The organism is Nocardia brasiliensis IFM 10847, from assembly GCF_000710915.1.
GTDB lineage: Bacteria > Actinomycetota > Actinomycetes > Mycobacteriales > Mycobacteriaceae > Nocardia > Nocardia brasiliensis_A.
In genome coordinates this window covers 1-42,519 of sequence record NZ_BAUA01000027.1, presented here as the reverse complement: position 1 = coordinate 42,519, position 42,519 = coordinate 1, and the positions used below count along the sequence as shown (strand labels likewise).

The window sequence follows — 42,519 nt, the reverse complement described above, 5'->3', positions numbered from 1 at the left end:
ACCGGGCATTCCGATACCGCCGGGCTTGCCGATTCCGCCAGAGAATCCGGCTTCGCCGAGCTGGCCTGTGCCGCCTGGGCTCCCGACGCTTCCGGCGCCGCCGTATCCGCCGGTGCCACCGGGCGTTCCAGTTCCGCCGGACTCGCCCATACCGCCGGGGCTTTCGACGCCTCCGGTTCCGTCAAATCGTCCAGCCCCGCCTGTGTTTCCGCCGTCGGAGCCGACAGCGGTGCCTGTGCCACCGGATTCATCTGCGCCGCAGGCGATTCCAGCGCCCTCGGACCTGCCGGTTCCATCAGGTACCCCAGCGTCACCACCGGAGGCCACTCCACCGAGCCCGTTGCCGCAGATTCCGGCCTCGCCGCAGTCGCTGGCCCAGCAGGGGCCTGCGGTGCAGCCGGACACGACGCAGTGGCCACCCCTGCCAAAGCAGCCGCAGACCGCGGTACCGCCGGGTTCGCTCCAGCTGCCGACCATGCCGGTTCCGTCAGAGCTTCCGATATCGCCGGACACGGCACCGCCGCCGATTCCGCCTGAGCAGCGGCAGTTCCCGGCACCGAGTGCGCCGCCACAACCGACGATGCCGAATGCACCTGCACCGGACTTGTGGGTGCCGCCGCGGGATCCGACGCCGAACTTTTCCTCGACGCCGCCAACCCTGCCCGGTCAGCCGCAGATCCCAGTTTCGCCGCTCCCACCGGCTATGCCGGGACATGCAGAGCCTTCGACAGCGCCGCCCACGACGCAGCCGATCGCGCCGGGACCGTCGCAGTTCTCGGCACCGCCGAGCGCACCGCAGCCGGGTGCGCCTGCACCGGATTCGTGGGTGCCGCCGCAGGACCCCGTTCCGGGCGCACCGGGTTCGTCGGTCCCGGGGAGTCAGGCCGGTCCATCGCAGGATGCGGTTCGGCCGAATGTTCCGGCCCCGCAGGTTTCGCCGGTGCAGCCGAGCTCGATCGGGTCGGATGTATCTCCGGCGCTGAGCGCGCCACCGGCTGCTCCGTTCCTTCCGCCGATGGGCGGCGCGGCGCAGTCCGGCGGCGGGCGCGGCGGCGGGTATGGGCGGCGCTCGTACATCACTGAAAGCTCCAGCAGCACAACGGTTGTGGTGCGTCCCTATGTCGGTTACGGCGTATTCGCCGAGTTCGAACCTGCGACGGGGGCGCTGCGGGCGACTCCTGCGGGGGTGAGTCCGCTGGGTGGTGTCTACGGTGATTTGGGGGACGTGCCGGTGGTGCTTTATCGGCATCAGGGCCGGCTGGGTTTGCGTATCGGGAATCAGGACATCGATCTGGACGGGCCCGTGGCTGTGCAGTGGCTTCCTTACGATCAGCGCACGACACGGTTCGTGGTCAGTGTCGGGGGCACGCTCGCCGCGGATCTGCGGTACCGCTCGCTGCCCGCGGACACGGATCTGGGCTTGCTGGTTCGGGACGTCATCGCGGACGGACCCCGGCGCGCCGCCATCTTCGCCTGACCGTTCACCGCGGCTGTGCTGCGACACAGCAGGTGAGGGCCGGTTTTGTGCACTCCGCCCGATCGAGACGGTGGTGATTGCCAGGGGCGCAGCGCACTTGGTTCACTGGACAGATGATCAATGGCGATCCGCTGTCTCTACCCAGTCGCGGCACGATCTGGGCGCTGCGATCCACCTTGCGCCCGCTCGGTGCGCGCCTGCCCGCGAACCGGCTCGGTGTGGCAGGTGCGCGACTGGGTTTGGCCCTCGCCTGCCAGCTCTGGTTCGACCGCATGTTGCCGACCACGCCGGTGGACGTCACCAGCCCGCGCGGCCGGACGGTAGGGGAGTGGGTCGGTGTGCCGCCGCCACCGGGCCGCGCCCTTATCTACTACCTGCACGGTAGCGGGTATGTCGGGTGCAGCCCGGCCACGCATCGCGGCCTGGTGTCCGAGCTGGCCCGCCGACTGGACCGTCCGGCTTTCACCCTGCGCTACCGGCGCGCCCCGGAACACCGTTTCCCCGCCGCGCACGACGATGTGCTGAACGGCTACCGCTGGCTGCTCGACCAAGGGCACGCGGCGGAAGACATTGTGCTGATGGGTGATTCGGCGGGTGGTCATATGGCACTCGGCCTGTGCGGACAATTGCGTGAGCTGGACCTGCCGCAGCCGAAGGCGCTGATCGGCTTCTCCGCGCTGGTGGACGCGACGTGGTCGCTGGCGCGGGCCCGCCGCGCGGAGGTGAACGACGCCTTCATGACTCTCGGTCTGGCTCGCCGTATGACCGGTCTATATTACGGCACAACACATTTCGACGACCCGCGCATGGACGTGGCCACCCACGTCGGCGCCGATCTACCGCCGATGCTCCTCCAAGCGGGCGGCAGCGAAATGCTCAGCGCCGACGCCGAGCACTACGGCACCGCGCAACGCGGCGCGGGCGGCCACTGTGAGGTCCAGTTGTGGCCCGGCATGTTCCATGTGTTCCAGGTCGGCCACCGACTTCTGCCGGAAGCCCGCGCGGCCCTCGATGCGGTCGAAAAATTCGTCGCCGCGGTGGAGAATCCGCAGTTCAACCGGGGTCCGCGCACGGCGTGATCGGGACCGCGGCGTGTGCCGGGCACTGTTGTGTCCGGTTACCCGTTGTGGCACAGTCGAGCGCGCAGAAACACGAGGTCCGACGGGGCAACTAGGGTGATCGCATGACGGAATGGCGCGCGCTGACCGACGAGGAGATCGTCGACCTGGCCACTCGGCTGCGTTCGGTGCAGTGGTCGTGGCGGGTGGCGGACGCGGCTGAACTGGCTGCGGAGTTCGGGTGGAAGGTGGTGCTCGCCAAGCCCGAGTGGGCGATGCTCGATACCGGTTTCGGCATGGGCAGTGGCCGGATCGCCGGTTCGGACGGCGCGGCCGAGTACATCACGGCCAAGGTCGCCGGTCCCGCCCCCGACGACGCGGCGGGTCACGCGCAGTCGCGCGACGCGTTCGCCCGGATGGGTGCCGCGCTGACCGGTGCGCTCGGCGATCCGACCGACCGAAAGCCGGGAGCGTCGGCCGAGATCCGTTGGGCCGGTACGGAAACGACCGTCGTGTTGAAAGACGTCGAAACCGCGGTTCAGCTTTCGCTGATCGACAACGCCAAGCTCGCGCTGCGCGATCAGGCTATCGAACTCGAAGGGCAAGAGCTGTGACCGGCTGGGATGAGTTCGCGGCTGGACTGGCCGAGGAATTGGCGGCGCTGCCGGAGGGCGCGATCGTGAAGATCATCCAGTCCGATTCGAACTCCGAGGTCGATCCGTATGCCCAGTTTGTGCAAACCTCGGACAGGCTCTGGGCCGAGCTCGTCAGCGACAAATGGCTGGATTCCGCCGCGCAGGCGGGCGCGGCGGGCAACGAGCTGATCGCGGGCGCGGGATGGCAGCTGCCCGATTTCCAGCACGGCGACAACTGGTGGATCGAGTTGCCCTGGCCGATCCGCACCGCCGACTACACCCGGCTGGCGACGATGGTGGTGGTCGGCCTGCGGGACGCACTGCACGTTCGGCAACCCACGGATCTGGTTTATCGGGCCTGGAACGAGAACACCGGCAACAGCCCGCTGGAACTGCCTGCTCTGGGCCTGTCCCGCGCTGGGTGAGCCGTCACGGCGGGTGGTGCGATATTCGTCGCTCGCCCTCGTGTCCGCTGTGCCAGGATGAATTCGTGCGGCCGTCCCCGGGGTCGGCCGGTGTCGGTGTGCCAGACGAGGAGAGTTCCGCGACGTGACCAGACCAGACGACGAGGCTCCGCAGGACAAGCCCCGCGCCGAATCGGCTACGGATCGCGAGCAATCCGACGTGTCTTCGCCGACGTCCCCGGCCCGGTCCGCGGAAACGTCGGCCGAGCAGGACGCCTTCATGCGGCGCTACTTGAAGACGGTGATGCGTCGAGCGCCTGAGGAGCCCGCCCTGCCGGGTGCAGCCGCGGTGCCCCCGGCCGACGACGAAGCCGCTCGCGCGGAATTCATGCGCCAATTCTTCGCCTCGCTGTCGTCCGAGTCGGACTCGGACTCGGACTCGGATGAAACCGTGTCCGAACTGCTCGAAGGCGTCGAACTGCCGGACGGTGACGACCCCGATGTGGGTTTCACGCTGATGGGCGCGGCGCCACAGACCGAGGACGTCGCCGAGCGGACCAGTGCGATCAGCCATCAGGTCGCGCGCGAGCTCGGCGCGGCCGGGCCGGAAGGATGGACCAGGCTGGAGGCGACCTTCGCGATGGCGGTGGGCGCCGAGGTGGCACTGGTCGTCTTCACCGACGAAGAGGGGCGGGTCGCGCGCGCCTTCCCGCCCGAGGACGTGCTCGCGCTCATCCGGGAACACCGGCACCTGTCGGCACAGCTCAGTGACGGGCCGTGGTGGCGCTATCTGCTCACCCTGACCAACACCGGTCAGGTAGAGGTTGATTACGACTACGGTGACGAGCCGTTCCCGGACGACCAGTTGTTCGCGCCGGAGATCTACCGGGCCGATCTCGAGGTGTATCCCCGTGCGGCGCTGCCGATTTGGCTCGCCGCCTACCTCGGGCACGGCGATCGCCAGTCCCGTACCCCGCTGGACGCGGCCGTGCAGGCGCGGGCGGACCGGGACGCGGGCAGGCGCGGGGTGCTGTCCGAACACGACTTCCCGGCCTTCCCGCTGATGGCCGCCCGCTGGGCCGTGATCGCCGGGGCGTTCGTCGCCGCCGGCTCCGAACTCGGTCCGCGGGTGCTGCCCTCGATGAGCTGGTTCGAGGGTCTCAAGCGCAGCGGCTCCACGCTGTATTCGCTGCCCGGCGGCCGGGCCGTCCTGTCCGGCGGCGTGTGGAACGCGCCAGCGCTGGCCCGGGCTTACAACGACGGTGAACCGATGCCGCAGCTGTATGCGGGCGCACCGGAGTGGATCGCCAACCCGGTACTGAACGCGCGGGTGGCGGGCGGACTGCTGTCGTTCTGCTACTGGTGGGAAGGCGGCAACTGGTATCGCGGGGAGTCGCCGATCGCGGACGAGTTGAGCGACGCGGTGCCCGGGATGTGGACCTCGGAAACCGTCGTCGACATCGTCTGCGGAGTGCTCGGCGACGAGGTGACCGAACGGCAGCGCGCGGCCGCCGCGACCCTGGTGTCGGCCGCCGAGATCGGGGTTGTCACCCGCGCCACCCTGGTCGACGTGTTCGGCGACGACGGCGCTTTCGATGTGGACAGCGCCTTTTTCCAGCTCGCCATGGCCGGCGCGACGATGACGCTGCCCGAGCCGATGCCGCAAGAGGACGCACTGGCCCGAGTGCGGCAGTTCGTCATCGACAGCGGTATGAACACTGCGCGCTATCCGCTGTCGGACCTACGGGCGGAGCGGATCAGCGTCGGCTGGATGGTCTACGTGCCGACCAAACCGGACGAGATCGCGATCGGCCGGGCGATCTTCTATATCGCCGACGACGGCGTACTCGAGCAGTCCTCGTCGTCGGTGGCACCGTCGATCTATATCGCGGAGTTCGAGGAACGATTCCAACGACGGCACAACGCGGTGGAGGCTTAGCGATGACCGGCAACGAACCGATCGATGTCGACGACCCCGACGCGGACATGTCCAATGAGTACAGCCAGATGTTCTACCGCGGAAAGCGGTACACCGGTGAGGCGGTCGAACGCGACGCCGCCGGGACGATCATCGGACTGTGGACGTTTGTGGACGGATTCGAAGACGGCCCGAGTAAGAGCTGGTATTCCGACGGCGCGCTCAAGCACACCGGCATGGTCGCCAAGAACCGGCCGGTCGGGGAGTGGCGCGAATGGTATCCGGACGGCAGTCTGCGGGAGGTCAGCGTCTTCGACGGGCCGGGCAAGCTGATCTCTCGCCGGAAGTGGGACGACAAAGGAGAGCTGATCGACCAGATCCCCCGGCCCGGTCAGGAGTGAATCCGCAGGTCGCGGCCTTATGCCCCTAGATTCTGGGGCTCTGCGCACCCCCCCGTTTGGAGTAGTGGGTGAGTGTTGTTGGTGTTACCGTAGTTTGACTGATCGCCGCTGCGCACGTGAACGTCGCATGAACGGGCGAGCGGGTCGTGAACGGGGGCATATAGCCTCGGTCGGTACAGGAAGGGGTTCACGATGGCCGGTGAGAAATTCGAGGTCGATCCCGCCGCATTCCGCAGAGCCGCCGGAAAGACCCGTACCGTCGGCACGCGCATCGCCGGGGTCTGGTCGAACCTGGAGACCGCTATCACCGGCAGAGGCGCGCCGTGGGGCAACGACAAGCTCGGGAAGCAGTTCACCGACGGTGCCGAAGGCCAGCCGGGTTACAACGCATCGAAGAAGAACATGCACGACTTCGCCGTCGGGGAGGGCGGCAACGAGGGAATGGCGGGCACGTTCAGCGGCCTCGCCGATTCGCAAGCGAAGGTCGCCGACGATATCCAGGAAATATTGGAAGAACGCAACCGTCAGGGCTTCGAATACAAATGAGTGAAGGTCGGTCGCTGTGACACGTGATTTTTCGCGCGGAGATGTCGCGGGGCTCATGGACGAGGTGCAGTCGCAGCTTCGGAACATCGCGCAGCTGCAACGTCAGCGCACCGCGCTCGTGGGCAAGGCCACGGTCCGGGGCGGCCGGGTCACCGTGTCGGTGAACGCCGACGGCGTGGTCATCGACGTCAAATTCGGCCGCAATGTGGAAGAACTCGAATACGCGGATCTGGCCCGTGCGGTACTGCAAGCCTCGCAGGAGGCGGCGGCGGACGTGATGCGGCAGACGCAGGAGCTGATGGCGCCCATCCAGGAGGATCGCGCCCGGCTGCCCAAACTGTCCGACCTGGTCGAGGGCATGCCGGACGTGCGTTCGATGATGCCGACCATGGATCGGGCCCCGCAGTCCAAGCCGGACGCGCCCGATCGTGCCGCCGCGGCGGCGGCCGATCAGGGCATGACGTTCGACAACGTGGAAACCGTCGAGCAGGTCGTACCGAAGAAGCCGGGGGTCACCGATTCCGGTTGGTAATCGGGTGGTGACCAGATATGGGCGATTTTTGGAGCGGCGTAGTCGATGTACTCGGATGGGTCGCAGGTAGCGATTGGCCGGACGGTTCCGAGACCGGCATGCGTGGCCTGGCCGACGACTGGCGCAATGCCGCCGAGGGCATCCGGGGTATCGAAGCCGACATCTTGGCCGCGAAAAGCGCTGCCCTGGCCGCGTACCCGCACGGCGTCGCCCGTGACGAAATCGGCGGCGTATTCCAGAAATTGCTCGACGGCACCGGCGCGACGAAAGAGCAAGAAAACCAAAATCTGAAAAAGATGGCGGAATTCTTCGACGGCATCGCCACATCCTGTGACAAGGTCGGCGACGAAATCGAATACGCCAAATGGATGATGGCCTCGTCGCTGGGCCTGCTCGCGCTGGAAATCGCTGCGGCATGGCTGTTTCCGCCCACCGCCCCGGCCGTGGAAGCCGGGGCGATCATCGCCACCAGGTTTGCCATCCGCATGATCGCGCAGCGAGTGATGGCCGCGATTACCAGAGCACTTGCCAAGATGGTCAGCTCCGCTTTCGCCAAGTGGTTGATGAAGCACGTCGCCATCGACCTGGCGCTCGGCACCATGCAGGACCTCGGCATCCAGCAGATGCAGGTGTGGCAGGGGAATCGTAAAGAAGGCGTCGATTGGGGACAGGTCGGTATGACCGCACTGTCCTCGGGCCTCGGCGCGGCGGCAGCGGGCCCGGTCGGCGACAAGCTCGGCAACATGCTGAGCGGGAAGATGAAGCCCTTCCTCGCGGGCGCGATCACCGGCATGGCCGCTGGCACAGTGGGCGCAGTCGCTGGTGCGCTGCCGCAGTTCGCCCTCGACGTCTACAAGAACGGCTGGGGCGCGGCGTTCGGCAACCTCGATCCACGGATGTTCACCGCCGGCATCTCCAACGGTGCGATGTCGGGTGGCAACAAGGCGTTGGCGAACGGGTACTTCAGCTCTTCGCCGAAGTGGGGCGGCGGCGTGCGCGTCGATCCGGTCGGCGTGCCCCGCGTCGGTTCCCTCGGCACCCTCACTCCGACCGGCGTCGGAGCGGGTGCGAACTCGCCCGGGGTGCATCCGGCCGGAGCAAATGGGTTGGGCAACAACGGTTCTGGTGCGCAGACCGGCACGACGGGTAGCGGTGCCGGGGCCGGCCGTACCGGCGACGGCACGGGCGCCGGGGGGAACAACAACAGCGGTAGAGCCGGTGACGGTTCCCGTAACACCAACAGCGGCACCGGTGACGGGTCGTCGTCGCGGACCTCGACGGGCGACGGTTCGTCGCGTACTTCGACCGGAGACGGCTCGACGCAGACCTCCGGCGACGGATCGAACCGGACCAACCCGAGCAGCGCCGAAACCGGTGCGCAGCAACATGATCGGGGCGGATCGGAAAGCCGTGCGTCCGACGGCGGCCGCCACGAAGGCGGGTCGGAGAATCGCGCGTCCGACGGTGGGCGGCACGAGGGTGGTTCGGAGAACCGGGCCGGAGCGCCGGAGCAGGCCGGCAGTGGTGACCAAAGCCGAAGCGGCGCAACGGATCAGGGTGGCGGCGCAACAGATCGCGGCACCGCGGGTGAGGCCGGGAATGCTGGTACGGGTGCCGACCGTAACGCGGGCTCGCCGCACGCTGGCGTCGACTCCGGTGCGCCGATGCAATCGGGACAGGCTGCGCCACAACATAATCCGGTCACGACGGCCGATCCGGCGCGCACCGGCGGTGACGGATCGCAGCCGCGGGCCGGTGCGCCGGGCGAAGCGCGACCGCACGCCGGCGCCGAGCCGGTGCGCGGCGGCTCCGAACCGGTGCGCGGCGGCGAGCAGACGCGGACTCAGTCGGGTGAGACCAGGGCGACGGATCCGCGGGCGGGCTCGCCGGAGTCGCGCCCCGGTGCCGAACGGCCCCGCGTCGACTCGCGTGCCTCGGTCGCCGATCCGAATAGCCGTGCGGGAGCCCGTGATTCAACTCCAGGCATCCGCGCCGAATCGAGCGGGGAAGAAGCGCCGCGCGCGAAGCAGCAGGTCACCAGCGAAGCCGGCGGTAACGTCCAAGTCCGTTCGGACGCAGGAGATTCCGCGGTGCGTCCGCCGACCGACGCGCCGCGCTCGGGTGAGGCGGCGCCCCGAACGGGTGAGGCGACACCGCGTTCGGGCGAAGCGCCTCGTTCCGTCGACGCTTCGACCCGCCCCGACTCCGATGCGCCGCGTTCGGATGACACCGCGACTCGTCCTGAGACCGACGCGCCGCGCTCGGATGACACCGCGACCCGGCCCGAATCCGACGCACCGCGTTCGGATGACAGTGCGGCACAACCGAATCGCCCGCGTGCAGGCGAGGAGTCACGGGCGGGCCGCGAACCGGGCGAGTCCGGTGCGCTGCCGCGCGACGACAGCCCGACGCCGCGCGACGACGCGGATTCGACCCAGCACCCCGATCGTGTGGACGGCCCCGACGACCGGCAGCACGGCGCGGACGACCTGCTCTTGGTCCCGCCGCTCGTGGGCCCCGACAGCGCGAACACCCCGCACGGGCGGCAACCGACCGCCGACGCGCCCAACGACGGCTCGCCGCGACCCGACAGCGATACCGAACCCGGTGATGCGCCGCGACCGCGTGGGGACGACGACCTGCGCGGCAAGTGCGGCCTGCTTTCCGTGGTCGAGCTGATCCGCCGGTTCGGCGCCGAGAACTTCCGCCTGCCGAACCGTACGATCGGCCCGGACGGCATGACTGCGGGCGAACTGGTCGCGTCGGCGGGTGGTGCGCTGCGGGAGTTCCCGGGCGCGGATGCCATCGCGAACCGCCTGATGAGCCTCGGCGAGGGTGCGACCGCCCTGGTGGTCGACGTCTACAGCGGCCCATCGGACCGGCACGGCGTCGGCGCGCACGCCTACCTGATGGTGCACGAGAATGGCAAGATCACCATCCGCGACGCCACCTTGACCGGTGAAGAGGGCGGCGCGCCGGTCCGCGACGTCGATCGTTCCCTCGCGATTCTCTTCAAAGGTGATGGGACGCCGGTCGATCCGGTGCCTGCGCACATCCGCGACGAGCTCATGTCGCAGGGTGCGGACGAGGCCGATCCGGTGCGCATCGGTGCGCGACCCGACGCGAACCAGTTCTACCGGGGTAGCGACGGCAAATGGCACCACCCGGACGACGCGGACAATACGTGGCGGGACGAGGGCACTTTCCGGCTGCGCGACAACACGGGCTGGATCGATGATCACCTCAGCAAGCGAGGGTTCGCCTTCCTGGCCGACGAAGGCCCCGCCAAGCCCTACGACGTGACCGACCCGGAACTACAGAAGCAGTTGGACGACGCGTCCACCGAGCGGAAGAACCTGCAGACCCAGCGGGACGCGGTCGCCGACGATCTGGTCAAGAATCTTATTCCGGAGTTCTCGCAGTACGGGATCAAGGAGATCCCGCAGCTGAAGGCCAGCGAACTCGACACGGTGATCAACCGGCTGACCGACAAGATCATGGCCGATCCCGGGCTGACCGACGAAGCAAAGCTGGCAAAGCTCGAGAAGCTGAATGATCTGCAGAGCCAAGCCGAGAAGTACAACGAACTCGGCCCGAAGATGGTGAACGCGTCCAAGCTGCTCGGCGAGCTCGGTGCGAAGGCTTTCGGGCTCGATCCGGCATTGCATCCGGATGCGGTGATCATCAGTCCGTTCAAGGGCGCGCGGGACGGCGCGGACATGGTCGACTACGCGATCCTGGTGCCGGGTAACGACGGCTCGGACGGCAACCCGCCGCGACCACCCAAATTGGTCGTGATCGAGGCGAAGGGCGTCGGTTCCGGGCTCGGCGGCGCGAACACCGTGGACGGCAGGGCACAGCAAGGCTCGCCGGAATACCTGCGGCGCACGCTGGCGATCGACCACAACTTGAAGACCATCTTGTCCGAGACGCCGGAGCAGCTGCGCGCTCGCGGCATCGATGTCGATTCGGCTGAGGGACAAGCACTTCTGCGCGCTCGCGACGAACTGCTGAAGGCGCACCACGACGGAACCCTCGATATCGAGTACCACAAGGCGCACGTCAACATCCACGGCAAGGTGAAGATCTCCGAGTTCGGGCTGGATCGCAACGGTGTGCCGGTGCGGATGGACAACATCGGTGACGTTCAATCCGATCACACTCCGCCGCAACAGAGTTCGCCCGACGCCACGCCCCCGGCGGGACCGCATCCGCGTGGTGACAATGACCCTGCCAACCAGCTGGACGACCGCCGTGGGCGCTGCGGCGAAGACTCGCTGATCGACCTGCGCAACCGGCACGGCGACCATATCTGGTTGCCGGAGCGCACAATCGGCCCGGACGGTATGACCTCGAGGGAATTGGAGGCGCTGGCGGGCGGTGAATTGCGCCCCGTCGATAGTCACGAGCAGATCAGGCAGCAGCTCATTGCCCTGGGCGAGGGCTCCTCGGCTTTGGTCGTCGACACCTATGCGGGGCGCGACGAGCACGGTGTCGGCGCGCACGCCTACGAGCTGATCAACGTCGGCGGCGACAACATCATCGTTCGCGATATCGGTGCGGGACTGGACAATCACAGCTTCCCGCCGCGCACGCCAGGGGAGGTGCGCAATATCCGCGCCATTCTCCTGGCCGGGCACGAGGGACGCCCGGAACATCCGATCAGCGATGCCGACCGCCGCCGGATTCTCGAACAGGAAGCGGGCGCGCACGATCCGGCCCGCGTCGGCCAGCCGTTCGACGGCAGGCAGCACAACGGCACCGGCAGCCCGCGCCACGAGCTTTCCGACACCTCACCACCAGCAGATCTGGACGGGCCTGACACAGACGCTCCGCGCCGAGACACGGACCTGCCCGACGTCGAGATGATCGGCGAGCCCGGCCCCGGTGTGACGCCGGAGATGTTGGACGCCGCGCGCCGCTCCGTCGCCGAAACCGGTGAGCCCGTGGTGCTTTTCGGCAGCCGCCAAACCGGAATCTCGGAGAAGACCGGCGAACCGTTCCGCGCCGACAGTGATCTCGACCTTGCCGCGACCACCCCCGAAGGGCTGATGCGGCTCGCCGACCTGCACGAGGGCGAGAGCCCCATCCCGGGCGTCAAAGACGTCGCCGGAATCTTCTCCGAGGAAGTAGCCCGCGAAAAGGGTTACCTGGTCATCAAACCGGTAGGCGCCGACGCTCCCGAAACCCGTACGCTGCCAACAGAAGGCGCGCCCACCACCGACCGCGCCCCCGCGGATACCACCGACAACCGCCCCCGCCCCGCCGAGGAAGCGCCCGAACCGGTCGCTCGCCCCGCGGACGAAACAAACCGCACCGACGACGCCGCGCATCGCGAGCCGGAAGCCAATGCCGATGCGGGCCCGCTCCATGACGATCATCTGGCCGACGAACCTCGGCCGCTGCCTTCGTCGTTCATCGTGCCGGACAACGGCGCGCCGATGCCGGGGCCGCAAGTCGACAGTCATCCACTGGGGACGCTGGACGAGTCGACGGTGACGCGCGATGCGGGTACCGATCTCATCACCCACGTCGACGGCGTGCCGATCGATGACTACGTGCGCGCCCTCGGCGCGGAGCGCGCGGACCTGTACCGGCAGGCCGCCGCGGACAAGGTGCTGTCGCGAAAGTCGCAGGGCGCGTGCATGTCCGTGGGCATCGATCGGGAGACCGGCCGCGTCTACGAAGCCGCGAACGGCAAGCGCTCCGACATCATCGCCGACGCGGACGCACACCCGACGCTCAAAGAGAACCTCCGGCTCATGGAGGAAAACGGTCCGTACAGTCACGACGAAGACCCGAATGCGCCGAAGACGCAAACGCATCCGCACCCCGACGAGCCGTTCGGCCACGCCGAGGTCAAGGCCACCAACCAGATGCTGTGGGACCGCCGCGACGCCGGGCTGGCCGACGACCGCGCCGCGATGGCCGCACTGATCCACGCACCGCAGTTCCCGTTCGGCGGCCGTGCGGGTGACGCCCCGTTCTGCGCCAACTGCCACCACATGCTCGACGGTGCGGACAGCGCCACCGACCGGATGACCAAGTACCCGCCGTCGGACGCGGCCAAGCAGAGCGTGCTCGATCAGCAGCGCCGCGCGGCCGACGAGGCGGGCGCGCCGAACCGGACGCCGGAAGCGCCGCCTGTCGGCGATCCACCCGGACCGCCACGGGATGCACGACCGCCGGATTCGTCGCGGCCCGAAGGGGAGTCCTCGCCGGAGGTCCGGCCTGCGGATTCGCCTGAAGGTAGGCCGAAGCCTGCGGATTCGTCGCGGCCGGAACAGGATTCGTCGACGCAGCCGCGGCCTCGGCCGGGCGGGGCGGATGATCCGGGGAAGATGGCGACCGCGTTGTCGCATGAGCGCGAGGTCGGCTCGCGGCTGATGCCGCCGCAGCCCGACGCATCGGTCGACGGCGCTCTTCGCCCCGGCGACGATATGCCGCCGCAGCCGCATATCACCGACGAGTGGACGCCGTTGAGCGCGGCCGAGGTCGGCGCCAAGCTGGCCGAGGACACCGGGCTCGTGGTGTACGGGTTCGACCGGCCAGGTGTCGACGCCGAGGTGGCGCGTGAAATCGCCAGGGGCATAGTCGATCTGCGCGGCAAGTATCCGAACATGGACCTGCGCAGCATCGGGATCGGTGATTTCCGGGGCCGTTGCCTGGCGATGGTCTTGCCGGGGATCAACCCGGAAACCGGTCTGCGGCGGGCCGATTCGATCAAGTTCAGCTCGGACTTCGTCGGCAGTATGGACGCCTTCCGGCAAGAGGTGCAGCGTGGCCTGAACAACGGCCGGTTCGGCCCGAACATGATGGGCGACGGCCGGGCGGTGCTCGCCATCCTGACCCACGAATTCGGTCACGTGGCGGACATGCAGGGCCAGCGGGCCGCGCTGCGGCCGATGAACCCGGACGATCCGCATTCGCTGACGTACGCGGATCACGTGCTGCAGGAGTACTACAAGCAGAAGGCGGCGACAGATCCGGCGTCCCCGGCCACCCCCCAGGGTTACGACCGGTGGCTGCGCCGGCTCAGTCCCTACAGCTTCGACCAGGACGGCGTCTTCAACCCGGGCGAGGCGGTCGCCGACGCCTTCCTGGACGTCGAACTCAACGGCTCCCGCGCGAGCGAGCCCGCCCAGGTCCTGCACCGGATGCTGCTGGACTTGGCGGCGTTGGGCGCCGACGCACTGCCGCCGCGCCTGCCGCGGCCCGATGCGGGCGGCGCCCAGCGTGCTGACGCACCCGCCGACCCAGCTGTACCGCCACGGGTTTCAGACTCCGAGGCCGCACCGCGGCCTGCGGGCGAGCCACCGATGCGGGCGGGCGACGACTCCGAGGCGACACCCGCCCGGGACGAGGACGGGCACGAGAGCCTCGCGGATTGGTCCGCACGGATGCGCGCCGAACAGGCGGAGTGGACGGCGCGGATGGCTGCCGAGCACGCGGCGGCGATGCGGCAGATCGCCGATACCGGACCTGCTGACTGGGCGTCGCAGATGCGCGCTGATCACGCCGAATGGCAGGCGCGCATGGCCGCGATGCGGGCCGAGTTCTCTCGCGATATCGCCGACGGCGTGCTGCCGCGGGTCGCCGCCGAGGCCCCGCCGGAGCCGGCCGGTCGACACCGCGCCGAGGATCCCGAAAACCGGAGCCGCACAGGCGAGTCCGAAGGTGAACCGCCGCATCCGGGCGACAGAAAGGTCTGGCCGCTCGGCGAGTCGGCGACCGAACCGGAAGCCGCGGGCGCCGGTGGCGGCAAGAAGCCGCCGGAAACCCCACCGCGCGTGGGTGATCCGGGCGACGAGGATGCGAACAACGGCGACCGGCAGAACCCGGAGGAGCCGGCGGCGCGCGAACCGGAGCAGACGCCGACACCCGAGGAGCCCGCGCCGACGCCGGAACCGCCCACACCTGAGCAGCCGACACCGACACCGGAGGAAGTGTTCGCCCAGCGGCAGCAGGAACTCGAGGCCGCGCGCGACCGTGCGCTCGCCGAGCGCGCGGATGCGCTGCGGCAGCGCACCGAACTCGCGATGCGCTTGCGGGTGGACTCCGATGTCGACGCGCCCGGCCTGCGGCCCGAGAACCTGTCCGACACGATCGATGAGGTCCTCGGGCGCACCACGGAGTTGCGCGAACAGGCAGTGGTCGCGGAGCGAGTCCGGGATCTGGAACACCAGGTGAGCCGGATCGCCGACGCGGACGCCGAAATCGCCAGGATCGACCGGGATTTGGCGTTGCTCGCCGCGGAGCGTGAGGCGGCTGCGCGCAACGAGACCCCCGAGGGCGAATACGACCGCTTGCTCGAGCAGCGGCGGCAGCTGTTCCAGGATCGCGAAGCGGCACGGGCCATCCGGGACGAATTGGCGGTGCGGCACGGTATTTCCGATCTCGACGGCGACGCGTTCGAGCGCCGGGTGCTCGACCTGTACGACGAGTCGCAGGGTCGCAAGGTGCACGTGCGCGGTGGTCTGGACAGTATGGAGCGGATCGTCCGCGAGCCGCTGTCCGGGCCCGAAGCGGTGGCGCGGCAACGGGAGATCCGTGAACTCGCGGAGGCGCTCGCGGAGTTCAACCGGCTCGATCGGGCGATCGAACAGATCGACGCACGGATGGCCCAGCTGCGTGAAGACGGTGTCGGTCTCGATCGGCCGCCGACCGAAGACCTTGCCCCCGAACTGGATCGGCTGGCGGGTGAGCGCACCGAGCTGCTCCGCGACACCAGGGTGCAGCGCATGATGGTCACCGATCTGGCGCGCGCGTTGCGGATCGATGAGGGCAGCTTGCTGGAGAGTCCACAGCGGCTGGCCGAGGAGATGGAACACCAGCGTTCGCGGACGATGCGGGTCGACGAAATGGCCGACCGCCTCGCGATGCTCGATCTTCTGGAGTCCGCGGCCTCGGATGTGCTCGCGGCCGACAACGCCATCGGCAGACTCGAAGACGAGATGGCCCGCGTCACCGGGTTGTGGCGTGACCTCATCACCGCGCAGGGCGGGCACATGGTGACCGACCGCGTAGGCGTCATCTACGGTGAGCGCCCGCGGATCATCGTGTTCGGCCCGCGTGCCGAATTCGAGAACCCGCACCGCGCGTTCGATGACGCGCTGCGCGACGCGTTGAACCGCAGTCCCGCTGCCGCGCAGGCGATGCTGCGGCATCCGCGCGTCGAGTACCACCAGATCGTCACCGATCGGGCAGGCGGGTGGCGCGACACCGGTATGCCCGGTCCCCGGATCGAGCGCACCGAAACCGGTTGGATCAACGGGGATCCCGGCATGTTGGTGGTCCGCTGGCAGGACGGTGACGGGCAGTGGCATCCGGTCAATCCGGCCAGGCCCGAGTGGCGCACCAACCGTGAGGACGGCACGCCGGATCACTGGGAGGAGCCCAACCCCGACTGGTGGGCGGGCCTCGCCGATTTCATCAACGATCTGGCAACGCCTTTCGCCGATATCCCGCCAGGGCATATCGCGAAGAACATGTTGCCGATGAATCCGATGAGCGCGCCGGTGCTCTACGACGGCCTAGGTGTCGACCCGGATTCGATCGAGACCATCCACCTCGGCGGGGATGTCTATGCCATCCAACGGAATCTGCGCACCCTGTTCGCGGCCATCGACCACCCGATGGTCCGGGACTGGATCCATCGTCATCCGGAGATCGGCGACTGGGTCAAGGCGCGTCCGTGGTTGCAGAAGTTGCCGATCTTCGGCACCGTGTGGTCGTCGTTCGACTGGTACAAGCCGCCGGAGTCCAATATCCAGCCGATGTACCGGCGGTGGGAACCCTCGGAGCATGCGCCGCTCGGTCACCGGGTCGAGATTCCGGAGTGGTTGCAGCGCTCGATCGACGCCGATGTCGCGCGCTGGCGCGAGGTGCAGCAGTGGGCCGACCGCGAATACGAGCGATTCCGCGCCGACGACCAGCTGGCCGATCGGATGGCCGAGCCGTTGGCCGACTACCGCCAGCAGCAGCGGGTAGCCGGTGCGGAGGACGTGCTGAAGCACATCCGCGAGGAACTGGTGGATCCGCATCGCGGTGTCGACCTGAGCCGTCCGGATGTCGACAAGCAGTTGCAACTGATCAACGAGCAGATCGATCGGCTCGCCCACAAGTTCGCCAACCACTTCGACACCGACAACCGGGTCGAGGTCCGCGACCAGATCGCCGATATTCGCCAGCAGCTGTTGAACATTCGGAACGAGCGCCCGATCACCGACGCCGACATCGCGCGCCTCGTCACGGAACTGACCCCGGCGATGCGTCCGCTGACCCCGGAAATCGAACGGCAGAACCCGGCCCTGAAACCGCCGGATCTGGACTTCGACTACGTCACGCCCCGGCTCGATTTCCCGGAGTTCACCACCGCGCAGCTGCGGCAGATCCTGGACCATCTGCTCTTCGACGAGCACCTGGCCAGCGATCACACCGATCCGAGCGGCCGGCCGGTGCTGCGGCGGATGGATCAGCTGGCCGATGTCGCCGAGGCCATCAATCGGATCGTCAAAGGCGAACCGCTGCCCGCGGATATCGTGCTGCTGCTCGACGCGCTCGCCGAGTCCAACTACCTGCGTGACCCGGCGAACGCGGGCAAGACCTGGCATCACGCGAACGCGCACGCCGTCGCCGAGGGCTATCACTGGGACGCGAATCGTCCACCGCTGACCGAAGAGCGGGCCGGCATCCCGTATGCGCCCGAACCGCTCAACCCGCCGGAACCGTTCCTGCCCCGGGATCGCTACGAGCTCCAGCTCGCCAAGGCTCGGGTTGCGTGGGAAGCGCGCACCGACGCCTTGCTCGAGGCGGCCAGAGCGGCGGGGGTCGACGCGGACGTGGTGTTCGCGCAGGACCCTGCGCCCCGGCTGGCGGAGCTGCGCGCGGAGCAGCCGGACGAGGCAGGGCGCCAGCGCATCGACGACCTGACCAAGGCGCTACAAGAGTTCGATGCTGCCGCCGCAGAGGTGACCCGGTTGGAAGACCGCCTCGAGCAGTACGACGCCGACCGCGCGCTGCCGCGGCCCCAGCGGATGGAACTGGCTGCCGGGGAACCGGATTCGCCCGCACGGCCGGAACCGCTGGAATCGCCCGAGGCGCTCGCCGAGCGGCAGCGGGCCGCCGAAACGGAAGCGCAGCGCCGCCAGGCCGAGATCGATCGGCTGGAGCAGGCCAAGGCCGATGCGTTGCGGGCTCGGGACGAGGCCGAGCAGCAGTTGCAGCAGGCACGCGATCAGGCCGAGGCGGAGGCGGCGTTCGAGCGGCAGCGGTTCGCCGAGCGGGATGCGGCCGAGCTGGATCGTCAACTCACACAGCAGCTTCGGGATAACGCGCTGGCCGATGTCGATGCACGTCCGTTGCCGGATCTGCCGCAGGTCGGTGTGACCGATGGTGATCCGCGTCGCGTGGTCGTGGTGGTGCGCGGGGAGTCGGATCCGACCACGTTGCTGGACCGAGCGGTCGCAGCGCATCCGGAGCTCGGTGACCTCGTCGGGCCGAACCGTGACAATGCCATCGTCTTCCGGCTCACTCCCGGCGAAGACGGGCGCACGCAGGTCCATCGGGAAGACCCGCCGGATGCGCCGCCGCTGCGCGCCGTGCGGCCGGAGCCCGACGCGCCCAGCGATGGCGGTGCCGCGAAGCGGTTGCCGGTCGCGCAAACGCCGCAGCAGCACCCGGAGATCGATCGGCTGGAACAGGCCAAGGCCGACGCGCTGCGGGCCCGCGACGAGGCCGAGCAGCAGTTGCAGCAGGCGCGCGATCAGGCCGAGGCCGAGAATGCGTTCGAGCGGAAGGGCGATGCCGAGCGCATTGCTGCCGAGCTGGATCAGCAACTCACGCAACAGCTTCGGGACAATGTGCTGGCCCAGGTCGGCGCTCGTCCGCTCACGGGTCTGCCGCAGGTCGGTGTGACCGATGGTGATCCGCGCCAGGTGGTGGTTGTGCTGCGCGGTGAATCGGCGCAACCCGCGACGCTGCTCGATCGGGCGGTCGCGCAGCATCCCGACCTCGCCGACGTTGTCGGGCCGAACCGCGACAACGTGGTGCTTTTCCGTCTCGTCGTCGGTGAAGACGGTCGCACCCAGGTGCATCGCGTCGATCCGCCGGACGCCGCCGCGCAGCCTGTTTCCCGCCCGGAACCCGACTCCCCGAGCGACGGCGGCGGCGCGAAGCGACCGCCGACCGCTGAAACCCCGCAGCCGGGTGCAGCCGTGCCGCCACGTCCGGCCCAGCAATCAGGTGACGTGTCGCGTCCGGCTCCGCAGTCCGGGGCTGTACCGCCGGTGCGCGAAACACCTTCTGCCGGTGCAGTTCCGCGCACGACTCCGGTGACCGGTGCGGCCCCGCACACGGGCGAGGGCGGGCCGGTACAAACGCCGCAGGCCGGCGAAGCGGTGCCATCGCGTCCGGCTCCGCAGACCGGTGGGGTTGCGCCGGTCGGGCAGACTCCGGTGGTCGGCGCTTCGCCGCGGACGGGCGAACAGGTCGGTGCGGGTGATCCCGGCGCCGGTCGACAGGCCGAGGTCGGTGCGGCTACCGGGGACCCGGGTGTTCCGGGTGCGGTCAACCGTCCGCAGGCCGGTGCGCCGCAGGGGCAGTGGTCGACGGTCGGTGCGCCACGCGCGTACGAACCCAGCACCCGCACAGCGGAATTCGAGAGCCTTGTTACGCGGATCGCCGACGAGGCGGCCCGTGGTGCGCAACTGCTCGATGGGGCGCGAGCGGCACTGCGCGGGCTCGGCGTCGACCCCGACGGCCTGAATCCGCGGCAGATGGAGGAGCGCGCGCGGGAAGTCGCCGACGCCGCCGACGCCCGGATCACCGAACTGAACAACCGCACCGGCATCCGGCCCGAGGAGATGGTGCAGTACTTCGACGACCGCAATGCCGCGCAGCAGCGGTATGCCGAGGTCACCCGGTTGATGGGTACGCTGACACAGAGCCTCGGCCAGTACCACGAGTCGGTGCGGTCCAAGGGCGACCTGTGCGCCGAAGCCGCCGCGGTGATCGCGCGTGACGTGCTCGCCACCGAGGGACAACCGCTGGCGAACACCGACGGTGTCGCGCTGCTGCCCGGGGATCCGCAGCGGGTGCTCGTGGTCTCTCCCTTCCGTGCACCGGAGCATATTGTCGGCGCCGATCTGCGTGATTCCTTGGCGCGGCAGCACATCGAGGTCGTCTATCGGCAAGTTCAGGTCGACGACCAAGGCCGCGTGACCGTCGTAGATCTGCTTCCGCCGAGCGGCGCGGCCCCGGTGGGCGAGCCGGTTGTACCGGGCCCGCGGCCGACTCCCGGCGACGGTGGCGCACCGGCACGTCCGGGGCAGTCGAACGAGACTCCCGCTTCGCGCACAACGCCTGAGCCGGGCGATGGTTCACGTCCGCGGGAAGCGAAAGCCGAAGTGCCGCAGGAACCGCCCGCCCCGCCCGAAGCGGAGGGCGCGGGCGGCGGGAAGAAGCCGCCGCAACCGCCGGCGACACCGCCCGTCGGCGATCCGGGCGACGGCTCCGAGGGTGGCCCGAACCGCCCGCCGCAGGGTGCGACTCCTCGTGACCCGAACGAATCAGACACGGGCGCAGCCGATCTCGCCCGGGCGGTGGCTCGGGTCGAGAACGCACCGACCTCGGGCGAGGCGATCCGCGTCGAGATCCTCAGCGAGGGCGCGCTGCAGATGGCCGAGCGGGTCGAGCTGATCACCCTCGCCGACGGCACACAACTGATCCGCAAGACGCTGAGCAACCCGATCCATGCCGACGCGGAAGTGCTTGCGGCGCTGGTCGGCCGGGCGGTCGGGGCGAACGTGCCGCACATCATCCGGGTCAGCGACAACATGATCTTCATGCAGTTCATGCCGGGCGACTGGCCGAGCAGCCTGCATCCGGGAGCCTGGAGCCCGCAGCAGACCGGGCTCACCGACACTCCCGCCGGTGTGCGTATGGGTCTGTTGGACGTGCTGATCCGGATGCCGGACCGCGGCATGACGAACTGGCTGGCCACCCGGGACGGTCAGATCAGCGGCATCGATCACAGCCTCGCGTTCGTCGGTGGCCGGCGTGGTGACGCCGAAACCACCAGTGGGTTCGCCTACCACTTCTTCGATCGCGGCGCCGACGGCACGATCCACTGGCGTCAGCACGAGGTCAGTGCCGCCGAACTCGCCGAGATCCGCCGCCGGGTCGAGGCGATGGAGCCGGAGTTCGCCGCGCACCCCGAGTGGTATCAATCCGTGCTCGATCGGTTGACGATTCTCGAGCAGAACGTGCGACCGGACGACGGTCCGATGCCGCCAGAAGATCCGTCGAGCGGACCGGGCGAGCCGGGTGGCGCGAGTCCGCGGCAGCCGGGTGGCCCGCAGCGCCCGGGTGCTCCCGAACAGCCGGTCAGCCCCGAAAATGAAAGCGGCACAACGAAACCGAAGGGTGCTGCCGAACCTGAAAGCGGGCCACCCCCGCCGGATCCTGACCCGGCGCCGACGCCGGAGGTGGATCCCGCCGAGCGTCGCGCCGAACTGGTCGAGTCGCGCGATCAGGTGATCGCCGACCGCGACAGCGCGGTGCGCCGGCGCGACGAGCTCGCCACGCTGCTCGGCGTCGATCCGTCCGACGACTGGGCGGCGCTGCGTCCGGGCGATGCCCTGGCCGACACGCTGCGCGAGTTGAACCACCACCGCATCGAGGGTCAGGAACGGCTGCCGCACGACGTGCTCCGGGTGAAAGAGCTGGAGCGGCTGTGCAATCGGATCGCGACCGACGAGGAAACGCTCGCGCGGTTGACCACCGAGCTGGCCCGGCTGGACGCCGAGTACGCGCCGCTGGAAACCCGTGAGGCCGAATACGACCGGCTGCTCGAGGAGCGGGCGGATCGAGCGCGGGAACGGGAAACCGCCCGTGCCGCAAGGGATGACCTCGCGCGGCGGCTGGATGTGCCGGAGCTGAGCGGTGACGCGTTCGACCGGCGGGTGCTCGACCTCTACCAGGAGGCGCGCACCCGAACGGTGCGGGTGCCCGGCAATCTCGACAGTCCCGGCCGGGTGGTGCACGAACAGGTGGCGGGGCCTGAGCGGGAACTGCGCGAACAAGCCATCCGCAGCCTGCAGCAGTCGGTCCGGGAGTTCAACCGGCTCGACCAACTCGTCACGGGCATCGATGCCAGGCTCAACGAACTGCAGCGGCAGGGCGTGGATCGGGACCGTCCGCTCTCCGATGACGTTGTCGCCGAACTGGATCAGCTGGCGGGCAGGCAGGCCGCCATCTTCCAGGAGAGCAGGCGGCCACGCGCGGTGCTGGAGGATCTGGCGGAGCGATTGAGCATTCCGCTGACCGACCTGGGCCCGGAGCCGCAGCGACTGGCCGACACGATCGATCACCACCTGCGTACCGACGACGGCACCGACCCTGATCGGCCGGCGATGCTCGACGTGCTCGCCACCGCGGCCGCGGATGTGATCAGGGCCGACAACGCGATGACCCGGTTGCAGGACCAGATGACCGCGCTCACCGAGCGCTGGCACGAGGTCGCGGGCTGGCGCGATGCGCTCACGGCCGAGGGCGGGCGGATGGTGACCGACCAGGTCGGCTACTTCGGCGGGGAACGGCCGCGCATCGTGGTCTTCGGGCCCGTTTCGACCTCGGACAAACCGCGAGCCGGGCACGATGCCGCACTCGAGCACGCGATCCGGACGAATTCCGATGTGGCGCAGGGCATGATGCGGTCGCCGCAGATCGAATACCGGCACACCGCGCCCGGCCGGGAAACGGTGGTCTCGCGCGGGCCCGAGGTGGAACGCCTCGAGACGGGCTGGATCAACGGTGATCCGGGCCTGTTGATGGTTCGCTGGCGCGACAGCGACGACGTCTGGCATGCGGTGAACCCGAGCAGGCCGGACTGGAAGACCAACCGCGACGCCGAGACGCCGGACGCCTACGACCCGGGTGATCCGGACTGGTGGGCCGGTCTCGCCGACTACATCAACGATCTGGCAACGCCTTTCGCCGATATCCCGCCCGGGCATATCGCGAAGAACATGCTGCCGATGAACCCGATGAACGTTCCGGTGAAGTACTTCCAGGACGGGGTGCCGGAGGACGCTCTGGTCAACGTGCACATCGGCTCGGATTTCTATGCCATTCAGCGGGATATCCGTACGCTGCTCGCGGCGATCGATCACCCGAAGGTGAAGGCGTGGATCCAGCGGCACCCGGAGATCGGGGACTGGGTCAAGGCACGGCCGTGGCTGCAGAAGCTGCCGCCGTTCGCGACGGTGTGGTCCGGATTCGACTGGCACAAACCGCCGGAGACCAATATCCAGCCGATGTACCGGAGCTGGGAGGCGAGCGAACACACCAGCTACGACCATGTCGAGATCCCCGAGTGGTTGCAGCGCCAGTTCGATCACGAGGTAGCCGAGTGGCAGAAGGTCCAGGACTGGGCCGACCGTGAATACGAGAAGTTCCGTGCTGACGATCAGCTCGCCGACAAGATCGCCGACCAGCTGGCGCAGTACGGAAAAGACCAGCAGGAGGCCGCGGCTCGCGCGCTGATCGACCTGGTGCGCAAGCAGCTGGTCGACGGGCACCGCGGCATCGACCCGACCCGGCCCGACGTCGCCGAACAGCTGGCGCGGATCGACAAGCAGATCGACGAGTTGGCGGCGCGCACGGACGCCATGTTCGACGGCAATGATCGAGACCTGGTGCGCGACACCATCGCCGACATCCGCAACGCGCTGCTCGACGAGCGGAGCAACAACGGCAGGATCAGCGACGAGCGGATCAACGAAATCGTCGCGGAGCTGGTGCCGAACATGTGGCACGATGCCACCGCCGAGGGCGCTTTGCCGCCGCCGCGGTTCACCAAAGAGCAGATCCAGCAGGTGCTCAATCATCTGCTGACCGACGAGCACCTGGTCACCGACTACACCGATCCCAATGGCCGGGTGGTGCCGAAGCGGATGGACCAGCTCGCCGATGTCGCCGAGGCGATCAACCGTCTCGTCGCGGGCAAAGCGGTGAAACAGGACATCGTGCTGCTGTACGACGCGTTGGCCGAATCGGAGTTCCTGCGCGACCCGGAGAATCACGACAAGACCTGGCACGATGCGAACACGCACGCGGTCGGTCTCGGCTTCCACTGGGATGCGGATCGGCCGCCGCTGACGGGCGAGCGCGCGGGCGTTCCTTATGCGGTCGGTCCCTTGCCGGAGCCGCCGCCGTTCCTGCCACGCGACCGGTACCAGCTCGAATTGGACAGGGCGCGTGCGGCGTTGGATACGCGTATCGATGCGCTGCTGGAGCTGGAGCAGAGCCTCGGTCTGGACCCGGAATGGATGTTCGGTTCCGACCGGACGGTCGAGGCGTTGCTGGCCGACCTGCGGGCAGCGCAGAGCGATGCCGAAGGTGAACGGCGGGTTGATGATCTGGCGCAGGCCCGTCGCGACTTCGACGCCGCCACCGAGGTGGTGCGGGTGCTCGAAGAGAACATCGCGCGCCACGACAGCGAACTCGCGAAGGCCCGCGAGCTGGTGCGCAGCGGTCGGCCGGAACTGCCTGAGACCGAAGCCGATTCGGCCGAGAATCAGCCGGATGGTGATCGCGGGCCCGACTCCGCCGCACAACGCGAGACCGAACGCCTTCTGGTGGAAGACCGTCGCGAAGGTCTGGAGCAGGAACTGACCCGGGCGCAGGAGGCCCTGGATCGGGCCGAGGCGGCGCGCGCGGCGGCCGCCGAGGCACTGCGCGTATCGATCGAGCCGAACCAGCTCGGCTCCGAGAGCGAGATCGTCGCGCGTGGCGACGAATTGCGCGCCCGGACATTGGATGTCACCGAACAGCAAGCTCGGTTGGACAAGGTCGCTGAACTGGAGCGGGCCGCCCGTGACTATCTGGCGGCCGAGCTGGAAGTGGCGCGGATCGAGGAAGAATTGGCGCGCGCCGAGTCTCGGGCGGCGGCACTGGCCGCCCCGGAGACGGGTGCGCCGGACCGTCCACGATCGGAACCGGAGCACGAAAACCGGCAAGGGGCCGTGGATTACACCGCTCCGGTGCGTCCCGGTTCGGAGGACGGCGTGCTGGAAGGCGCCGACGATACTGAGCAACAGAGCGATTCGGGCTCGGGCCGGGACCGTGACGGTGCCGGCAACAGCACGGATCGGGATCGGGCGACCGACGACGATGACGGCGACGACGGTGATCGGACGCGCACGGCGGAGGACGAGTTGACGCCGCCGGTGTTCCGTTCGCACATCCCGCATCCGCCGCACGAATTCGAGCTCGAGTTCCCGCCGCACGCGATGGCTCCGCCGCCGCCCAAGGCGCCGATGCCGGAGCTGCCGGAACCCGAAAAGCCGCCGGTGCCACCGGTTCCGCCGGTGCCACCGCAGCCGCCGGTTTCGCCGCGGCCGACGAGTCCGGCCGATCGTCCGGTGGGACGGCCGACCGGATCGCCGACGCCGACCACGCCGCGGCCGACGCCGCCACCCACCACGCCGCCGCCGACGACTCCGCCGCCGACGACGCCACCGCCCACCACGCCGCCGACGACTCCGCCGCCGACGACGCCACCCACTACACCGCCGACGACGCCGCCGACGACCCCACCCACTACACCGCCGACGACGCCGCCGCCCACCCCGACGTTGCCGCCGGATCCGACGCCATCGCCGGATCCGACGGGCTCACCGGACCCGACAGGTTCACCTGGCGGGTCGGGATCGCCGCGTCCGCCGCTGACGCCGTACCCGAGCGAGGTGGCCAAGCCCGGCTACCCGGGGCAGAACGGCAACCAGGGCCACAACGGCATCCCGGGTCAGCACGGGCTCCCGCCGAACCCGCTGCTGTCCGGCGGAGCGCAACAGCCGTTTGTCCCGCCGATGATGCCGCCGCCGATGGTGCCTCCGATGGCGGGGGCGGCGGCCGGTGGCGGCGCGGGCGGGCGTGATGATCGGCGGCGCCGCTGGCACGACGAGAACGGCTCGGGCAGTTCGGAAGTCATCCTGCAGGCGCTCGACGGCGGCCGGCTCGCGACCTTCGACCCGGTCACCGGCACGTTGCGCGCCGCAACCATCGCCACCGGACAGGTGGGCGGCGTGCTCGGCTACTTCGGTGAGACCCTCGCCGTGTTCTACCGCAAGGACGGCAGGCTGACGCTGCGGCTCGGCGCGAACGAGTTCGATCTCGATTCGCCCGCGGTCGGCGTCGGCTGGGAACAGCGGGGTCCGCGACAGGCCCGGTTCCAGGTGCACGTCGACGGCCATACCGTCACCGATTTCCCGTATCCGCTCACCGGCCTCGGCACCGACCTCGGGCTGTTGGTCCGGGATGTGCTGGCCGATCCCCGGCGCTGTGCCACGATCTTCAGCTGAGGAGGAATCATGCTCTCGGATCACCCGAGCGAGGACGAACTGCGCCTGTTCTTCGACGAGGCGCTGACCGCGGTCCGCACCGGTGCCGGTGTGCCCACCGACAACGGCCTGGACTTGCGCACCGCGAACGTCCTGTGGGAGATCGCCGAGGCCTACCCGAACATCCCCGGCCACCTGATCGCCGCCGCCGAAGCCGCTTTCGCCGGCCAGTTGGACGGCTCCAACGCCGCCGCCCGCCAAGCCGCCATCAACCGCGCATTCGAGTAGTGCGCGAGCCACACCCCAGCGACGGTAGGGTGACCAGCGAGTTGCTGCACGACGACGCTTTCGGGAGGCGTACCTGCGTTATTTCTGATGGTGGGCAAGATGCCTCGGACACGATGTGCATGTGCCACCAAGATTCGGGTCTGTACGTGCGAGGCAAGCACTAGTACCCATAGGATTGGGACGCTGTAGTAACTGGCTGCGAGGCCGACGTGCGCACACAGCGTCAGCATCGCAGCTGCGAGGAGGGCCAGTAGCGGATGAGGGATCCAGCGCATGCGTGTCGTTCGATGCCGAGGACAGGTAGGGAGCTTGCTGCTGCCGGGCAGTATCGCCGTGCCCGTACTCGGAACTTCGAGCTGCTAGGAGCATGATCGATGGGTGAGCCGAAGGACGACTGGAAGGGCTTCAAGAGGCCCGGTGCGCTCAAACTGGATCATGACGTCGCGACCAAGGCGGCGACTTATTGCGCGGACATGCTCGACATCATCGACCTGGTGGTAGGTCGAGCGGATGAACTTTCGGATCAGAAACTGCCGACGTCTTATCAGCTTTTCGGTCACCTGGGCTCGGGCCAGGAGATGACGCGGGAAGTCTACAAAATCGGCACGAAGTTTCGTGAAGAGGTCATCGACGCGCACAAGAAGATTTTGACTGATATGGCTCAGTCATTTCTTATTGCGGGTAACAAATATAAGAACGCGGACACGGATTCGAAGGCTGAGCTCACCAGGTTGCAGAACAGCCGGCACCCCGCTGAAGGCATCGAGCACGCCGAGCAACACTACAACGGGGAAGTTGCCGATCCGGATCATTGGTACGACAACAAGCTTCCTGCGGCGAAGGACAAGTACGAGAAGTCCAAGCGGGACGACAAGGGTAACTGGCAGATCGGCAAGTACGAAGGTCTGCCTTCCGGGCTGAAGGTCACGGACAAGGGTGCCGCAATCGACGCCGAGCCCGCTTCGACTCTCGGGTTCGAGGACTTGCACAAGCTGCACACGACATTGCGGGGCATCGACTACGTTCAGGACCTGGCTTCGGACTGGCATCGAATGGCGGTACAGCTGGATCGAGGATTCTCCGACTTCAAGAGGGACATCTCGAACCTCGTGGATTCGGAGCAGTGGACCGGTTACGGTGCCAACAGCGCAAAGAAAGCTGTCGGAATATATACCGGTACAGGGTCGGCTCTGGTCCAGGCCATGTACACCATGAGCAGTAATCTGATGGATGCGTACAACTGGGGAAAGACCACTCAGGTGAATATGCCTGAGTCCCCTGCCAATACGCTGTCGAAGGAAAATCAGAATATCGAGCTCGGACTGGCCCGGGATACCTTCAAGGCCTGGTACGAGCCGGGTATGGAGACCACGTCTACCGCCTTCCCGGCCTTGCCCCTTCCCGAAGGTCCCAAGCAGCAGACCCACGAGCCGGGGCCGCCCGGCCCACCCGGACCGCCCGGCCCTCCCGGCACCGCTAACCCGGGGTTGAACCAAAAGCAGCAGCAAGACCAGCAGCGGCGCTTGCAGGAGCAGGCTGAACAGCAGCGCAAGGCGCTGGAAGAGCAGATGGCGCGTGCGCGTCAGGAGCAGCAGCAGCGTGCCCAGGAGCAGCAGCGCCAAGAGCAACAGCGGGCCGCGCAGCAGGCTGCTCAGCAAGCGGCGCAACAGGCTTCGCAGATAGCCCAGCAGGTCGCGCAGGCGGGCCAGCAGTTGGGGCAACAGCTGGCCAGTGCGGCACAGCAGGCCGCGCAGCAGGCGAGCCTGGCGGGCATTCCCGGTCTCCCCAGCCTCAAGGACCTGGAGGAGCAGGCGAAGAAGGCGATGGGCACCGCGGGCAAGGGTGCTGGAGGAGCGGGCGGCCCTGGCGGCGCGCCGAAGGGCCTCGCGACGAATCAGAGCCTGGACAAGGCCTCGAAATTGTTCCCGCGCGCCGAGGCGACGACCACCGGTACCGCCGCGGCGACCCGTGCGGGTCTTGCCGCCAGTGGCATGGGCATGGGCCCCGGCCCCGGCCCCGGCGCCGCCGGCCAGCAGAAGGAGCACAAGCGAGCCGACTACCTCGATTCCACCGAGCACTTGGAAGACGCGATCGGTGACGCGCCCGTAGTGGTCAAACCTGTTGTAGAGCAATGAACCGCACCTGGACACTCACCGATCTCGAACTCTTCGCCGTCTGGGAACGGGCGACGACGACATGGTTGCCATGGCCATTGGTTTGTACGACACGGGCGCGTACTCGTAGTGAACTCGACTACGAGATGCGGCGGGCCGTCGCACATGTGGAGGCTACGTACCCGGAGTTCATGGGCGAGGTATTGGAGACGTTGTGCTCGCCGGAGATCTCGATCGCGGTCAACGGATATGACGGTCGCGATGAAAACAAAGTGGAAACACTTGTGCGGGTATTGGCCGTTCGTCGTGCCGATACCGGATACATCGTGACACAGAAACCCGGGGAGACATATTGGCACAGTGGTGGATACACCATTGTCGAATGTGACGCGGTGCGATTGGCGGACAAGGTGGTAGCGGCACTTCCCGACGTGCCGGCGGGCCGCGAGGCCGACTTCCTTCTTCCCGCGGAGGATCACGCGGAGGAACTGGACTATTCATTCGCCAGTTCTGTTGTGCGGGATTCGTTTTCGGATCCTGTGCAGCGCCGGTCAGAGAAGTTTCTGGCCGCGCCGATCGAGTATCGCGGCACCGTCGATGTCAGGCAGGGGCGTTCGCGATTCGGCCCTCGTGGTGTCACCCGCCACCAACTCCAGTGGCGCGACATCGAAGACGACGGTCGTTATGTGATCACCGAGGAATCCCCGCCGGTGGCGGTGGCGGCCGACGGTAAGCGGTTCGTGCAGATGATCAACAGCCGGGTCGCCGAGGTGGTTCGGGTCATCAAAGACGAACGAGCATAAAGGGGGTTGACGTGCGTGAGACGCTGTTATTGATCCCATGTCTGGAGAGGGGCGGATATGACGGCACCTAAAGATGAAACGGGGCAGGAGTTTCCGACGGAATTCGTCGTGACCTCGCTGACCGGGTCGCTCGCCGTGCGCACCACCGAACAGGGCCTTCCGCTGGGGATCAAGCTCGACCAAGATCAATTGCGGCGCGCGCCGGAAGCCTTGGCGGCGGAGATATTGCGATTGTGCAAACAGTCGGCGAATCGAGCCGGCCTGGCTCGGCGGAACCAGCTGAAGGAAGCGGGTTTCACGTCCGAGATGTTGGCGATGACCGGTCTGCCCACCGAGCAGGAAGTCGCGCGGCAGGAGATCATCGAAGAGCAGGAATACGAGACCGAGCCACAGAGCTGGCTTCGATCGGTCTGAGCGGGGAGAGAGGATTCGGGAGGACCTCATGGTCGACACGATGGACGAGCTGATCGCTCGGGTGCAGCAGCAGATGTACCGGCTGCGTGATCTCAACGACGCGACCGCCGCGATCCTGGTCACCGAAACCTCGCCCGACGGCGCGGTCACGGCGTCGGTGGACGGCAACGGCGCGCTGGTCGGGCTGGAACTGTCCGGCGCGATCGCCAAACTCACGCCCGCGGATTTCGAGAAGACACTGGTCGACACCGCGCAGGCGGCGGCTTATCGGGCCTTCGCCGAGCGGGCCGGGCTGGTTACCGCTTACAACGAGGAAAGCGCGAGGTGAGCGCACCGGATGAGCCCGCAGTTATCAGCGAATTACGTTCCGATAGGTAAGGTTTTGCACGAAACATCGAGGGGTGTTTCGGGATTGGACGCACAGTCATGAATCACATTGAAGTTGTTCCGGATGCGGTTCGGGCCTATGGCTCCGCCTCGGCCGCCATGGCGGCCGGCGTCGCGACGGCGGGTGCGGTCGACCAAGCCGCCACCATCGCGACTGTGGTGCCGGTGTTCGGCCTGATCGGTCAGGAATTCCTCGCCGCGTTCGCGTTCGCGCAGGCGAATCATCTGTCCTCGGTGGCCGAGCTCGCCGCGGTGCACGCGGGTACGGCGCTGACCGCGCATCAGGCCGCGAGCACGTACGAGGTCACCGACAGTGCGTCCGGTGCGGCCATCGGATCGGTCAGCTCGAAGTCATGACCAATCCCGGGGCCATCCCACCGCCGGGGGCGGAGCCACTGGATCCCACCGTGCTGGATCTGTTGCGCGGCAGTGTTCTTGCCCCGATGCTCGACCAGCCGGTGAACGACATCCTGCACAACTTGGGCTTGCCGAACCTGCCCGAGATGCCCTCGCACATCCAGATGCCGGAGATGCCGCCGCTGCCGCCGCTCGATCTGACGGCGCTGATGCGGCCGTTGACCGATCTGGCGTCGGCGTTCGGCAGCGGTCAGCTGCCCGCTGCCGCGCCCGCCCCGGCTCCGGCCAACGCGGACGGTACGCAGAACGCGGCCGCACCGGCGCCCGCGCCCGACCCGACCCAGTTGCTGTCCGGCATCTCCACGGTGATGCAGACGGTGATGCAGGTCGGCACCTCGGCGATCCAGACGGCGATGTCGGTTTGGCAGGGCCTGGCGGCGATGGAGGCGGCGAAGAAAGCCGGTGAGGCGCAAGCGGATGCGGGCAAGCTGCAGGCGCAGAGCACCGAGGAGAAGCTCGTCCTCGGCGAGGCGGCGGGCAGCGTCTTCACCGGCGCGGGCCTGATGTCCGCGGTGGTGGCGAAGTTCTCCGCGACCCTTGCGCTGGCACCCCTGTACGCGGCCACGCCTGCGGGACAGGTGTTCCTGGCGGCGTCGGCGGTCGAGGCGATGGCCGAGGCGCTCGGCATCACCGTCAAGACCAAGGGCGAACTGCTCGGGCACAGCGGCACCATGACCAAGGCGGGCACGAAGGTCCCGATCACCAACGCGCCCAAGGGCGTTGCGGGTGCGGGCGGCGCCGACCAGCTGAGTCAGCTGATGAGTTTGGTGACGCCGCTGATCAGCACCGCGAGCACGGCGGCCCAGTCGCTCGGCCAGCTCGCACAGGCGAGTTCGTCGCTCAGCGCGCCGAAATCGCCCATCGATTCGAAAGCCCATGTGGCCAGCGAGCTTTCCGACGAGGAGAAGGCCAAGGCGGAGGCTGCGCGCGGGGCCGGCCCGGGCGTGGGCGCGTACGGCCCCGGTCCCGGCGCGGCGGCCGCTCCTGCGCAGCCGTTGAATCCGTGGCAGGGCACCAGGGTCGCGAGCGGTTCGGTGGGCGCGCTCACCGGGCTGGGCAGTGTCGGCGCGAGTCCGGCTGCGGCTGCGGCGATGTCGGGCTCGACCGGTGCCGGTACCGGCATGATGCCGATGGGCGGCGCCGGGGCGATGGGCGCCGCGGGCATGGCCAGGGACGGCGAATCGTCTACCGACGCATTGCGCGGTCAGATGGTGACCAGCCAGCACGGCGACGAAGTGGTCGGCCGGATCGAGGGGGTCTCGCTGCCGGTGGTCGGCGCGGCCGACACCACGTCGGAACCGCCACCGGATAAAGAACTCACACTCTGACTTGAGGAGGACTCATGAGTGGTGAAGACGCGTTCGCGAGCGTTCAATTCGACGCTGTCGCGGCGGGGAAGGCATCGAACGGACTCGATGTACTGGCCGACCGGCTGACCGCGGATCTGCAGGCGGCGGAGGAAGCCTTGCGGATTCAGCCCGCGGGTGCCGACGAAGTCTCCGGACGGGCGGCGCAGACCGGGAACGAGGTCGCCACCTCGTATCTGGCGAGCGCGCAGGCCAGCGTGCACGAGATGCGCAAGCTGGCGGCCACGTTGCGGATGCACACGAACGAGTTCGCGCAGATCGAGACCGACAGCGTCGCGGACTTCGACGCCGCGGGCGGCCGGGCCGTCTGAGGCACGGTCCATGGAAGGGCACAGCGCAGCAATGATCGAACCACCGAAGCCAGGGTTCACCGGCGTGGTGTGGGAAGCGCGGCCGCCGGAGCGGCTCGCGCAGGACCTCACCATGGGGCCGGGTTCCTTGCCGATGGCCGAGGCAGCCGCCGAATGGGCGCGGCTCGCCACGGTTTTCGGCGCGGCGGTGCTCGAATACGAGCAGGTTCTTGCTTCGCTGCGCGGTGCCTGGCAGTCCGGGCGCAGCGGCGAGGTCATGGAGAAGGTGTCCACGCTGCGGCAGTGGCTGGTCGACGCGGCGGCGACGGCCAGCTCGAATGCCGCGCGCCTGCAGGCGCAGGTCACCGCGTACGAGGTGGCCAGGCTGGCCATGCCGAACACCGCGGAGATCGAGAAGATCAAGCAGGTGCAGCAGGCGGTGGAGAGCGTGGGCGCGATGCTCGGCGCACCGATCCGGGCCGTCGCCGCGGACACCGACGCGGACGCGGATGTGGCGAAAGCCGTTGCGTCGCGGGTGATGCGCAGCTACGAATCGGCGGCCGAGCCGCTGGCGACGCCGTGGCAGCATCAGGAACCGCCGAAGATCGCGCCCGAGCAGGCGTTGGTCGCGGAGCAGTCCGCGGCGGCCGCCGCGGCCGCGGCACCGAAGGCGATGCCGGGTTTCCCCGGTGTGCCGGTGGGTTCGATCGGCATTCCCGCGCTGCCGCCGCGTGCGCTGTCCGCCTATCGGGCTCCGGTGTTCTCGCAATCGACCACCGCGGCCGAGCCGGTGGCGCGCAGCACGCAGGTCGGCACCACGGCCGCGACCGGACAGTCCGCGCCGATCGCCCCCGGCGCGATGGGCGCCGCGGGCGGAGCCCAGGATTCGGCTCGGTTCCCGCGCGCCAGCCTGGCGGGCGAGGCCGATCAGATCGGGTTGGAAGGCGAAATCCAAGCTGCCCCAGCCGTGCTCGGCGGCACCGAGGCAGTGGCCAAGGCGCCCACCGAGACCCGGACCGAAACCGGCGGTGCGCCGTGACCGTGCTGACCAACGACGCGTTGCTCGCGGTCGCGGACCGAGCCGGGGTGCAGACCCTGCCGCTGGCGCTGGCCGTAGGGCCGCAACAGGATTCGTTCGAGGAGTGGCAGCGCGCGCAGGAGTCGGCGGTGGCCACGCTGATCGACGACGGCCTGATCGACGCGCACGGCGAGGTGGATCCGGAGCTGGCCGACGTGCTGTTCACCCTGGCCCACCCGGAGCAGGAGCTGGCGGCCCGCATCTACACCGGAAACGGTTCGCGCCGAGTCTGTGTGGTGCGCCGCGCGCATATGCATGCCGTCGCGGTGCGCTCGGGCAACGACTTCGACGTGCGCCCGGTGTGGACCGACGGCTCAGCCGCCGACCTGGTGCGACCGGTGCTCGCGGCCATGGACGCGTGCCCGCCCGCCGAGATCCCCAATTTCAGCGTCCCCGCAGCGGAGCTGGCCGAACGGCTCGATGGAGCCGCGACATCCAGCGAGCTCACCGACGCTCTCTATGCCTTGGGTGCCACCGATCGCGACGCCACCACTTTGGGGCTGACCTTCGGTGCGACGCACGCCTACGCCGAGATCGTGGCGTGCGCCCATGAGGATGGTGTGACCACCAGGGCGCCCGGCGCCGTCGCCGTGTACGACACCGCTCGCGGGCGGATCGTCGCGGCGCCGATGGTTTCTCCGGACCAGCAGGTCTGGTCCACGGTCACACCGGGTACCGATCATCGGGTTGCGCAAGCAGTCGCCACGTTGATCGAGGGGTTACCCGGGGGGAGGTGGCTGCCTCAGTAGTTCTCGGGGTGCAACTTCGGTTGTCTCGTATTGCAACGAGATCGCTCGTATGGGACAGCGATCAACAAAAATGACGAAAGGTCAAAGAAATGTCTCTCACCTCTCTCGGTGGCTCGGGCAAGGCTGTTGGTGTCGAGGCCGGTGGCGTCGACAAGGTCGTCGGTGATCTGGAGACCGCGATCAACAACCTGCGGACTTCGGTCAAGGAAATCGATCAGGCCGCACAGGATGTGCTGAAGGGCTGGAAGGGCGATGCGTCCGACAAGTTCGTTCAGGTCGCCCGTGACTGGCACGACGAAGCCGAGGACCTGAACAAGCGGCTCGACCAGTTCTCGCAGGCCGTCGACGGCGGCAAGAAGACCCTGCAGGCCATGGACCAGGCCTGACGGTCTGTCCATCCCTTATCGGAACCCCATCGTTCTAAGGAATAAAGAATGACCATCCTTTACGATCCCGCAGCCATGAACGAGCTGTACAGCGACCTGCAGAACCACGGCGGCAAGATGAAGGGCGAGATCGACTCGCTCAACGACGCCGCCAAGGCGTTCCACGACAACCTGACCGGTGAGAACGCGTCGCAGGGCTTCGACGCGGCGCACAAGAACCTCACCACGAGTCTGGAGGACACCCTGCAGAAGCTGGATGCCCTCGGTGCTCAGGTCGAGAACGCGCTGCAGCGCGCGCTCGAGGCCGACGGCAAGGTCGGCGACGGTTTCGCCGCATTCTGAGATGACGGCTACCTGACGGCCGGCCGGAACCTGCGAGTTCCGGTCGGCCGTTTCGGTTTTCGGAGCGTCGAGCGCGAATACACCCGGCCCGCCCGGGCTTTCGCGCGGGCGGGCCCGGTGTGCTTCAGCGTGCGGCGAGCGATTCGCCGATGTAGTGCATCTCGTCCGGCGTCGTCACCATGAACACGGTCGCGCTCGCGGTGGCGGTGCGCACGGTGATCCGGTTGGGCGCGAGCGGATCCTGGAGCAGCGTGACGTCCGCGTCGATCGGCGCGGGCGGCTCGTCCGGCGTCCGTACGTGCACGATGGTGGCGCCGCCCGCGTGCGCGGTGGGCGCGATGCCGTCGAAGACCACCACGGTCGTGCTCGGATAGGGCGCGGCGGGCAGCGGTGGCGCGGCGGGCGCGTGATAGCTGGCGCCCGCGGAGCGCGGCGCGATCGAGATGACGTGCGGTGCATCGAGATTGGTCACCATCGTGTGCCAGGCGTCCGGCCGTGCGGTGTGCACGATGGCGTGCGCGCCGAGCGCGGTGGCGCGCAGGATCACCTGCTGGGCCAGGTCGAGATTGCCGACGACCTCCAGGTGCCGGGTGCCCTCGCCGACCAGCGGCACCGCGATGCCCTGGCCGAGTTCGTCGGCGCCGATCAACTGCCCACAGCCTGCCGTCGGCACCGCGATATCGGTGAGCGCGGCGATGGTGCCGCGGTAGCCGGTATCCGAGCCCCAGCGTCCGGTGGCGCCGATCGGCAAGGTGTCCAACAGGATTCGCATCTGATTGCCCGGCAGCTCGCGCAGGCCGGGCAGCGGCGGTTCGTCGGGCTCGAAGGTGGTGTCGAACCGGACGACGGCGTTGAGCACGACGGTGCCCAGGTGATCGGCCCGGGTGTCGTGCCGGTTCGCGCCGGGGCGCAGCCGCAGGGTCACCGTGGTGGACAGGCTCTGCACCGTCCAGATATCGGCGAGGCCGGCCGGGGCGATCATGTCCGCGCCGATCTGGTACTGGGTGAGGTACCGGCCTTGGTACTCCAGCGATCTCGGCGATTCGGTGAGCTGATCGACCTCGAAGCCGTGGGTGAGTTCCCGGACCGCGGTGTTCATTTCGGTGGCGGTGAGCACCGAGGTGGCGATGTCGTGCGCGGCCAGCCGGTTGGCCACCCGTCGGGTGGCGATCATCGCGGTGCGCAGCGCGCCCGTACCGCCGCCCCCGCGCTTGTCCACCGCCTCGGCGTTGGCCAGCGGGTCCAGCCGCAGCACCAGCCAGAGGGTGCGGTGCGCGATCGCGGGCAGCGGGCCGAGGATGCGGTCATAGAGGTGCGAGATGATGCCGGTGCCCGCCGTGCGCGCCCCCGTGCTCACGATGTCCACGCTGGCCAGCGTCAGGTCGAATTGGTCCAAGCAGCGGGCGATCTCGGTGAGCGGCAGCAGCTGGTCGGTGCTGAGCGAACCACGACGCAGCAGCGTCATCGTGTCCGGCGGCGGGTCGATGCGCAGCATGGTGAGCAGCAGTTCGCCGTCCCAGCGCACGCCGTAACCGCCGCCTTCACTGAACGGCACGTCGAAGGCGGGCGCCTGGGTGAGCTGGTCCGCGGGCCGCAGACCGCTGCGCCGGCGGGCCAGCGCGCCGCCGATCATGCCTGCCAGGGTGCGGCCGCGGATCGGGATCAAGCCGATCAGCGCGATTCCGACGCCGGTACCGACCGCGCCCCACAGGTTCTCGGTGGTGGCGAGCACGACCCAGGCCGCCACCGCGGCGAGCACCACCATGGGCACCACTACCCGCAAGGGATAGACACGGAAGAGCCAGAATTCGGGATCGCGCAGGGTGTCGTAGGTCGAGGTGCGGCCGGGCGCTGCCGCCGCACCGCCCTCCTGCTCGGTCGCCCCGTCGGGCCTGGTCTCGTTCACACTCGTCGTCACCGTGTAGTCCCTGTCTGCCACCCGTGCGGATACTCCGCCAGCCATGAATTCATCGGTTCAGGGCCGTCCTGGAATTACGGTACCGTGTCGATGAAGATGGTTCTCGACAGTTCGATGGAGACCTTGTGCCGGCACAGTTGACCACCCGAGCCCAGGTCAACGGGTATCGATTCCTGTTGCGCCGACTCGATCACGCGCTGGTGCGGCGTGATGTGCGGATGCTGCACGACCCTATGCGGTCCCAGGTGCGTTCGCTGTGGGTCGGTTTGGTGCTCGGCATCCTCATCATCGCCGGTGCGGCGATCCTGGGCTTCCTGCGTCCTCAGGGCGCGATCGGCGACAACCTGATCGTCTCGGGCAAGCAGAGCGGCGCACTATACGTCGTGGTGCAGGCCGAGGACGGCAGCAAGACGCTGCACCCGGTGCTCAACCTGGCCTCGGCCCGATTGATCACGGGCAGCAACGCCGAGCCGCACGGCGTCAAGGACAGCAAGCTCAACGACATGCCGCGCGGCCCGATGGTCGGCATCCCCGGCGCGCCGAGCGCGCTGCCCGGGTCGTCGCAGGGCTCGCGGTCGGCGTGGACGCTCTGCGAGACGATCGCACTGTCGCAGGGCGGTAGCGCGGCCTCGGCGACCGGTGGCACCACGACGATCATCGCGGGCAAACCGGAGCTCGGCGATCGGATCCGCACGGTCGGCGCGGACCAGGCGCTGCTGGTGAAGCGCAGCGACAAGACCTACCTGGTCTATGACGGCAAGCGGGCCGAGATCGACCCCAACAACTCGGTGCTGGTGCGCGCGCTGAACCTGACGGCGCACCGGGCCCGCCCGATCGGCACCGGAATGCTCGGTGCGACAACGGAAGTCCCCGCGATCACGGCGCCGCAGATCCCGCAGGCAGGGCAACCGGGACCGGGCCCGCTGTCGAAAGTTCCGGTGGGCGGCGTCATTTCGGTCAGTGACGTCGGAGACGGCAAACCCGGTCTGTACGTGGTGCTCGCGGAGGGCCTGCAGCCGGTGAGCCCGTTCACCGCGCAGGTGATCCGGTTCGCCGATTCGCACGGGATGAGCGATATCCCGACCATGCCGCCGGACGTGCTGGACCGGCTGCCGATCCTGCATTCGTTGCCGGTCAACGACTTTCCGGTGGAACCGCCGAAGATCCTGAATGCGGAGGACGCGCCCGTCACTTGCGTGGCGTGGACCAAGACGCCGGGCACGGCCCCGGCCAACCGCAAGGTGGATGCGGGCGACGGCCCGAACGAACGCGCGGCGATCACGCTGCTCGCCGGTGTCCGCGTGCCGATCGCCGAATCCGCCAAGACCGTCACGCTGGCTACCGCGGACGGGACCGGCGATCACGTGGACGCGGTGTACGTCCCGCCGGGCACCGGGGAATTCGTGCAGGTAACCGGGATGGGGCCGGGCAGCCCGCGCCGCGGCAGCCTGTTCTACGTCGCCGATAACGGTGTGCGCTACGGCATCCCCGATATGGCGACCGCGCAGGTGCTCGGCCTCGGGAATACGCCACGTCTCGCGCCGTGGCCGATCATCGGCCAGATGGTGCCGGGCGCGACATTGTCCCAGAAGGAAGCCCTCACCGCCCGCGACCAGCTCCCCCTGGAACCGCCGGAGTAACCCGGCGGCGGGGGTCAGTCGTTGAAGCCCTTGACGTTCAGCGACGCGATGATGCCCGACAGCGCGGTGTGCATATCCGGGGCCTCGATGCGCATCAGCATCGACTCGTCGATATTGGCCAGGTCCAGCGACTCGTCGTTGGCCAACCGGAACTCGCGTTCCTCCTCGGCGGCCTCGATGACGTTGCGGATGAACCGGCCGTTACCCGCCAGGTCGACGCCGCGGCGCGGCTGACCGCTCTGGTCGGTGCTCTGCAGCGAATAGAGCTTGGTGCAGGCGATCACGAGCAGTTCGAGGGCCTCGTCGGACAGCTCCGAATCGCGCTTGTTCGCGATGACCTTGCCGATCTCGCCGAGCTCTTCCGGAGTGTAGGACGGGAACTGCACGCGCTTGGAAAAGCGGGACGCCAGACCGTCATTGGCGGCCAGCAGGCGATCGATCTCGCCGTCGTACCCGGCGATGATCACGACCAGCCGGTCGCGGTCGTTCTCCATCCGGGCCAGCAGTGTGTCCACGGCTTCGCGGCCGAACGAGTCGCCGCCCTGCAGACCGGTCTGGATCAGCGTGTAGGCCTCGTCGATGAACAGCACGCCGTCCATCGCGCTGTCGATCAGCGCCTCCGTCTTGAGCGCGGTGCCGCCGAGGTTCTGGCTGACGAAGTCGACGCGCTTGGCCTCGACCACCTTGTCGGTCTTCAAAATGCCTACGCCGCAATAGATCTTGGCGACCACACGGGCGATCGTGGTCTTACCGGTACCGGGCGGGCCGGTGAAGGCCAGGTGCTGACCGCGGGCGCCGGCGGCCAGGCCCTTCTCCGCGCGGATCTTCGCCATCTGCGCGCTCGACTGCAGCTTGGCCACCTGGGTCTTCACCGAGGACAGGCCGATCTGGGAGTCCAGCTCCGCGCGGGCCTCGGCCAGGATCTTCTTGGCGCGGTCCTCGGTCTCGGCCTGCTCCAGCTGTTTCATCGACGGCGCCGAGTTCGGATCCCACTTGTCGGTGCGGGCGTCGATCGTCTCGCGGGAGGTGACGCTGATCCGGTAGGTGCGGTCGCGCATGGCGGCGGCGTTCGCGGCAAAATCCGGCGCCTGTGAATACACCTTCTCGAACAGGCCCTGCGCGATCTCCTCGTTGCCGGATTCGCGCAGGCACAGGCCGCGACAGAACATAGCGGTCGATCGGGCGGCCGGGATCGGTCCCGCCTCGGCCTGTTCCATCCGGCGGATCGCCTCACCGAACAGCCCGAGCTGGGCGCAGGCGGTGCCGACCATGACGTGCGCGCCCGCGGCGAGATACGGATCGTCCCACTCGGCCGAACCGGCCAGCACGGCCATCACATCGGGCCAGCGCTGGGTGTTGTAGTGCAGCACGCCGCGCACGTACGCGCAGATGCGGTTGTCGATCTCCCGGTCCGGATCGCTGAGCTGCGACTTGCGGTGCGCGTCGAGCTCGTCGAGCACGCGCTCGGCCTCGTCGTACTCCTGGTCCGCGATGAGTTGCGCGGCCCAGGCCAGCCAGATCTCGGTGTAGCTCGACAGCGGGTAGTCGATATAAAGGCCGGGCAGGAAGCGGCCGGCGAGCTCCCTGGACTGCAGGCCGAGCCTGCGCTGCTCCCGGTACAGCGTGCTGGTGCTGGTCCGGTGCATGTTGAACAAGACGTCCTTGGTGAGCTCACCCGCGGCCGCGCGACCGAGCCAGGCGTCGCACATGGTGGGGTCCCACTCGGTGGCCCGCTGAAAAGCGAGCTTCGCGTATTCGAGATCGCGCGCGGATTCCTGTCCTTCGATGGACAGTCCGAGTGACAGAATTCCGGCGTCGAAGGCTCGTTGTGCTTGGCGATTGCCGGTCATGGCTGTCTGACCCCGAAGTCTTCGTTCGTAGTGATGGGATGAGTTCTTGTGGACTCCAGACTACCGATCGCGCAGTGCCTGGTCTGTCCGTTACATTAGGTTCAGCTGCCGGGAGGTTGCAACGCAAGTGTTGTCTAGGTGAGAGTCTTAGGGTGTCGAAGTCGTTCACTCAGAAGACGTTCCACCCAGCACAGATTCACGCAGTGCAGCTGGGGCGTGAACCATCGCCAGTGGAGAGGCTGGGGGTCCGGGGTCGTTGATCGAAACACCAACCAGTGGCGCACGCGCTACTGAGCCAGAATTGAGTCGGGTATCCGTTATCGGCGGTAATACTCAGCTCGACGTCGGGCTGCCCGCGACCGTGCCGATCGCCGGCTTCATCGGCGATCTGGTGGCCCTGATCGAATCCCGTAATCCGGAGCAGATAGACGCCGAGGACGATTCGGTGCCGCTGCAGGCCCAGCACTGGACGTTGGCGCGGGTCGGTCAGGAGGCCTTCGCCCCGAGCCGCACGCTCAACGACGCGGACGTGCACGACGGTGAACTGCTGGTGCTGCGCTCGGTCACCTCGAAGGAAGCCCCCGCGCTCTTCGACGACGTGATCGACGCGGTCTCCCGGCTGACCGCGGAGGAGTTCCGCAGCTGGACCGGCAGCTCGGCACGGTGGACCGGCCTGGTCACCTCGGTGCTGACGGTGCTCACCGTCCTGCTGATGCTGGCGAACGCGCGCGGGCACGGCGATCCGCTCGCACCCGCGTTCATCCTGACCGCCGCGGGCATCGGCGCCTTCGTCGCGGCCGGCTTCGCCGCCCGCAAGTATCTCGACACGATCACCGCCACCTGGCTGTCGTTGGACGGCCTGTTACTGGTGTTCGGTGGCGGCGCGCTGTTCGTGCCGGGTGCGCTGGGGAGTGCGCATCTGCTGCTCGGCTGTTCGCTGACCCTGGTGGCCGCGGTGCTCGGATACCGGGTCATCGGGACGGGTGCCACCTTGTTCTCCGCCGCGGCCGCGGTCAGCGTGATCGCGGGCGGTTCGGCGGCGGTGTATATGGTCTGGCATCCCGGTCTGCCGAAGCTGTCGGCCGGCCTGGTGGTGGTGGGCATCGCGCTGCTGTCGATGGTGCCGCGGCTGGCCGCGGGCCTGGCCCGGCTGCCGATCCCGCCGGTGCCCACCGCGGGCGCGGCGATCGACCCGGCCGATCACGAACCGCGCCCGACCATCGAGGGCATCGGCGCGATCGGCGCCACCGCGCTGCCGTCGGCGGCCGGCCTCGGCGAGCGGGCCCGCGCGGCCAACCAGTACCAGTCCGGCCTGATCATCGCGTGCACGCTGAGCGCGGTGATCGGCGCGTTCGGTGCGGCCGACCCGCTGGGCTCGGCGCGTTGGCAGGGTGTCACCCTCGCCGTCGTCACCGCGATCATCCTGTGCCTGCGCGGCCGGTCCTTCGCCGATCTCACGCAGGCCGCGACCCTGATCGCGGGTGGCTGCCTGACCTTCGTCGCGCTGATCGTCGGCGCTGCCGTCGGCGACACGGACCTGGAACTGCTCGTGGTCGGTCTGCTGGTCGTGTTCGCGGCCGGCACGGTCGGCTTCGGCGTGATCGGACCGCATATCGAAGTCACGCCGGTGACCAGGCGGATGATCGAGATCTTCGAGTACATGCTGATCATCTCGTTGATCCCGCTGGTGTTGTGGATCATGAACGTCTACTCGATGGCCAGAAACATATGAGCGCAGGGAGACATGAGACCTAGCGCCTTCCGCCGCAGCCTGCTGCGGATGGCCAGTGTCGCCGCAGTGATCGGCGTGGTGAGCCTGCCCACGCCGCCCGCTTTCGCGATCTCACCACCCGCCATCGATCCGGGTGCGCTCGGTATCGCGCAGGCCCTCAGCGGCCGTCCCGCCCCGCTGGAACCCACCGAGCAGCGGGATCTTTGCGCCGAACCCGCGCTCACCGGCGCCCCGCCCAACGAGCCGCCGATCTCGCAGCGAGTGCTCGAACTGCCCGCCGCCTGGCAGTTCAGCCGGGGCGCGGGACAGAAGGTCGCGGTGATCGATACCGGTGTGAACCGACATCCTCGGCTACCCGCCCTGCAGCCCGGCGGCGACTACGTCTCCGATACCGACGGCACCGTCGACTGCGACGGACACGGCACGCTGG

At 68.3% G+C, this 42,519-nt stretch carries 25 protein-coding genes and 2 pseudogenes; 25 read left to right on the top strand and 2 right to left on the bottom strand.

Annotated elements, in window-relative coordinates; all coding sequences use genetic code 11:
• The 22 genes and pseudogenes from NBRGI_RS48950 to NBRGI_RS05475 all read left to right on the top strand — a co-directional run.
• Window positions 1-537 (top strand): annotated as a pseudogene (locus tag NBRGI_RS48950) (hypothetical protein); the annotation flags it as partial.
• 478 nt (window positions 538-1,015) lie between these two features.
• A complete protein-coding gene (locus NBRGI_RS05575; protein WP_148310698.1) occupies window positions 1,016-1,477 on the top strand; it encodes a hypothetical protein in 462 nt (153 codons plus the stop codon).
• 113 nt (window positions 1,478-1,590) lie between these two features.
• Window positions 1,591-2,556, top strand: a complete 966-nt coding sequence (locus tag NBRGI_RS05570) for an alpha/beta hydrolase (RefSeq protein WP_029893165.1) — start codon at window positions 1,591-1,593, stop codon at window positions 2,554-2,556.
• A gap of 104 nt (window positions 2,557-2,660) precedes the next feature.
• Window positions 2,661-3,149: a DUF6301 family protein gene (locus NBRGI_RS05565; RefSeq protein WP_029893164.1), complete on the top strand. Its 489-nt coding sequence runs from the start codon at window positions 2,661-2,663 to the stop codon at window positions 3,147-3,149.
• The gene (locus NBRGI_RS05560; protein WP_029893163.1) at window positions 3,146-3,595 is read left to right on the top strand and encodes a TY-Chap domain-containing protein; all 450 of its coding nucleotides are present in this window, start codon (window positions 3,146-3,148) and stop codon (window positions 3,593-3,595) included. Before NBRGI_RS05565 ends, NBRGI_RS05560 begins: the two co-directional genes overlap by 4 nt.
• Window positions 3,596-3,719: 124 nt before the next feature.
• Complete coding sequence (locus NBRGI_RS05555; protein ID WP_029893162.1) at window positions 3,720-5,513, top strand: hypothetical protein; 1,794 nt, start codon at window positions 3,720-3,722, stop codon at window positions 5,511-5,513.
• Between the two features lie 2 nt (window positions 5,514-5,515).
• Complete coding sequence (locus NBRGI_RS05550) at window positions 5,516-5,893, top strand: toxin-antitoxin system YwqK family antitoxin (RefSeq protein ID WP_029893161.1); 378 nt, start codon at window positions 5,516-5,518, stop codon at window positions 5,891-5,893.
• A gap of 192 nt (window positions 5,894-6,085) precedes the next feature.
• On the top strand, window positions 6,086-6,439 hold the full coding sequence (locus NBRGI_RS05545) for a hypothetical protein (RefSeq protein WP_029893160.1): 354 nt from the start codon (window positions 6,086-6,088) through the stop codon (window positions 6,437-6,439).
• Window positions 6,440-6,455: 16 nt separating this feature from the next.
• A complete protein-coding gene (locus NBRGI_RS05540) occupies window positions 6,456-6,971 on the top strand; it encodes a YbaB/EbfC family nucleoid-associated protein (RefSeq protein ID WP_029893159.1) in 516 nt (171 codons plus the stop codon).
• Between the two features lie 17 nt (window positions 6,972-6,988).
• Window positions 6,989-26,335, top strand: coding sequence for a WXG100-like domain-containing protein (locus tag NBRGI_RS05535; RefSeq protein WP_029893158.1), 19,347 nt, complete (start codon window positions 6,989-6,991; stop codon window positions 26,333-26,335).
• A gap of 9 nt (window positions 26,336-26,344) precedes the next feature.
• Window positions 26,345-26,602 carry a hypothetical protein gene (locus tag NBRGI_RS05530; RefSeq protein ID WP_029893157.1) on the top strand — a complete coding sequence of 86 codons (258 nt, stop codon included), beginning with the start codon at window positions 26,345-26,347 and terminating at the stop codon, window positions 26,600-26,602.
• 374 nt (window positions 26,603-26,976) lie between these two features.
• Window positions 26,977-28,737 carry a hypothetical protein gene (locus tag NBRGI_RS47225; RefSeq protein WP_029893156.1) on the top strand — a complete coding sequence of 587 codons (1,761 nt, stop codon included), beginning with the start codon at window positions 26,977-26,979 and terminating at the stop codon, window positions 28,735-28,737.
• Window positions 28,734-29,519: an ESX secretion-associated protein EspG gene (locus NBRGI_RS05520; protein ID WP_029893155.1), complete on the top strand. Its 786-nt coding sequence runs from the start codon at window positions 28,734-28,736 to the stop codon at window positions 29,517-29,519. The genes NBRGI_RS47225 and NBRGI_RS05520 overlap by 4 nt, the downstream gene beginning before the upstream one ends.
• A gap of 57 nt (window positions 29,520-29,576) precedes the next feature.
• Entirely contained in the window at window positions 29,577-29,933 is a 357-nt protein-coding gene (locus NBRGI_RS05515) for a hypothetical protein (protein WP_014981748.1), read from the top strand.
• Between the two features lie 28 nt (window positions 29,934-29,961).
• Window positions 29,962-30,261, top strand: coding sequence for a YbaB/EbfC family nucleoid-associated protein (locus NBRGI_RS05510; protein WP_029893154.1), 300 nt, complete (start codon window positions 29,962-29,964; stop codon window positions 30,259-30,261).
• 98 nt (window positions 30,262-30,359) lie between these two features.
• Window positions 30,360-30,677: a type VII secretion target gene (locus NBRGI_RS05505; protein ID WP_029893153.1), complete on the top strand. Its 318-nt coding sequence runs from the start codon at window positions 30,360-30,362 to the stop codon at window positions 30,675-30,677.
• Entirely contained in the window at window positions 30,674-32,065 is a 1,392-nt protein-coding gene (locus tag NBRGI_RS05500) for a hypothetical protein (RefSeq protein WP_051727520.1), read from the top strand. Before NBRGI_RS05505 ends, NBRGI_RS05500 begins: the two co-directional genes overlap by 4 nt.
• A gap of 14 nt (window positions 32,066-32,079) precedes the next feature.
• On the top strand, window positions 32,080-32,415 hold the full coding sequence (locus tag NBRGI_RS05495; protein WP_014981752.1) for a PE domain-containing protein: 336 nt from the start codon (window positions 32,080-32,082) through the stop codon (window positions 32,413-32,415).
• A 31-nt stretch (window positions 32,416-32,446) separates the two neighbouring features.
• On the top strand, window positions 32,447-33,433 hold the full coding sequence (locus NBRGI_RS05490; RefSeq protein ID WP_029893151.1) for a PPE domain-containing protein: 987 nt from the start codon (window positions 32,447-32,449) through the stop codon (window positions 33,431-33,433).
• Window positions 33,430-34,221 (top strand): ESX secretion-associated protein EspG, encoded by a 792-nt coding sequence (locus NBRGI_RS05485; protein WP_029893150.1) that lies wholly within the window; start codon window positions 33,430-33,432, stop codon window positions 34,219-34,221. Before NBRGI_RS05490 ends, NBRGI_RS05485 begins: the two co-directional genes overlap by 4 nt.
• Before the next feature lie 89 nt (window positions 34,222-34,310).
• Window positions 34,311-34,607, top strand: a complete 297-nt coding sequence (locus tag NBRGI_RS05480) for a WXG100 family type VII secretion target (protein WP_029893149.1) — start codon at window positions 34,311-34,313, stop codon at window positions 34,605-34,607.
• 48 nt (window positions 34,608-34,655) lie between these two features.
• A complete protein-coding gene (locus NBRGI_RS05475) occupies window positions 34,656-34,949 on the top strand; it encodes a WXG100 family type VII secretion target (RefSeq protein ID WP_029893148.1) in 294 nt (97 codons plus the stop codon).
• 124 nt (window positions 34,950-35,073) lie between these two features.
• On the opposite strand, the gene eccE is transcribed toward NBRGI_RS05475, so the two are convergent.
• Window positions 35,074-36,867, bottom strand: a complete 1,794-nt coding sequence (eccE, locus tag NBRGI_RS05470) for a type VII secretion protein EccE (protein ID WP_235210863.1) — start codon at window positions 36,865-36,867, stop codon at window positions 35,074-35,076.
• 125 nt (window positions 36,868-36,992) lie between these two features.
• Between eccE and eccB the strand changes: the two genes are divergently transcribed.
• Window positions 36,993-38,507 (top strand): type VII secretion protein EccB, encoded by a 1,515-nt coding sequence (gene eccB, locus NBRGI_RS05465; protein WP_029893146.1) that lies wholly within the window; start codon window positions 36,993-36,995, stop codon window positions 38,505-38,507.
• Window positions 38,508-38,521: 14 nt separating this feature from the next.
• Here the strand turns inward: eccB and eccA are convergent, their stop codons facing one another.
• A complete protein-coding gene (gene eccA / locus NBRGI_RS05460; RefSeq protein WP_029893145.1) occupies window positions 38,522-40,357 on the bottom strand; it encodes a type VII secretion AAA-ATPase EccA in 1,836 nt (611 codons plus the stop codon).
• 301 nt (window positions 40,358-40,658) lie between these two features.
• Between eccA and eccD the strand changes: the two genes are divergently transcribed.
• Window positions 40,659-42,089, top strand: a complete 1,431-nt coding sequence (gene eccD / locus NBRGI_RS05455) for a type VII secretion integral membrane protein EccD (protein ID WP_051727519.1) — start codon at window positions 40,659-40,661, stop codon at window positions 42,087-42,089.
• Between the two features lie 48 nt (window positions 42,090-42,137).
• Window positions 42,138-42,519, top strand: a pseudogene (locus NBRGI_RS05450) (type VII secretion-associated serine protease mycosin); the annotation flags it as partial.

Excerpts from the sequence above, each read along its gene's own strand:
- NBRGI_RS05575 (WP_148310698.1), top strand. The coding sequence starts at position 1,016 with ATGGGCGGCGCGGCGCAGTCCGGCGGCGGGCGCGGCGGCGGGTATGGG.
- NBRGI_RS05570 (WP_029893165.1), top strand. The coding sequence starts at position 1,591 with ATGATCAATGGCGATCCGCTGTCTCTACCCAGTCGCGGCACGATCTGG.
- NBRGI_RS05565 (WP_029893164.1), top strand. The coding sequence starts at position 2,661 with ATGACGGAATGGCGCGCGCTGACCGACGAGGAGATCGTCGACCTGGCC.
- NBRGI_RS05550 (WP_029893161.1), top strand. The coding sequence starts at position 5,516 with ATGACCGGCAACGAACCGATCGATGTCGACGACCCCGACGCGGACATG.
- NBRGI_RS05545 (WP_029893160.1), top strand. The coding sequence starts at position 6,086 with ATGGCCGGTGAGAAATTCGAGGTCGATCCCGCCGCATTCCGCAGAGCC.
- NBRGI_RS05535 (WP_029893158.1), top strand. The coding sequence starts at position 6,989 with ATGGGCGATTTTTGGAGCGGCGTAGTCGATGTACTCGGATGGGTCGCA.
- NBRGI_RS05530 (WP_029893157.1), top strand. The coding sequence starts at position 26,345 with ATGCTCTCGGATCACCCGAGCGAGGACGAACTGCGCCTGTTCTTCGAC.
- NBRGI_RS47225 (WP_029893156.1), top strand. The coding sequence starts at position 26,977 with ATGGGTGAGCCGAAGGACGACTGGAAGGGCTTCAAGAGGCCCGGTGCG.
- NBRGI_RS05520 (WP_029893155.1), top strand. The coding sequence starts at position 28,734 with ATGAACCGCACCTGGACACTCACCGATCTCGAACTCTTCGCCGTCTGG.
- NBRGI_RS05515 (WP_014981748.1), top strand. The coding sequence starts at position 29,577 with ATGACGGCACCTAAAGATGAAACGGGGCAGGAGTTTCCGACGGAATTC.
- NBRGI_RS05510 (WP_029893154.1), top strand. The coding sequence starts at position 29,962 with ATGGTCGACACGATGGACGAGCTGATCGCTCGGGTGCAGCAGCAGATG.
- NBRGI_RS05505 (WP_029893153.1), top strand. The coding sequence starts at position 30,360 with ATGAATCACATTGAAGTTGTTCCGGATGCGGTTCGGGCCTATGGCTCC.
- NBRGI_RS05500 (WP_051727520.1), top strand. The coding sequence starts at position 30,674 with ATGACCAATCCCGGGGCCATCCCACCGCCGGGGGCGGAGCCACTGGAT.
- NBRGI_RS05495 (WP_014981752.1), top strand. The coding sequence starts at position 32,080 with ATGAGTGGTGAAGACGCGTTCGCGAGCGTTCAATTCGACGCTGTCGCG.
- NBRGI_RS05490 (WP_029893151.1), top strand. The coding sequence starts at position 32,447 with ATGATCGAACCACCGAAGCCAGGGTTCACCGGCGTGGTGTGGGAAGCG.
- NBRGI_RS05480 (WP_029893149.1), top strand. The coding sequence starts at position 34,311 with ATGTCTCTCACCTCTCTCGGTGGCTCGGGCAAGGCTGTTGGTGTCGAG.
- NBRGI_RS05475 (WP_029893148.1), top strand. The coding sequence starts at position 34,656 with ATGACCATCCTTTACGATCCCGCAGCCATGAACGAGCTGTACAGCGAC.
- eccA (WP_029893145.1), bottom strand. The coding sequence starts at position 40,357 with ATGACCGGCAATCGCCAAGCACAACGAGCCTTCGACGCCGGAATTCTG.